Source organism: Acidimicrobiales bacterium, from assembly GCA_040219085.1.
Classification (GTDB): domain Bacteria; phylum Actinomycetota; class Acidimicrobiia; order Acidimicrobiales; family JAVJTC01; genus JAVJTC01.
Genome location: JAVJTC010000009.1, coordinates 114403 through 171931 on the forward strand (window position 1 = coordinate 114403; position 57529 = coordinate 171931).

The 57529-nt window shown below is 67.3% G+C and carries 56 protein-coding genes (2 of these 56 running past the window's edge); 18 read left to right on the forward strand and 38 right to left on the reverse strand.

The annotated features are described in order from the left end of the window. The 4 genes in view from RIE08_04250 to RIE08_04265 are tightly spaced (at most 49 nt apart) and all read right to left on the reverse strand, a layout consistent with a single transcriptional unit that may run on beyond the window. Positions 1–288: the start of an SDR family NAD(P)-dependent oxidoreductase gene (locus tag RIE08_04250; GenBank protein ID MEQ8716800.1), read on the reverse strand. It extends 486 nt beyond the left edge of the window; the window shows 288 of its 774 coding nt (coding positions 1–288); it begins with the start codon at positions 286–288; its stop codon lies beyond the left edge, outside the window. A 49-nt stretch (positions 289–337) separates the two neighbouring features. Continuing rightward, a complete protein-coding gene (locus RIE08_04255; GenBank protein ID MEQ8716801.1) occupies positions 338–1348 on the reverse strand; it encodes an LLM class flavin-dependent oxidoreductase in 1011 nt (336 codons plus the stop codon). A gap of 13 nt (positions 1349–1361) precedes the next feature. After that, the gene (locus tag RIE08_04260) at positions 1362–2165 is read right to left on the reverse strand and encodes a CoA-transferase (protein ID MEQ8716802.1); all 804 of its coding nucleotides are present in this window, start codon (positions 2163–2165) and stop codon (positions 1362–1364) included. Then, a complete protein-coding gene (locus tag RIE08_04265) occupies positions 2162–3049 on the reverse strand; it encodes a CoA-transferase (protein MEQ8716803.1) in 888 nt (295 codons plus the stop codon). The genes RIE08_04260 and RIE08_04265 overlap by 4 nt, the downstream gene beginning before the upstream one ends. 191 nt (positions 3050–3240) lie before the next feature. On the opposite strand from RIE08_04265, the gene RIE08_04270 reads away from it, so the two are divergent. The 3 genes from RIE08_04270 to RIE08_04280 are packed head-to-tail and all read left to right on the forward strand — an operon-like array spanning position 3241 to position 4825. After that, on the forward strand, positions 3241–4245 hold the full coding sequence (locus RIE08_04270; protein MEQ8716804.1) for a hypothetical protein: 1005 nt from the start codon (positions 3241–3243) through the stop codon (positions 4243–4245). Positions 4246–4288: 43 nt separating this feature from the next. Then, positions 4289–4582 carry a hypothetical protein gene (locus RIE08_04275; GenBank protein ID MEQ8716805.1) on the forward strand — a complete coding sequence of 98 codons (294 nt, stop codon included), beginning with the start codon at positions 4289–4291 and terminating at the stop codon, positions 4580–4582. Positions 4583–4603: 21 nt separating this feature from the next. Beyond that, positions 4604–4825 (forward strand): hypothetical protein, encoded by a 222-nt coding sequence (locus RIE08_04280; GenBank protein ID MEQ8716806.1) that lies wholly within the window; start codon positions 4604–4606, stop codon positions 4823–4825. Between the two features lie 49 nt (positions 4826–4874). Here the strand turns inward: RIE08_04280 and RIE08_04285 are convergent, their stop codons facing one another. The 17 genes from RIE08_04285 to RIE08_04365 all read right to left on the reverse strand — a co-directional run bounded on the left by RIE08_04285 (position 4875) and on the right by RIE08_04365 (position 23295). After that, positions 4875–6065: an alpha-hydroxy acid oxidase gene (locus tag RIE08_04285; protein ID MEQ8716807.1), complete on the reverse strand. Its 1191-nt coding sequence runs from the start codon at positions 6063–6065 to the stop codon at positions 4875–4877. 31 nt (positions 6066–6096) lie between these two features. After that, positions 6097–7092 carry a 2-dehydropantoate 2-reductase N-terminal domain-containing protein gene (locus RIE08_04290; GenBank protein MEQ8716808.1) on the reverse strand — a complete coding sequence of 332 codons (996 nt, stop codon included), beginning with the start codon at positions 7090–7092 and terminating at the stop codon, positions 6097–6099. Between the two features lie 58 nt (positions 7093–7150). After that, positions 7151–7549, reverse strand: a complete 399-nt coding sequence (locus RIE08_04295) for a Fic family protein (GenBank protein MEQ8716809.1) — start codon at positions 7547–7549, stop codon at positions 7151–7153. Next, a complete protein-coding gene (locus tag RIE08_04300; protein ID MEQ8716810.1) occupies positions 7546–7755 on the reverse strand; it encodes a YlcI/YnfO family protein in 210 nt (69 codons plus the stop codon). The genes RIE08_04295 and RIE08_04300 overlap by 4 nt, the downstream gene beginning before the upstream one ends. Positions 7756–8205: 450 nt before the next feature. Continuing rightward, entirely contained in the window at positions 8206–9366 is a 1161-nt protein-coding gene (locus RIE08_04305) for a sugar ABC transporter substrate-binding protein (protein ID MEQ8716811.1), read from the reverse strand. A gap of 101 nt (positions 9367–9467) precedes the next feature. Further along, positions 9468–10502 (reverse strand): ABC transporter permease, encoded by a 1035-nt coding sequence (locus tag RIE08_04310; protein ID MEQ8716812.1) that lies wholly within the window; start codon positions 10500–10502, stop codon positions 9468–9470. Then, complete coding sequence (locus tag RIE08_04315) at positions 10495–12006, reverse strand: sugar ABC transporter ATP-binding protein (protein MEQ8716813.1); 1512 nt, start codon at positions 12004–12006, stop codon at positions 10495–10497. Before RIE08_04315 ends, RIE08_04310 begins: the two co-directional genes overlap by 8 nt. Next, complete coding sequence (locus RIE08_04320; protein MEQ8716814.1) at positions 12003–12722, reverse strand: GntR family transcriptional regulator; 720 nt, start codon at positions 12720–12722, stop codon at positions 12003–12005. The genes RIE08_04315 and RIE08_04320 overlap by 4 nt, the downstream gene beginning before the upstream one ends. After that, positions 12719–14077, reverse strand: coding sequence for an FAD-dependent oxidoreductase (locus tag RIE08_04325; GenBank protein ID MEQ8716815.1), 1359 nt, complete (start codon positions 14075–14077; stop codon positions 12719–12721). Before RIE08_04325 ends, RIE08_04320 begins: the two co-directional genes overlap by 4 nt. Then, positions 14074–15660, reverse strand: coding sequence for a dihydroxy-acid dehydratase (gene ilvD, locus RIE08_04330; protein MEQ8716816.1), 1587 nt, complete (start codon positions 15658–15660; stop codon positions 14074–14076). Before ilvD ends, RIE08_04325 begins: the two co-directional genes overlap by 4 nt. A gap of 100 nt (positions 15661–15760) precedes the next feature. Beyond that, positions 15761–16852 carry a glycoside hydrolase family 88 protein gene (locus RIE08_04335; protein MEQ8716817.1) on the reverse strand — a complete coding sequence of 364 codons (1092 nt, stop codon included), beginning with the start codon at positions 16850–16852 and terminating at the stop codon, positions 15761–15763. Then, positions 16849–17808 (reverse strand): LLM class flavin-dependent oxidoreductase, encoded by a 960-nt coding sequence (locus tag RIE08_04340; GenBank protein ID MEQ8716818.1) that lies wholly within the window; start codon positions 17806–17808, stop codon positions 16849–16851. Before RIE08_04340 ends, RIE08_04335 begins: the two co-directional genes overlap by 4 nt. After that, the gene (locus RIE08_04345; GenBank protein ID MEQ8716819.1) at positions 17805–18734 is read right to left on the reverse strand and encodes a dihydrodipicolinate synthase family protein; all 930 of its coding nucleotides are present in this window, start codon (positions 18732–18734) and stop codon (positions 17805–17807) included. Before RIE08_04345 ends, RIE08_04340 begins: the two co-directional genes overlap by 4 nt. 1 nt (position 18735) lies before the next feature. Further along, positions 18736–19182 carry a hypothetical protein gene (locus RIE08_04350; GenBank protein ID MEQ8716820.1) on the reverse strand — a complete coding sequence of 149 codons (447 nt, stop codon included), beginning with the start codon at positions 19180–19182 and terminating at the stop codon, positions 18736–18738. Continuing rightward, positions 19179–20795 carry a GMC family oxidoreductase gene (locus RIE08_04355; GenBank protein ID MEQ8716821.1) on the reverse strand — a complete coding sequence of 539 codons (1617 nt, stop codon included), beginning with the start codon at positions 20793–20795 and terminating at the stop codon, positions 19179–19181. Before RIE08_04355 ends, RIE08_04350 begins: the two co-directional genes overlap by 4 nt. A gap of 28 nt (positions 20796–20823) precedes the next feature. Then, a complete protein-coding gene (locus tag RIE08_04360; protein MEQ8716822.1) occupies positions 20824–22278 on the reverse strand; it encodes an aldehyde dehydrogenase family protein in 1455 nt (484 codons plus the stop codon). 93 nt (positions 22279–22371) lie between these two features. Next, positions 22372–23295, reverse strand: a complete 924-nt coding sequence (locus tag RIE08_04365) for a GNAT family N-acetyltransferase (GenBank protein MEQ8716823.1) — start codon at positions 23293–23295, stop codon at positions 22372–22374. Between the two features lie 129 nt (positions 23296–23424). On the opposite strand from RIE08_04365, the gene RIE08_04370 reads away from it, so the two are divergent. Continuing rightward, the gene (locus RIE08_04370; GenBank protein MEQ8716824.1) at positions 23425–24642 is read left to right on the forward strand and encodes a cytochrome P450; all 1218 of its coding nucleotides are present in this window, start codon (positions 23425–23427) and stop codon (positions 24640–24642) included. A gap of 16 nt (positions 24643–24658) precedes the next feature. On the opposite strand, the gene RIE08_04375 is transcribed toward RIE08_04370, so the two are convergent. The 3 genes from RIE08_04375 to RIE08_04385 all read right to left on the reverse strand — a co-directional run bounded on the left by RIE08_04375 (position 24659) and on the right by RIE08_04385 (position 27281). Beyond that, positions 24659–24889 (reverse strand): helix-turn-helix transcriptional regulator, encoded by a 231-nt coding sequence (locus tag RIE08_04375; protein ID MEQ8716825.1) that lies wholly within the window; start codon positions 24887–24889, stop codon positions 24659–24661. Then, positions 24889–25590, reverse strand: coding sequence for a DUF2975 domain-containing protein (locus RIE08_04380; GenBank protein MEQ8716826.1), 702 nt, complete (start codon positions 25588–25590; stop codon positions 24889–24891). The genes RIE08_04375 and RIE08_04380 overlap by 1 nt, the downstream gene beginning before the upstream one ends. Positions 25591–25691: 101 nt before the next feature. Further along, positions 25692–27281, reverse strand: coding sequence for an AMP-binding protein (locus tag RIE08_04385; protein ID MEQ8716827.1), 1590 nt, complete (start codon positions 27279–27281; stop codon positions 25692–25694). 98 nt (positions 27282–27379) lie between these two features. Between RIE08_04385 and RIE08_04390 the strand changes: the two genes are divergently transcribed. Continuing rightward, the gene (locus RIE08_04390) at positions 27380–28111 is read left to right on the forward strand and encodes a maleylpyruvate isomerase family mycothiol-dependent enzyme (GenBank protein ID MEQ8716828.1); all 732 of its coding nucleotides are present in this window, start codon (positions 27380–27382) and stop codon (positions 28109–28111) included. Positions 28112–28253: 142 nt separating this feature from the next. Here RIE08_04390 and RIE08_04395 read toward each other — a convergent pair whose 3' ends face one another. Together RIE08_04395 and RIE08_04400 are read right to left on the reverse strand one after the other, a co-directional pair. Then, positions 28254–29354, reverse strand: coding sequence for a hypothetical protein (locus RIE08_04395; protein ID MEQ8716829.1), 1101 nt, complete (start codon positions 29352–29354; stop codon positions 28254–28256). A gap of 86 nt (positions 29355–29440) precedes the next feature. Continuing rightward, positions 29441–30208 carry an SDR family NAD(P)-dependent oxidoreductase gene (locus RIE08_04400; protein MEQ8716830.1) on the reverse strand — a complete coding sequence of 256 codons (768 nt, stop codon included), beginning with the start codon at positions 30206–30208 and terminating at the stop codon, positions 29441–29443. A 237-nt stretch (positions 30209–30445) separates the two neighbouring features. Between RIE08_04400 and RIE08_04405 the strand changes: the two genes are divergently transcribed. The 4 genes from RIE08_04405 to RIE08_04420 are packed head-to-tail and all read left to right on the forward strand — an operon-like array spanning position 30446 to position 35772. After that, positions 30446–31591: a sugar ABC transporter substrate-binding protein gene (locus RIE08_04405; GenBank protein MEQ8716831.1), complete on the forward strand. Its 1146-nt coding sequence runs from the start codon at positions 30446–30448 to the stop codon at positions 31589–31591. Between the two features lie 52 nt (positions 31592–31643). After that, positions 31644–33158 (forward strand): sugar ABC transporter ATP-binding protein, encoded by a 1515-nt coding sequence (locus RIE08_04410; protein MEQ8716832.1) that lies wholly within the window; start codon positions 31644–31646, stop codon positions 33156–33158. Between the two features lie 45 nt (positions 33159–33203). Continuing rightward, a complete protein-coding gene (locus tag RIE08_04415) occupies positions 33204–34244 on the forward strand; it encodes an ABC transporter permease (protein MEQ8716833.1) in 1041 nt (346 codons plus the stop codon). A gap of 55 nt (positions 34245–34299) precedes the next feature. Continuing rightward, positions 34300–35772: a M81 family metallopeptidase gene (locus RIE08_04420; GenBank protein MEQ8716834.1), complete on the forward strand. Its 1473-nt coding sequence runs from the start codon at positions 34300–34302 to the stop codon at positions 35770–35772. On the opposite strand, the gene RIE08_04425 is transcribed toward RIE08_04420, so the two are convergent. Further along, entirely contained in the window at positions 35747–36460 is a 714-nt protein-coding gene (locus RIE08_04425) for an SDR family NAD(P)-dependent oxidoreductase (protein MEQ8716835.1), read from the reverse strand. The two genes, RIE08_04420 and RIE08_04425, sit on opposite strands and share 26 nt — an antisense overlap. Before the next feature lie 149 nt (positions 36461–36609). Here RIE08_04425 and RIE08_04430 point away from each other — a divergent pair, with 149 nt between their 5' ends. Further along, positions 36610–37497: an amidohydrolase family protein gene (locus RIE08_04430; protein MEQ8716836.1), complete on the forward strand. Its 888-nt coding sequence runs from the start codon at positions 36610–36612 to the stop codon at positions 37495–37497. A gap of 90 nt (positions 37498–37587) precedes the next feature. Here the strand turns inward: RIE08_04430 and RIE08_04435 are convergent, their stop codons facing one another. Then, positions 37588–38694 (reverse strand): mandelate racemase/muconate lactonizing enzyme family protein, encoded by a 1107-nt coding sequence (locus RIE08_04435; GenBank protein MEQ8716837.1) that lies wholly within the window; start codon positions 38692–38694, stop codon positions 37588–37590. 99 nt (positions 38695–38793) lie between these two features. Between RIE08_04435 and RIE08_04440 the strand changes: the two genes are divergently transcribed. After that, entirely contained in the window at positions 38794–39828 is a 1035-nt protein-coding gene (locus RIE08_04440) for a LacI family DNA-binding transcriptional regulator (protein ID MEQ8716838.1), read from the forward strand. Then, on the forward strand, positions 39825–40244 hold the full coding sequence (locus RIE08_04445) for a hypothetical protein (protein ID MEQ8716839.1): 420 nt from the start codon (positions 39825–39827) through the stop codon (positions 40242–40244). Before RIE08_04440 ends, RIE08_04445 begins: the two co-directional genes overlap by 4 nt. Positions 40245–40293: 49 nt before the next feature. Here the strand turns inward: RIE08_04445 and RIE08_04450 are convergent, their stop codons facing one another. Genes RIE08_04450 through RIE08_04470 form a run of 5 tightly spaced genes read right to left on the reverse strand, consistent with a single transcriptional unit; the run spans position 40294 to position 44522 of the window. After that, the gene (locus tag RIE08_04450) at positions 40294–40533 is read right to left on the reverse strand and encodes a biotin/lipoyl-containing protein (GenBank protein MEQ8716840.1); all 240 of its coding nucleotides are present in this window, start codon (positions 40531–40533) and stop codon (positions 40294–40296) included. A 14-nt stretch (positions 40534–40547) separates the two neighbouring features. After that, the gene (locus RIE08_04455; GenBank protein MEQ8716841.1) at positions 40548–41531 is read right to left on the reverse strand and encodes a thiamine pyrophosphate-dependent dehydrogenase E1 component subunit alpha; all 984 of its coding nucleotides are present in this window, start codon (positions 41529–41531) and stop codon (positions 40548–40550) included. Further along, on the reverse strand, positions 41528–42544 hold the full coding sequence (locus tag RIE08_04460; GenBank protein ID MEQ8716842.1) for a transketolase C-terminal domain-containing protein: 1017 nt from the start codon (positions 42542–42544) through the stop codon (positions 41528–41530). The genes RIE08_04455 and RIE08_04460 overlap by 4 nt, the downstream gene beginning before the upstream one ends. Position 42545: 1 nt before the next feature. Further along, the gene (locus RIE08_04465) at positions 42546–43418 is read right to left on the reverse strand and encodes a sugar phosphate isomerase/epimerase family protein (protein MEQ8716843.1); all 873 of its coding nucleotides are present in this window, start codon (positions 43416–43418) and stop codon (positions 42546–42548) included. Continuing rightward, the gene (locus tag RIE08_04470) at positions 43419–44522 is read right to left on the reverse strand and encodes a Gfo/Idh/MocA family oxidoreductase (GenBank protein ID MEQ8716844.1); all 1104 of its coding nucleotides are present in this window, start codon (positions 44520–44522) and stop codon (positions 43419–43421) included. It lies immediately after the preceding gene. A gap of 64 nt (positions 44523–44586) precedes the next feature. Here RIE08_04470 and RIE08_04475 point away from each other — a divergent pair, with 64 nt between their 5' ends. After that, positions 44587–45330: an SDR family NAD(P)-dependent oxidoreductase gene (locus RIE08_04475; protein ID MEQ8716845.1), complete on the forward strand. Its 744-nt coding sequence runs from the start codon at positions 44587–44589 to the stop codon at positions 45328–45330. A 78-nt stretch (positions 45331–45408) separates the two neighbouring features. After that, complete coding sequence (locus RIE08_04480; protein ID MEQ8716846.1) at positions 45409–45723, forward strand: L-rhamnose mutarotase; 315 nt, start codon at positions 45409–45411, stop codon at positions 45721–45723. 39 nt (positions 45724–45762) lie between these two features. Here RIE08_04480 and RIE08_04485 read toward each other — a convergent pair whose 3' ends face one another. Both RIE08_04485 and RIE08_04490 read right to left on the reverse strand, forming a co-directional pair. Continuing rightward, a complete protein-coding gene (locus RIE08_04485) occupies positions 45763–47736 on the reverse strand; it encodes a hypothetical protein (protein ID MEQ8716847.1) in 1974 nt (657 codons plus the stop codon). A 41-nt stretch (positions 47737–47777) separates the two neighbouring features. Continuing rightward, on the reverse strand, positions 47778–49196 hold the full coding sequence (locus RIE08_04490) for a neutral/alkaline non-lysosomal ceramidase N-terminal domain-containing protein (GenBank protein MEQ8716848.1): 1419 nt from the start codon (positions 49194–49196) through the stop codon (positions 47778–47780). Between the two features lie 56 nt (positions 49197–49252). On the opposite strand from RIE08_04490, the gene RIE08_04495 reads away from it, so the two are divergent. Further along, positions 49253–50650, forward strand: coding sequence for a hypothetical protein (locus RIE08_04495; protein MEQ8716849.1), 1398 nt, complete (start codon positions 49253–49255; stop codon positions 50648–50650). 35 nt (positions 50651–50685) lie between these two features. On the opposite strand, the gene RIE08_04500 is transcribed toward RIE08_04495, so the two are convergent. Together RIE08_04500 and RIE08_04505 are read right to left on the reverse strand one after the other, a co-directional pair. Continuing rightward, positions 50686–52119, reverse strand: coding sequence for a hypothetical protein (locus tag RIE08_04500; GenBank protein MEQ8716850.1), 1434 nt, complete (start codon positions 52117–52119; stop codon positions 50686–50688). Between the two features lie 66 nt (positions 52120–52185). Then, entirely contained in the window at positions 52186–53409 is a 1224-nt protein-coding gene (locus RIE08_04505) for a cytochrome P450 (protein MEQ8716851.1), read from the reverse strand. Between the two features lie 151 nt (positions 53410–53560). Between RIE08_04505 and RIE08_04510 the strand changes: the two genes are divergently transcribed. Together RIE08_04510 and RIE08_04515 are read left to right on the forward strand one after the other, a co-directional pair. Next, a complete protein-coding gene (locus tag RIE08_04510; GenBank protein ID MEQ8716852.1) occupies positions 53561–54691 on the forward strand; it encodes a hypothetical protein in 1131 nt (376 codons plus the stop codon). A gap of 7 nt (positions 54692–54698) precedes the next feature. Then, complete coding sequence (locus RIE08_04515) at positions 54699–55718, forward strand: alcohol dehydrogenase catalytic domain-containing protein (protein MEQ8716853.1); 1020 nt, start codon at positions 54699–54701, stop codon at positions 55716–55718. A gap of 48 nt (positions 55719–55766) precedes the next feature. Here RIE08_04515 and RIE08_04520 read toward each other — a convergent pair whose 3' ends face one another. After that, complete coding sequence (locus tag RIE08_04520; GenBank protein MEQ8716854.1) at positions 55767–56525, reverse strand: SDR family NAD(P)-dependent oxidoreductase; 759 nt, start codon at positions 56523–56525, stop codon at positions 55767–55769. A gap of 262 nt (positions 56526–56787) precedes the next feature. Between RIE08_04520 and RIE08_04525 the strand changes: the two genes are divergently transcribed. Continuing rightward, positions 56788–57529 carry the 5' portion of a LacI family DNA-binding transcriptional regulator gene (locus RIE08_04525; protein MEQ8716855.1) on the forward strand. Its footprint extends 266 nt past the window's final position, so the window shows 742 of its 1008 coding nt (coding positions 1–742); the start codon lies at positions 56788–56790; the stop codon falls past the right edge of the window.

Genomic DNA, 57529 nt, shown 5'->3' on the forward strand with positions numbered 1-57529 from the left:
CATCCGCTTGGCCGAGCTGATGCCGGCACAGCTGACCAGGAGATCGACCCGGCCGAAGGCCTCTCCCGCCGCCTCGGCTGCAGCTGTGACCTGTGCGGGGTCGGTGATGTCGACCGGCACGAAACGCACCGTGTCCTCGCCCAGTTCGGCGACGAGGTCCGCCCCCTTCGACGACGGCAGGTCGAAGATGATCCCCTTGCCGCCGCTCGCGGCGAGCATCCTGATCACCCCCTCGCCCAGACCCGAGGCCCCTCCGGTGACGACTCCGACTGCTCCCTGCACCAACATCGCTACTCCCGTCCCGCCGCGTCGGACGCGGCACTCGTTGCTGTGCCGTCTAGTCGACGGCGATGACTTCGGCCCCGAAACGGGCGATTGCCTCCAGCGTGGCTTCGTGGCCCGGTCCCCCCGGGTGGCGCATCCGCAGCGCCATGTAGTCCGCCCCGGTCACCGCCTCCCACTCGGCGACCGTCGCGCGGATCTCGTCACCCGAGCCGAAAAGGAACCGCCCCGGTGCGAGCCTCTCGAAGGTGAAGTCCGCCCTGTCGACGACCTCGTCGACCCACGGTTCGAACACCTTCCGGTAGACGCCGACGTTGTAATAGAGGCGATGGACTGCGAGGGCGTGCGGACCCCAGTCTCGTGCGCACTGCTCCGCGGAGTCGCCGATCCACGCTTCGCGGAACAGGGCTACCGAGTGGGGTCGACCGAGGTCGTCGGCGGCAGCCCGGTAGTGGTCGGCGAGCCGTCCCACCGTCTGCGCGTCACGTTGGGGGTCACAGATCCAACGGTCGGCCCACCGGCCTGCCCGCTCGAGCCCCGCCCGGGCGTGCGAACCCATCCAGATCTCGGGGCGGGGATCGCTGTAGGGCGAGGGCGTGACGTGACCGGCGACGTCATAGAAGCGCCCGTGGTGCTCGAAGGGCTCGCCGGACAGGCACCCCTGGAGAACCTCCAGGACCTCTTCTACGATCGCCGGGCGCTCGTCGCGGTCCATGCCGTAGAGGGCGAAGTCCGGTTCCTGGTGCCCGATCCCGAGCCCGCAGATGACACGACCGCGGCTGATCCAATCCAGCATCAACAGATCCTCGGCCAGACGCACCGGATGGTGCAGCGGGCCGGCCAGCACGGCGGCACCGAAACGGATCGTCGAGGTGGCCTGTAGCAGGGCCGCGCCGAGGAGATACGGCGAGATGAGCGCGCCGCCCCGGGCCTGATGGAACTCGGGGAGGAAGACGGCGTCGAATCCCGCCGCCTCCGCCGCCTGCGTCTCCTCCACGAGCTCGTCGAAGAGCTGGTCCAGCGGCACGCCGATCGCCTGGATCGGCAGGATCAGTCCGTAGCGCACGCCCGGAGCGCTCTCAGAACTCGCGCCTGCGGGCCCCGGTCGGATCGACCTCGGTCCGCAGGATGTGCAGCTCCTCGGCACTGGGCTGCGCCGTCACGGCGATCTCGCCGTCGCTCGGCGCTATCTCGAAGCCGGTCGCCTCGCGCACCTGCTCCTCGGTGACGCCCGGATGCAGACTCTTGATACGCATCCGCTTCGAGTCGGGGTCGAAGTCGAAGACACACATGTTGGTGATGCACAGCTGGGGCCCGCCGGGCAATCCGAGGCGCTCGCGGTGGTCGCCGCCGTCGCCCCAGCCGATCCCTGACCTGAAGTCGAGGTTCTCGATGAAGGTCCGCGAATCGTGCGTCGAGCTCCACAGGTAGATACGCGGGATCATGCAGCCGAGATCGGCCATGCCGCCACCACCGGGGAGGCGGACCTTGGGCGAGTCGTAGGGCCCGATCACCGTGTTGTTGACGTTGCCGTACGCGTCCATCTGGGCACCGCGGAAGGCGAAGGTGTTGTAGCGCCGACCCTGGGACCAGGTCCAGAAGTCGAACGGTGAGTTCGACAACATCGCGGCGCCACCCCACAGCGAGTCCGACAGAGTCGACTCGCCGATCTCAGCCGGGTCGGCGTCGATCGCGATCGACGATGCCGCCCACACGAGATCGGGCGCGTGGGTCCGGCGGGCGAGCAGGTAGGCGCACACCGGGATGAACGACACGGCGCCGTTGAAGGCCTTCGTGTCGTTGGGCAGCGCCCGTGAGAACGTGACGACCATCAACTCGTCGATGGTGCAGTCGTAGCCGGGAACCTCGGGGATCTCGCTCATGCCCGTCCCTCCGTGGTCAACAGTGCCGCCGCCCCGCCGTTGGCGTCGAGGAAGTCCTCCCAGGTCTCGGGCGCCACCACCCGCTCAGTGAAGAAGGTCCGGAAAGCTTCAGGATCGCGCGACGCCTTCGAATACTCGAGGAAGAACGGCGAGTGGTGTCTGTAGTCGGGGAAGCAGGAAGTGGGGAACGCTCCGTGGGTGGCCGGGGCCACGGAGTCCACCATGAAGCGGGGATAGGTCGTCTTCTCGGGTTCGTCGGTGAAGGTCCGGTGCGGGACCATCCGCTCGACGGTCACGATCGTCCGGTCGGCGGCGTTGACGATCTCGGAGTCCATCCATACGAGCTTCGGCAGTACACGGACGTTGCCGGCGTCGTCGGCCTCGTGGGCGTGCACGAGGGAGATGTCGATCGGCAGGCGGGTGCACGCGACGTAGCGCTCACCGGTCGCCTCGTCGACCTCCTCGCGGATCGTGCCCGACTCGGTGTGGAGCCCCAACACGTCGGTGCCCAGACCCGCCTTCGTGGGCATGAACGGCAACTGGTAGGCCTGCGCCTGACAGCGCGCGATCAACAGGTGCTCGGAGTACTCCTCGATGGCGACAGCGCCGGACTGCACCGCATGGCGGAAGTTGGGTGCGAGGCCGAGCCCTTCGAAGGAGATCAGCCCGCTCAGCACGCGCGACACGCATCCGCCGGCGACCAGCCAGTCCACGGGCATCCCCGCGACGATGGCGACCAGCGTGAGATCGCGCTTCTCCTGCCGGACGAGTTCGCGCACGAGTGCCATGGGTGCGCTGTTCATCGACAGGCCCCCCAGTGCGATCGTGGCTCCGTCCGGCACCGACTCGGCTGCTTCAGCCAGGGTGGTTACCTTGGAAGACATGGCCTAGGCCTACCAAACGATCGTTTGTCGGGGCAACAAGCGCCCGGTACGTTCAGGACCGGGAGCGCCTCGCGAGCTGCGATGCGCGGCGGCGTCCACAGCGCACAGGGGGAAGACACCGTGGCAGAGCTGACATCGGAGAGGGTCACCTTCGACGAGGGCGACATGCTCGAGGAGTTCCACGCCAGGGGATGGACCGACGGCCTCCCGTCGTCGCGCCCACCCCCAAACGCGTCGAGGCGATGCTCTCGCATGCGGGACTCGACCCCGATGCCGTGATCGGGGTCGTCACGGACCGTGACCGTGAACTCACCGCCGAGAAAGCGGCCATCAACGCCGTGCTGGCGGGGTGCCTGCCGATCCATTTCCCCGTCGTCGTCGCCGGGCTGTCCGCGATGATGGATGACGCGTTCAACGCCCACACCGTGATGACCTCCACCGGCGGTGCCGCCCTGTGCCTGGTTGTCTCGGGCCCCGTGGTCGAGGAGATCGGGATCAAGGCCACCCACAACGTGCTCGGCCCCGGCAACCGGGCCAACGCCTCGATCGGTCGTGCACTGCGCCTCGTCGCACGCAACGTCTTCGGCGCCCGCACGGGTGAGATGGACGCGAGTTCGTTCGGCAACCCCGGCAAGTTCACGATGTGCATCGGCGAGAACCAGCCCTACGGAGACTGGGAGCGGCTACGCGACGAGTTCGGCTACGGGTCCGACGAGTCGTGCGTGATGATCATGGGAACCGAGGGCCCCCACCAGATCGCCAACCTCACCCAGGGCGATCCCGACGCCCTGTGCCGGATGTACGCGGCCGCCATGAACACCCCGTCCACGCTGTGTGCCGGTCGGCGCTCCCAGGTCATCGTGCTGCTCGGCCCGGAGCACGGGGGCGCGATCGCGGAAGCGGGTTGGAGCCGTCAGAAGGTCCGCGAGACGGTCGCGCACCACGCCCGCCTCTCAGCGGAGCAACTCGAGGCCGCCGGCATCAAGGTCGACACCTCCAGTTCCATCCCGATGGTTCCCGACGACGACGGGCTGTTCCCCCGGGTCGGAAGCCCCGATGACATCTTCCTGGTGACCGCGGGGGGCCACGGCGCCGGCTGGTCGGCCTACATCCCCGCCTGGGCACCACCCAACAACTCGGCCGCGGCCCATCGCCGCGTCATGCCACCCGGGCAGGGTCTTCCGGTCGTCGGCTAGCATTGAATTCGACGACGTCCTCGAGACGTCACAGGGGGTTGCGATGAGCACCATCACCGTGTTGTCACCGGAGTACGAGACGGTCACGACGTCCGTCTCGATGGCTCCGCGCCGCCGTCCAGCCGAGGGCGAAGAGTGGACGATCACACTCATCGACAACGGCAAGTCGAACGCGAAGACCATCTTGACGATGCTCGCCGACCGCCTGACCGAGCGGCTGCCGATCACCCGGGTGGACATCCACTCCAAGCCCGCGGCGGGCAAGCCGATCGACCGCGACACGGCCGAGATGTTCGCGGCCCGTTCCCACCTGGTGATCTCCGGGGTGGGTGACTGAGGCGCCTGCACCGCGTGCAGTTTGCACGACGCCGTCCAGATCGAAGCCCTGGGAATCCCCGCCGCCCTGATCATCACTGAGCCGTTCATTCCGGTCGTGGCGTCTTTCGCCCCGACCCTCGGTATGGAGTCCTACCCGACCAACGTGTTGCCCCACCCGGTGGGGACGCTCGACGACGATGCCCTCCAGAAGTTGGTCGAGGGCATCGTGGATCAGGTGGAACAGAACCTCATCAGCACCTGAGGCGGACCGACACGGTTTCCGGTCGCCGGGCGTTGGACCGCCGGGCCACTCAGTCGTCGCGTAGCGAGGTGCCGTCGACGTCGTCGTAGCGCGCGACGCCGATCAGTGCGAGCGTCCGCACGACGTCGGCCTTGAAGATGTCCAGCATCTTCGTGACGCCGCCTTCGCCGCCGGCACACAGTCCCCAGAACCAGGGCCGTCCGCCCATGGTGGCCGAAGCCCCGAGGGCCTTGGCCTTCACTATGTCCTCGCCGCGCCGCACGCCACCGTCGAGGATCACCTCGGCGCGGTCACCGACCACGTCGACGACCTCCGGGAGCACCTCGAGCGCACCGGGCACGGAATCGAGTTGCCGTCCGCCGTGATTCGAGACGATCACGCCGTCGGCCCCATGATCGACGGCGTGCTTGGCGTCGGCGGCGGTCATGACGCCCTTCACCAGCAACGGGCCGTCCCACATGCGCCGCAGCTCTGAGAGGTCCGCCCAGGTCTTGGTGGGATCGTTGAGCTCACGGTCCACGTAGACGCCGACCGATGCCACGTCCACGTCGCCCTCGACCACGTCGGTGAGGCTGCCGAAGTTGATATCGGGACCGGTCAGCAGGTGGTACAGCCACCACCACCGCCACGAGGTGTCGAGGGCTCCCCGCAGTCGGATCTGCGGAGGGAGGGTCATGCCGTTGCGGAAGTCCCGCTCGCGCTTGCCCACGGCCGGCACGTCGATGGTCAACACCAGCGCCTCGTACCCCGACCGCTTCGCCCGGTCGACGAGGGACTTGACCACCTCGGGGCTCTTCCAGAGGTAGAGCTGGAACCAGACCGGTCCGGTCGCGACGTCGGCGATCTCCTCCATCGAGTAGCTCGAGCCGGTGCTCACGACGAAGACCGTGCCGGCCTTCCCGGCGGCGCGGGCGGTGGCCAGTTCACCCTCGCGGTGCACGAGCCGGGCGAGGCCTGCCGGGCCGCAGATGAACGGGACGTCGAGTTGGTGATCGAAGACCTTCGTCGAGATGTCACGGCCGGAGACGTCGGAGAGAAATCGTGGTGCCCAACGGACCTGCTCGAAGGCGGTCCGGTTGGCGCGCAGGGTGACCTCGCCGTCGGCACCGCCGGCGACGAAGTCGTAGATCATCTTCGGCAGCCGCCGCTTCGCGACCTTCTCGAAGTCGCCGTAGCTGTTGAGACGATCGAGGCCCTGCGGGCCGAGCCGGATCATCCCGGCGAGATCGGAAACCTTCATCGTCGTGTTCCTCCTCGGGACATCGGAGTCCTCACAGTTCGCGGCCGATCTCGGCGCGGATCTGCGTGTCGACACCCGTCATCAGCCGGGCGACGGTACGCAGCGCCGGGACCGCCAGTTCGTGGCGGTCGGCGACGGCGAGCAGGTCGTTGTAGACCGCGTCGATCTCGAGCGGGCGGCGTCGCTCGATCGACTGCAGAGCGGAGACCTTCATGTCGGTCTGGCCGGCGTCGACGAGGTGCTGACCCACCGACGTGAGCCGCGCACGCGCGTCCGCTCGCGACAGTCGCACGAGCGAACCCGCCTGGAGGGGGCCCGGCATGTCCACCATGGAGATCCCTTCGGCGGCTGCGATGGCGGCCCCGTCGAGGGCCACGTCCAGGAAGGCGTCACATGTCTCGGTCGTCATGAGCATCCGGAAGTAGTCCATACGGGTCAGGCCCTGCACGCCCATCGCCGCGGCGGCGAGCACGCCTTTGGACCACAAGACGTCGACGATGTCGTCGCGGACCTCGGTCTGACACGGAAGGATGGCCGCGATCTCGGCGGCTGCACCCGGACGGGTCGTGTCGAGGTCACCGAGGTACGTGGAGCCGGTGAAGGTGTGGGACGCGACGCCGGGCTCTTCGAGCGTGCCACCGACCATCGACACGCATCCGACTGCGGCTTCGCCGAATCGCTCGACGAGCGGATCAGCCTGGGCGACGCCGTTCTGTATCGAGAACGCGAGCGAGGGGCCCCCGGTGTAGTCGCCCAGCAGACCCGCGACGTCGAAGTTCTTCGCGGCGACGAGGACCATGTCGGCGTCGGGCGCGTCCGCAGCGGCGTCGACCGCCCCCATCGCGACGACGCGCTCAGCGCCGTCGAGGGTCCGGAACCGCAGTCCGCCGGCCGCCACGGCTTCGGCATGCGCCGTCCGTGCGACGATCGTGACGTCGTGACCGGCGTCGGCCAGCCAAGCTGCGTAGACCGAACCGAGTGATCCTGCACCGAGCACAACGACCGAGCGTGATGTTGGCTCTTCCACGTGTGTCCCCCTTGGCGGGCGACACTACCGCCCTGGGACACTCCGGTTCGAAACGCCCCTATTCGAATACCACCCGCTCGCGCAACCAGCGAGCGAACTCGCCCTCGTCGATGTTTCCGGCCGCGACAGCGAGCATTGCGCTCTCCGCATCGTCCACATCGAGAGACTCGGGCTCCCACCGCCCCCCGTTGAGGTCGATGAACATGACCAGCGCGGCCCACGCGGCCCGCTTGTTCCCATCCGGAAGCGGGTGGTTCCGCGCCAAGCGCCAGCAGAGGACTGCTGCCTTGTCGACGATGTCGGGGTAGAACTCCTCCTCACCGAAGCCCGCACCGGGGGCGTGGAGCGCGGAATCAGCGAGGTCGATGCGGCTTGACTTCGCCAGCGCCCATGCCGGCACCCCGGTGACCTGCTCGGCCAACCAGAGGTACTCGGCCAGCCCTAGATAGCGGGTCACTTCGCAAGGCGGTCGAGCAACTCCTTGTCCCGCTCGAGAAGGCGTATCGCGCGAGATGTGAAGTCCTTGTCGGCTCGAACCCGATCGATCTCCCGAGTGAGGGAATCGACGATCAGCTGATTGACACTCGTCCCGCGTACCCGCGCAACGGCCTCGGCCTCGTCAGCGAGCTCCTCGGGTAGCCGAACCGTTGTCTGCTTCGTCATGAGGGCATGATATCTCGATATCAGGACTACGCCAGTCGAATCGGGCGCATCATGCAGACCGCCTGGGGGATGTCCACCCACCGGCCCCACGGCGCCGCGTCGACGAAGCCCTCCCGCCGGTAGGCCGCAACGGCCTCGGGCTGGCGGTCCCGTCAGAGGGCGCCCGGCCCCGCTGTGCGGTCTCAGGCGTAGCAGCAGGATCGTAACCATTCACGGTGGGTGAAGTCTGCCCACACGTCCCGTTCCCGCCGATGCGTCCCCATGCGCCCACGCGCAACAGTCGAACGGCTCCGGGCTCAGTGCGACCACAACCCACTCCAGGCACTTCCGCCGGAGGCGGTGGCTATCGGCTCCGGCAGGCGACGGTTCTGAGATCATGGCGAACCCGGGGCGGGAACGAGGCTCGTGCCGACGGGCCAGGGGGAGGAACCGGTCGGCACGAGCCTGCGATCAGCTACTGAAGCAGGCGGCCTCAACGGCCGCCGCAGTAGACTCGGCGGTCGGCACCCAAGGGCTCGCTGCATCGAGGTTGTCCTCGGTGATGAGGACGAGTGGCGGCGAGCAGAGGACCTGATCGGGTTCCACCCCATTGCGGACGTAGTCGACGAGGCGGACCAGAGCCATCTGGGCTTCCTGCGCCGGGGACCAACCAACGGTGGCGGCGATCTGACCGGACTCGACCGCCGCGAGACCCTCAGGCGAGCCGTTCATCGAGACCACAGTGATCTGGTCGCTCAGCCCTGCGGCCTCGATCGCCTGGATCGCCCCGATGGCCATGTCCTCGTTGTTGACCCAGACACCGACCAGGTCCGGATTCGCCGTGATGATGTCCTCCATGACCGTGACAGCCTCGGCTCGACTCCAGTTCGCACTGATCTCAGCGACGATCTCGAGGTCGGAGTTGGAGGCGACGCCTTCCTGCCACCCGGCCGTATAACCCTCGACATCGCCTCGGCCCAGTGCGCCCTGGATCATGGCGACCTCTCCGGACTCGATGTTGTCCGCCATCCAGGTGCCGGCGATTCGCCCGACATCCTCGACGCCGGCCTGAACGAAGACGACTCCCTGATCTTCGAGCTCGGGCGCGTACCCGTAGAGAACTGCAGTCGGCACACCGGCATCATTGGCAGCGTTCAGCGTCGCTTCCTCGGAGGCCCGGGTCACCGAGAAGACCACGAGACCGTCGATATCCTGCGTCAGCGCATCCTCCACGTTGGCGATTTCGGTCTCCGCGTCCAAGTCGCTGTTCAAGACGATGAGTTCGACACCCAGTTCATCCGCGAGGAGCTCTGTTCCGTCGACGCCGCTCTGGTAGTAGTCGAACGATCCTGTCTGGATGTATGCGATTTTCAGCGGGTCCGCTGTCGCACCATCGTCACCCGACGACCCGTCATCGGACGCAGCACCATCATCACCCGACGACCCGTCATCGGACGCCGCACCATCATCACCCGACGACCCGTCATCGGACGCCGCACCATCGTCACCCGACGACCCGTCATCGGACGCAGCACCATCATCACCCGACGACCCGTCATCGGACGCCGCACCATCGTCGCTGGATGCAGTGTCGTCGTCATCCCCACAGGCCGCTGCCAGCATGGCGAACATGACAACGATCCCGATTAGGATCATTATTGTTGGGTTCTTTCTATTTTTCATTGCCTAATCTCCCTCTCTTGGTTCTGGAACTGAGCGAAAATCTTGGGCGCCTAGGTGCGGCTGCGCTGGGACATGACCGCCACGACGACGACTGATCCCTCGATGACGTCCTGCCACGCGGACTCGATCCCGAGCAGGTTGAGGCTGTTGGAGATGACCCCGAGCAACAGAACGCCGATCAGCGTCCCCCCGACCCCACCTCGGCCCCCGGCGAGCGGTGTACCTCCGACGGCCACGGCTGCGATCGCCCGCAGCTCCAAGCCGTCGCCCATGAAGGCACTGGCCGAGGAGATGCGGCTCGTCAACAGGAGAGCGGCCACCCCGACCAGCAATCCGTTCACCGCGTACAGGGCGATCTTCTGGCGCCGGACACGGACCCCGGCCAGCTCAGCGGCGGTGCTGTTTCCACCGATGGCGTAGAGCCGCCGCCCGAAAACGGTGTACCGGAGGACCAGAGCGACGAGAATCAGTGCACCGATCGCAAACCAGACCGGGTTCGCCAATCCGAGCGACTGGTTCGATGCGAACCGGTTGAACCCCTGAGGGAGTCCAGAGATGGGGAGGCCATCGGTTATCCGAACGGCGATTCCGCGTAACAAGATGCCGACGCCGAGTGTGACGATGAATGGGTGGGATCTGCTGTACGCAGCGAGTACGCCGTTCGTGGCTCCGATCGTCGTAGAGAGCGCGAGCGCCGTGATGATGGCAAGAAACACGCTTCCGCCGTCGTTCATCATCTCGGCCGCCACGACACCGACCAGCGATGCCATGGCCCCAACCGAGAGGTCGATGCCACCGGAGACCATCAGGAGGGTCATCCCCGATGCCACGATCGCGAGGACAGCTGACTGCAAGAGAACGTTTCGGATGTTCCCGGCCGTGAGGAAACGATCGGAGCGGATCGCCGTGAAGACGACTATCGCGACGAGAACCACCGTGACGGATGCGACAGCAGAGTTTCGGCGTGCCCACCGCGCAATCACGGCGGACCAACCCGTGGCCTCAGAACCCTCGGAGCGTCGTTCGTCGGGCGCCAGGGCGCCGTCGGCCACCGGTGATTCAGGCCTGTCTTGAAGCTCAGCCACCAGTGCGCTCCTTCGTGTCACCCCGGGTTGCCGCTGCAACGATGGCGACATGGTCGAACGGTGGCTGGAAGTCCGCCACAACCGTTCCCCGGCTCATCACGGTGATCACGTCGCAATACTCCAGCAGTTCCTCCAGATCCGAACTGATCACGAGGACGGCGACCCCGGCCGCGACGCGCTCGCGGATTTGTCGGTGGATCTCCGATTTTGCGCCGATGTCCACGCCACGGGTGGGCTCATCGACCACCAGGACCCGGTCCGCCACGGCGATCGCCCTACCGAGAACGAGCTTTTGCTGATTCCCGCCACTGAACGACGAGCCGGGCTGCCGGGGAGCCCGCGGCCGAAGGTCGAGGCGCTCCATCAGATCCGTCGAAGCTCCGAGCTCGCGGCGATGCGTGATCCAACCGGCGGCCCCAGACGGTGGCCGCGACGCTGTGAGGTTGTAAGCGGCAGTCATCATCGCGAAGACGCCGGCGTTCTTGCGGTCCTCGGGCACCATCATGACGCCATGTCGACCTGCGGCGTGAGGTGAGCTCGGCGAGTACCTCGCGCCGTCGAGTGTCATCGATCCGCTGTCCAGCGCCTCCAACCCGACGAGCAGACGTGCGAGTCGCGTACGCCCAGCACCCACGATGCCGAAGACCCCGTGCACCTCGCCTTTGCGCAGCTCGAGGTCGACGTCGTCGAGCCTTTGGCCCCGTGAGGACACACCAGCGAGGACCATGACCTCCTCACCCCGACGACCAAGGGCCGAGCGTGCTTCGGGACGATCGAGGTGCCGTCCCGCGATGAGCTCGACGAGTGCGTCCTCGTCCAGTTCGTGGATCGCGCGATCGGTCACGAGCTCGCCGTCCCGCAGGACGGCGACGCGATCACACACCGCGAAGATCTCTTCTAGGCGATGCGACACGTAGACGATGCCGACACCTTCGGCCGCGAGACGGCGAATCAGATCGAAGAGGACTTCGGTCTCTCCGGGACCGAGAGCGGCCGTGGGCTCGTCGAAGAACGCGACGGCCTCGCCCTGAGCGAGGGCCCTTGCGATCTCGACCTGTTGCCGCAGGGCCGGCGACAGATCTCCCACGGACGTATCAGGATCGAGCTCGACGCCGATGCGACGCAGCGCGGCGAACGCTCGTCGGCGCTGTCGGCGTCGACTGACGATGCCGAACCGGGCGTTCTCCCGGCCGAGCGCGAGGTTCTCGGCCACGCTCAGCGTGGGCACGAACTCGGGCTCCTGACGAATGATGACGACACCGTGCTCGACAGCCTCCACCGGACTGAGGGCGTCATAGGTGTGACCACCGAGGCTGATCGATCCGGAGTCGGGCTTGAGTGCACCCGAGGCCATGGCCGCCAGCGTCGACTTCCCTGCACCATTGGCTCCGGCGAGGGCGAGGATCTCCCCCGAGCGGACGTCCAGGGTGACGTCCCGAACAGCACGGACTCCGCCGAAGGACTTGGACAATCCCTCCAGCCGGATCGCCACCTCGCCAATCATTCCTGCTCCTCGGGAACCATGCCCGGACGCACACTGCGCACGTGATTCGTCATCAGTTCCGTTGCCGTGTCCACATCGTGGGCGACCATCGCCTCATAGATCTCGAGGTGCTCTTGGTGGAGCCGATCCTTGTGCCCGGGCGAAAGACCGAGCTGTCCGAGCGCGATCACCCATACTTCGTGAATGGCCCTCTGGAGCGAGGCAAGAATGGCGCTATCGGCGATACCGGCGATCCGCTGCTCGAACAGTAGGTTCAGCGAGCCGACCTCGAGGTCTTCGAGTTGCTCTCTCTCGTTGCGTTCGAGGACTCGGGCAAGACCGGCAGCGGCTTCGTCGTCGAGGTTGTCCACGGCGGCCCGAACGAGAGCCTCCTCGATCGCCGCGCGGGCATCGACGAGCTCGCTGATGAAGGCCTCGTCGATCTCACGATCACCGAGCAGGTGCTGGACGAGGGGGTCGCCGCCGACCGCCTTCACGAATGTCCCGGATCCGTGGCGGATCTCCACCCGGCCCATGTACTCGAGCACCTTCATCGCCTCGCGCACCGCCATGCGCGAGATCCCAAGATCGGTTGAGAGCTGGCGTTCGCCCGGCAACTTGTCGCCCGGTTCGTATGCCCCATTGTCGATCAGGCCCTCGAGACTGCGACGGACCTCCGTGTAGACGTCCACCTGCTTGATCGGGACGAGGCCACTGGGACGCTCGGACCTGCTCATCGGTTTGCTCCGATCGGTGAGGGCGCGACCGAGGCCGCTGCGCCTGCCCCGGCAAGGCGTCCGGTCGTGAGAGCGGTCGCCAGCCCACCGACGTACGAATCGTGACTGACATCACCCACATCACACCCTGCGGCGAACAGCCACTCGATGGGCCGCTGGCGGAACTGCGAGAAGTCGTCGACCAGCGTCGCCAAGGGCGACGTGCTCGCGGCGCGGTCAAGCACGCGCATCGTCTCGTCGACGGCTAGTCCTCCCATCGTGAAGGTGATGGCAGCCTTGACGAGCACGGCGCTGTAGGGCCCGGCTCCCAGCGCGGGTGCACTCCCTGCCTCAGGCTCGGTTGCCCGAGCGAGCTCGCGTCGAGCCCGTTCGCGTGCCACCCCCCACGAGGAGAGCGCATCGCAGAGATCATCCAGGTCGTCCGCTGTCGCCGCGGCGCCGTACCCATGAGCCCTCTCGAGCACCGTCGACGTCTTCAGCAGGTCAGGTGGGAGCGAGAAGCGTTCGGCTCCCGCAGCATCGACGATGTAGACCCCAGTGCCTCCCGGCCGTTTTGCGAGGCTCTGGTTGAGGACCTCCTCGCCGGTACCACGCGACTCGACGGCGAACCGGACGCCGTCAAGGTCCAGCGCCACCGAGAAGTGGCCCTGGTACTGCGTGACCTCACCGAACTGACGCGGTCCGAATCGGCTGGGCGGTGCGAGCATCGCGTGCCCGTAGAAGTGATTCATCCCACGACTCACCGCGCCGCCAATCGCCGTCGCAGCAGCGAGTCCGTCGCCGGTGCTCCACGGATTCGAACGGTGATAGAGGTTCCCAGGAGGTGCGCAGTGGGCCGACACGAGAGCACCGTCGCCCTGGAATCCACCCGTGGCGACCACGACAGCCCCGCAGCGCACCGTCCGACCGTCGCCACAGTCCACGATCCTGTCGACTCCCTCGGAGCGGAACCGACGCAGGGGGGTGTCGAGGAGGACGTCGCCACCACGCCGCTCGAACGTGGACCGGAGCGTGTCGATCATCTCATTGGGGTCCACCTGCCAGCCGGACCCGTAGTCGAGCACCTGCCGTTTCGGGCCGGTGCGCAGGCCCAGGGTCGCGAGCCATGCCATGTCCGCATCGAGATTGTCGACGACGATGCCCTGCAGTTCCGGGTTTCCGTTCGGGACCAGCTCATGGACACGATCGAGGGAATCGTGTGTCCAGACGAATCCGTTCGAGATGACGGCCGACCCACCGCAGGATGGGCCCTTCTCGATGACCACGACATCGGCGCCTCCGTCCTGCGCGGCGACGGCAGCGGTGAGCCCGGCCATCCCGGCGCCGCAGACGACGACGTCATGCCGATCCTTCACTGCCGGCGCTCCGGCTCTCCGACGATCGTGGCGCCGTGCTCGATGGGCGAGACGTTTCGGCGGTAGATCTGGAGCCAACCCCGTGGTGCCGGATCGAGCACGGGTTCTCCAGCGAGACGCTCCGCTACTTCATCCGCGGGAACGACCAGGTCGAGAGCGCGCCGGTCGAGGTCGATCTCGATCATGTCGCCGTCACGGACTGCCGCGAGTGGACCGCCTTCGGCGGCTTCGGGCATGACTTGGCCGACCGTGAGACCCCTGTTCAGCCCTGATAGTTCGCCGTCGGTCACGACGGCGATCTCGGTCGCCATTCCGGCTCCGGCGACCGCCGCGACGAAGCTGGCAGCGAAGACCGTGCCAGGTCCGCCCTTCGGACCGAGACCGCGAAGGACGACGACGTCTCCTGCCTGGATCTCTCCACTCCCCAGGGCATCCATCGCCTCGGCCTCGGTCCGGAATACCCGTGCGGGACCGGTGAAGGTCGAGAGTGCACCCTCCACTGCGCTTCTCTTCACGATGGCGCCGTTCGGGGCCAGGGTTCCACGGAGGATCATCAGGCCTGAGAACGGCGCGTAAGGGTCGTCGACCGTTCTGAGCAGGTCGCCCGGTTTCCGCTCACTCTCTTCGAGAACTTCGCCGATTGTGAGTCCGCTCACCGTGAGCTGATCGAGATCGATCATGTCGGACAGACGGGACAACACGGCCCCACAACCTCCGGCATCCTCGAGATCCTCGACGAGAGCCGGACCGTTGGGCTTCACACCGCACAACAGCGGGGTGTCCTGGGCCTCCTCGATCAGGCGCACCACGTCCAGGTCCAGCCCGGCTTCGACCGCAACTGCGGCGAGATGGCGGACGACGTTGACCGAGGCTCCGATAGCGAGCGCAACGCGAACGGCGTTCAGGAAAGCCCCGGGAGTGAGGATTGCCCGCGGACGCAGCTCCTCCCCGATCATGGCCACGATCCGTTCGCCGGCCTGGCGTGCGAGGTGGTTCATGGTCTCGCTCGTCGCCCGGACCGGGGCGCTACCCGGCATGGTCATCCCGAGGGCCTCGGCCATGATGTGCATCGAGTTGGCGGTTCCGAGACCGGCGCAGACACCGGGAGACGTGATCGCGTGCTCGGTGAACGCGGTGAGCTGGTCGAGCGACACGTCCCCCCGGGAGTAGCGGCCGATGCACTCGTAGACCGTGTCGATGTCGACGCGCTCCCCGTCGAGCGAACCGGCCGACTGGAACCCACCGATGACGATGATCGTCGGAATGTCAAGACGTGCCGCAGCCATGAGCTGGGCAGGGGTGGTCTTGTCGCACGAGGCCAGGCAGACCATCCCGTCGAGAACAGCTCCCTCGACCTGGACCTCCACGTCGTTGACCACCAGGTCCCGCGACGGCATCAGGTACCTGCCGGACCTTCCGGCGCTCGTAACGAAGTCGCTCGGAGCAGCGGTGCGGATCTCGAAGGCCAAACCGCCAGCGTCGGCCACGGCTTCCTTGACCACCACTGCCAGGTCGTCGAGGTGGGAGTAGCAGCTCGACAACCCACTTGAAGAGTTGACGATCGCTATCTTCGGTCGCGCCATGTCCGAATCGGAGATGCCCATCGAGCGCCACTGGGCCCGACGGACCGCCCAGCGGGTCGAACCTTCCGTGAACTGACTTCGAAGTTCGCTCATCGTCGCCTCACAGCTCCGTTGCGGACAGCCGGCCACCGAGGACACAACAGGATTCGAGGAGGAAGTAGTCACCCCACACCAGCTCGGCGTTCGTCGCGAGCCCGATCCGGTTGTTGTAACAGCCGTCGACGAGCCGCCCGTCCGCTTTCAGGTGGTTCTCGACGAGAGCTGCGACCGATCGTTCTGCGCACTGCCGGTATCCGGAGGAATCGCCGATACCGAGTTCGGCGAGTTTGAGAAGAGCCGCACTGGCGATGGCAGTTCCCGACGTGTCGGTGGGTGCGTTCGGATCAGGATCGTCGAAGTCCCAGGTCGTCACACCGGATTCGGGAAGGTGAGTCATCCACCAGTCCGCAACTGCGCTCGCAACGTCGTCGAAGGATCTTTCGACCGCCGAGGCCTGAGCGAAGCCCAGGAGCGCCCACGCCTGTGCTCTGGTCCACGTGCTGTCGTCCGAAACGCCCTTGTGCGTGTAGGTCCGCACGAGTCCTCCCGTCGCCGTGTCGAACGATGCCGATTGAACGACCGACCCGTCGTCGCGCACCAACCACTCGGCGTGACGGCGGGCATGGGACAGCGCCTTACTCCGCATCTCCGGCTCATCGAGCTCCTCCGCAGCCCAGGCGAGCAGAGGCGTCCCTCCTGGTACCCCGTCGATGTTCGCCTCGCCCGGGCCGACAGAGTGGGCTTCCTCACCGGCACTGCCAAGGGGCAGCAGACCAGCGGCGTCCACGTAGGACCCGGCGAGCCCTTCTGCTCCTCGACAGGCGAGTGAACGAAGTCCCTGGTCACCGCTCAGTCGCGCACCCGCGGCCACGCCATACCAGAAGAGGAAGCCGCGAAAGACGGTGTCGGTCGATACCCGGGAAGCGAGCTTCTGAGCCCAACGCGCGGCCGAGTCGGCGAGGTCGGGCCGCAGCCCCGACGCGACGCCGAGCCATAGTTGACCGACGTGGAAGCCTCCGGTCCAGTCGCCGTCGGGCGAGGTCGTCCACTCGCCCGTGACCGGATCGGCGAAATGGGGAAAGCCGTCGGCCTCGTCGGCTTGATCGGCGCGTTCCAGTTGACTCATCGCGGCGTCGAGCACGTCGACGCTCATGACGACTTCACGCCCAGCTGATCGCGCACGGGTCCTGCGAGCAGTCGCATGGCGCGCTCGACGTGGTCCTGTCGTACGCCGTGACCGTGCAGCCGTGCGACGAGGTGGGTTGCCCCGAGCTCGTCGCGTAGCCGCGCAATCCCTTGGGCGACCGCCTCCGGATCACCCACGATGAACCGGTCGTCACGGACTTCGGCGGCTCCCTGGACGTTCCTGTGCCCCCAGGAGACGTAGTCGTCCGAGTACATCGCCTCGAGCCGTTCAACGCCGTGGCTCAGATCCGCGTCGTTGTCGGCGACCCACACCTCACGGAAGATCGGGAGTTCGTCACGCTCGTCTCCAAGCGCTGCGAGTTCCGCGTCATAAGTATCGAGACAGGCCGCCACCTTGGCAACAGTCGCAGTCGGCCCTGGGAACCATGCGTCGGCAAGTCGGGCTGCGCGTCGCACCGCCCGGGGAACCCATCCGCCGACCCAGATCGGGGGGGCGGGAGCGGGCCGAGGATAAATCGTGACATCGTCGAGCAGGTAGTGTCGGCCCGCAAAGCTGACGCCGGTGCTCTTGAGAAGAGCGCCGACCACTTCGAGCTGTTCCTCGAAGATCGATGCACGGTCGTCGAAGGCAACCCCGAACGCTGCGAATTCCTCGGGTCGATACCCCAGACCGAGGCCGAGGACGAACCGCCCACCACTCATGTCCTGGAGCTGCGCGGCCTCCTCGGCGATCCGGACGGGATGGTGAAACGGCGCGACGACTATGTCGGTTCCCAGAAGGAGGTCGCCCGTCAACTCGACCAGGCCAGCGAGACCCAACATCGGCGACGGCGAATACGCCTCCATCAGATGGTGCTCGGGCAACCAGACTGAGTCGTAGCCCAGTTCCGTCGCGAGGCGTGCCTGCGCAACGGTGTCCGACCAACGACCGACCTCAGGGCACAGAGAAAGGCCGACCTTCACTCGCCGGACTCCAACAGCCCTGCGACCACGAGAGCCTGACGTACCGCGTCGGCCTCCTCTGCCGGGCAGTCGAGAAGCGGCTCACGGACGCTCGCGTTCTCGAACAGACCCAAGGCGACGAGCCCTTCCTTGGTCCGAGCGCGATAGTCGCGAATCGGTGCTCCGAAAACGGCGACCATCAACGGTTCGATCTTCTCGGCGATGCCAGCGGCGGCTTCGTAGTCGCGGCGGCGGACCGCATCGAACATCTGAACCTGAAGGCCGGTGGCGATCGAACCGGCACCGATGAGCGCCCCGTCCGCCCCGAGCACGAAGCTCTCGTGGATGAAGTTGTCATTGCCGGACAGGAAAGAGACATCTGGGGCGACCGAGCGGACAAGGCTCATCGTCCGCCTGAACTTGTAGGCGTCGAAGGTGGACTCCTTGATCGCCGTGATGAAAGGACTCGTGACGATCGCCTCGAGCGTCTCGGGCTCGTACACGACTCCACCGAGATCGTCCTGGAGTTGAAACGCCACGATCGGAAGGCCCGAGGCTTCGTGGATCCGCCGCAGGTAGCGCAGCGGGACCTCGGGGTCGAGCGGGCGGCCGCGCAGGTGGGCGTTGGGGAACACGAGGAGAGCGTCGGCGCCGTAGCCAGCTGCCTCTTCCGCATTGCGGCAGGCCAGGTCGGTGAACGACGCCATGACACCGGCGACGATCGGCACCCGCCCCGCCGCGGCCTCGACCGCGGCCTTGCCGACGTCGACCCGCTCGGCCGGCCACAACGACATCCCTTCACCGGAGTCCGCATTGATCGCCAGACCCCCGACGCCCTCGATCACGAGGTGATCGACGAATCGCGAGTAGGAGTCCAGGTCCGGGGCGCCGTCGTCTCGGAACGGTAGAACCGTTGCGGCGACTATCCCTTGGAGGAGATTCGACATGTCAGGCCTTCCTGTCCGGCGAGGGTCGATAGATTGGTCCCCGTTCGATTACCGGGTCGAGGATCCCCGAGGAGACGAAGCCGACGATGTCGTGGGGGTCGACCTCCTTCGCCTCCTGCCCCGGGTACCCGAGCAACTCCCCCACCCGACGATCCATCAGGTATCCGCCGGCGACGACGAAGGTGAGGATTCCGAAACCATCGGGATCGTCGGATCGGAGAGCTTCGACGGCATCGGTGGGATCTGTGCCCTCGGTCCGGTCCAGGACCGCGGCGAGACCCTCAGCGAGGTCGTCGCGGACACGGAGGACGGCGTCGACGAGGGGCCCTGCGACCCCGGCCTCACTGGCACTGGGCATCGTGTCGTCGGCGGGAATCAGAACGTCGCCCAGACCGGCGAGCGTTGCTCGTTGACTGGCGGTGAGCTTTGGAGCGGTCTGGGGCATCATGACGGCACCGTCACCGATCGCCGGTCCCGGGCGAGGTGGTCGGCGAATCGGAGCGCGTTGGCTGCGATCGTCGCCGTCGGATTCACGCCCGACGAGGTAGGGAAAGTGCTGCCGTCGAAGATGAACAGGTTCTCAACATCGTGGGTTCGTCCCCACTCGTCGACGACGGACGTCCCGGGGTCGGTTCCCATGCGGGCCGTGCCGAGCAGATGCCAGCCGGAGACATCGATGTTGGGCGTCGAGATGACCTCGTAGGCCCCCATCTCCCGCAACAGCTCCTCGGCCCGCTCGACCTGGAACCGGATCATCTTCTTCGAGTTCTCCGAGTTCCGATATGTGACCTTCGGCGCAGGAAGCCCACTCGAATCGGTGGCTGTCGCCGACAACGTGACCTGATTGGACTCCTCCGGCAGGTCCTCGCAGATGATCCCGACCATCGCCGAACGCCCGAGTCGCCGGCGCAGCGTGTCGTGGAAGTTCTCGCCCCAGACGTCGGCATCACCCCACAATCCGGGGAGCATCATGGCGAGCGGGGCTCCAGTCGGCATGAGCGCCCACTTGGCCCCTCGGACGAAGTCCCGGCTCTTGTCGGTCTCGTAGAACTCCATGATGTGCAGGTGCTGCCCCCAGGGGCCTCGCCAGCTCTCCAAGTCGTCTTCGAATACTCCGATAGAAGTCGCAAAGGGGTGCATCATGAGCCGCTTGCCCACGAGCCCCGATGAGTTCGCGAGGCCGTCAGAGTGTCCTGTCGTCTCTGACATCAGGAGCAGGCGTGGTGTTCCGATCCCGTTCGTACACAGGATGGTGACGTCTGCGTGTTGGACGTGCTCGACACCGTCCCCGTCGACGTAGACGACGCCATCGGCGAGACCGTCGGACCCGACGATGACCTGTGAGACACGCGCCCCGGTCCTCAACTCCACCCCCTGCTTCACGAGCGCAGGCCAGTGCGTGCGGTCGACCGAGGCTTTTGCAGCGGTCGGACAGGCATACAGACACGAGGTGCGCTGCGCGCAGGGATTCAGCGCGCCGTGCTTGACCGTGGCGATCGCATTGGTCGCGGGCCACCAGTGCCAACCCAGTCGGTTCAGGGCCTCGCCGCCAAGACGTCCGATCCGGTTCATGGGCACGGGTGGGAGCGGCGGAACGTGACCCTCGGGATAGCACGTGTCACCCTCGAGTCCCGACACCGCGAAGTCCTTCTCGACGGTGTCGTAGAAGGGGGCGAGATCCTCATAGCTGAACGGCCAGTCGTCGGCGACTCCATCCAGGGTCCGGACTGCGAAGTCAGATGGAAGGAACCGCTCCCAGTGGGCCGCATAAATCACGGTCCCACCACCCACGCCGTTGTACATGAGCGCAGTGATCTCACTCTCAGCGTCGTCGACGGGATAGTCAGCTTCAGCTGCCCTCGCGTTGGGATCCCAGTTCCAATAGCGATTCGCGGTGATCTCGAAGTCGCTCTCGCCCGCCCGCGCCTTCGAGTAATCGGGCCAGTCACCCTGCTCCAGGGTCACGACTCTCAGTCCCTCGGCCGCCAGCCGCTTCGCCGCCACCGCACCCGATGGTCCGGCTCCGACGATGACGACATCAGCACGCTGAGTACTCGCCATCACACCCACCCGCTCTCGTCTCGACGGATCACCACGGGTACTCCACCGGCTGACGGGCGACCGAGATCCACTGCCGCTCCGTGAAGTGCTCGAGGTTCGCAGAGCCTCCAGTCGGTCGACCCAGTCCTGACAGTCCGATTCCACCGAACGGCACGTTCGGCTCCACGAGAGTCGTCACGTCGTTGACATGGACCATGCCTGAGTGGACTCTCTCCGCCAGCGCGAGCCCACGCATCGGATCGCCCGTGACGATCGAGTTGACGAGCCCATAGTCGGTCCGGTTGACCAGCTCGAGCGCCTCCTCCTCCGTGTCGACGACGGTGATCGGCGCGATGGGAGCGAACAGCTCCTCACGGAACGCCGTGTTGTCAGCCGAGACACCGCCGAGAACCGTGGGCGCCATGAACAGGCCTTCATGTGTTCCTCCTTGGAGCACTGAGGCGCCCTCGGTCGTCGCCGATCCGAGTAGCGAGACCGCTCGTTCGAGTTGGCGCTGATTGATGATCGGCCCCATTCCCACGTTCGGATCGGTCGGATCGCCGACCGGAATCCCCGCTGCTCGGCGCACCAGAGACTCGGTGTACGCATCGGCGACGGATGACATCACGATGTGGCGCCCGGCCGTGATGCACGTCTGGCCCTGGTAGTTGAAGGCAGCGAACGCTCCGATCATTGCCGCATGCTCCGGATCAGCGTCGTCCAGAACCAACAACGCGTTGTTGCCACCCATCTCGAGGCTCACGCGCTTGAGCTGCTCCGCGGCGAGCATGTTGATCCGGCGACCGACGGCGGTCGACCCGGTGAAGTGGATCATCGCGACATCGGCGTGGGTCACGAGCGGCTCACCCACAGCGTCGCCTTCGCCCGTGACCACGTTGAACACGCCCGCCGGGACCCCGGCATCGTCGAGAATCTCGGCGAGGAGCTGACCACCGCTGATGGGAGTGTCCGGGGCGGGCTTGAGGACCACGGCGTTCCCGACCGCCAATGCGGGAGCAAGCGTGTAGACACCGAGCACGACTGGGAAGTTCCACGGCGTGATGATGCCGACCGTTCCGAGAGGCATCCGCCGGACGAGGTTCATCTTCCCCGGCATGGCCGAAGGCAGGATTTCGCCTCCCGTCCGAGCGGCCAACTCAGCCGCCTGATAGAGGTAGCTCGCACCGGCCCACACCTCGTACTCGGCCTTGGCGGCGATCGCGCCGGTCTCCCGCACAATCACGTCGATCAACTCCGCGCTGCGCCCCTCGATCCCGGCAGCAGCAGCCCGAAGGACCGCGGCCCTGGCTGTATACGGCGCGGCCGCCCATTCGTGACGGCTGCGCTCCGCGGCCGCAACTGCACGATCCACCTCGTGAGCGCCGCCGACGGCCGCAGTTCCCATCACGGCCCCGGTGGCCTTCTCGAGGACGTCGACCTGCTCGGCCGATTCGCTGGCGACGAAGGCACCATCGATGTAGTGGCAGCCAGACGAGCGTCCCATTATCCCCCCAAGTGGTAAGTGGTCAGACCTCTGTGCTCTTGCCGGTTTTAGCCCCGCCGCCCGCCGAAGTCAAGCGCGCGAGGAGCTAGCCGATCAGGCCTCCTCGCCGCCCTGGGCCCGATCGATCGGGCGCATCATGCAGACCGCCTGGGGGATGTCCACCCACCGGCCCCACGGCGCCGCGTCGACGAAGCCCTCCCGCCGGTAGGCCGCAACGGCCTCGGGCTGGCGGTCCCCGGCCACCAGGTACAGCGCGTCGTAGCCGGCTTCGGCGGCCAGCGCGTCGACAGCTGCGAGTAGGAGCTGTACCAGGCCCCTCCCCCTCATCTCGGGCCTCACGTACATCCGCTTCAGTTCGGCCCGCCCGTCAGGTAGCCGTCGCACGGCGCCACACCCCGCGGGGACCCCGTCCACACGGACGACGACGAACCTCCCCCAACCCTCGACGATCTCGGCCGGGCTCTCGACGTCGGTCATTCCCGGGTAGCGAGACCGCAGATCGTGAAGGAGTTCCGCGACGAGCTCGACCAGTGCCGGATCATCGATGTCAGCCGAGTCCACGTGGACGGGCTGTGGTCCCGCCGGGCGCATCATCACCACGTGGGGGATCCCGTCCTCGGTGAAGCGGTCGGGGACCGCGCCTGCGTCGAAGCCGAACCGCGCGTACCAGTGCTCCAGGTGGGCCTGGGCGCGCACCATCGCGGGACCATCGATCCCGGCCAAGGCCCCCACGACCAGGCGGGCCGACAGTCCCCGACCGCGCACGTCGGGACGGGTGACGACCCGGCCGATCCGTGCAACGCCGTCCGTCCCGTCGAGGGTCCGCAGGGCTGCGGCGATCCCGGACGGGTCGCGGAACCAGTGGTGGGTGGTGCCGGTGTCGAGATCACGGCCGTCGATGTCCGCGTAGGCGCACTGCTGCTCGACGACGAAGATGTCCCCCCGCAGCCTCAAGATGTCGTGAAGGTCCGCAGCGCCCACCTCGGGGGCCGGGACCCGATGGAAATCGACGATCACACGACAAGGTTGCCAGCTCCCGGCGCCGGCGCGACGCGCGGAGACGAAGGTGCGGCGACCACGTCCGGGGTGCGAAACTGCACTCCGGCAGTCGTCATCGCGGACGGCGGCGAAGAGGGGGACACCGACGTGGCCACGACACTCACCGAACGGTTCGACGAGATCCTGAAGGGCGGACCGGGCGATCTCAGCGGCTTCTACCGCGACGCGCGCGCCGACGGCGGCATCTTCTGGAGCGACGCCTTCGGCGGCTGGGTGGCCTCGCGCTATGACGACGTGTCCCGCGTGTTGAACGACGAGGAGTACTTCGGCCCCCTCATGGCCGGATCGGGCAGCTCGATCATCCACGGTCGCACCATCTTGCACATGGAGGGCGTGGAGCACCGTCGCAAGAGCGCGATCCTCTCGAAGTACCTCCGCAGCCCCCGGCTGTTGGAAGGCCCCCAGCGTGAGTTCGTGCGCAAGCTCTCCGTGGAACTCCTCGACGCCCTGCCCGACGGGCCGGTCGACCTGAAGCCGGCCTTCACCACCCCCCTGCCGTTGCAGGTGACCGCGTGGATCATGGACATCGAGGAGGCACCGGACTTCCGCGAGACCTACGACCGCATCGTGGCCGGCGGTGCGTCCAACCTGAGCGGCGACCCCGAGGTCCACCGCCGTGCACTCGAGGCACGCACCAAGTTGTTCGACTTCGTCACGCCGCTCATCGCGCAGCGCCGCGAGAACCCGGGCGAGGACCTGCTGTCCACGCTGTGCGCCACCGAGTACGAGGGCGAGACGCTCTCCGACGACGAGATCCGCTCGTTCTGTTCCTTCCTGCTGGCGGCGGGCGTCGAGACCACCGACCGGTCGATGTCGTCGCTGCTGAAGAAGCTCTTCTCGGAGCCGGAGCTGTGGTCTCGCCTCCAGGCGGACCGTTCGCTCATCCCCTCGGCCTGCGCGGAGGGCCTGCGGTGGGCTCCGCCCGTGCACGCCATCTCCAGGGGCGTTCGCACCGAGACCGAGTTGTCCGGCCAGATGGTCGAACCCGACCAGCGTGTGGTCGTCCTGTTGGCCTCGGCCAACCGCGACGAGGACCACTGGGACGACCCCGACGACTTCGTGCTCGACCGCTTCGCCGAGTCCGCCGACCGCCAATTCTCCGCGAAGGCCCAGATCCTCTCGTTCGGTCACGGCCGACACCTCTGCACGGGATCGCTGCTGGCCCGTCTGGAGATGCTCGAGGGCCTCGAGTTCCTGCTGGACCGCTACGACGGCGCCACGTTCCCGAACGGCGTCCCCGACGACCTCGGCTACGTGCTGCGGTCCCCGGAGCACCTCACGGTGCAGCTCCAGCCCACGAGCTGAGGAAGCCCGGACCGGCTCACGGCGGCTCCGTGCCAAGGGTGAGCAGGTCTCCCGGTTCACAGGCCAGGGCGTCGCAGATGGCAGTCAGAGTAGAGAATCGGATCGCTCTGGCGCGGTCGTTCTTGAGGATCGAGAGGTTGACGACCGTGATGCCAACCCTCTCGGCGAGCTCGGTGAGCGTGAGCCCACTGCGGTCCAGGAGTTCGTCGAGGTTGCACCGCACCCGGTGAGGTTCGTCGACGGGCATCAGATCGTCGCCCGGGCCTCGTCGCTCAGATCGACGCCCAGGTGCCAGACACCTGCGAGTACGGCCAGGACCGTGCTCGCAGCGAGCGCAACGAGGGTCGACGTGAGTGAGAGCTGTGTCTCGACGAGGTCCGAGGCCGCTGACCGGCCGACCATCCACCCGTCGATCAGCTGCGGGCCCAGCCCGGCGACGGTACCCCCCACGGCGGCCACGGCAGCGAGCACCCAGAGCCGCCGCTCGTTGCGGCGGTTGAAGGGGTCGCCGTCGTGCAACGAGCGGACGAGCCCGAGGAGAACGAGGGCGGCCAGGCCGGCGACCAGCGGTGCGACGACACGTGAGACCGTCCACGCCGCCCGTTCCAGACCGCTCGGCGTCAACAGCGCGACCTGCGCGACCACCGGGCCCGTCAACTCTGCCGGACTCCGGCCGCTCGCGATGTCGCGACTCCCATCGACGGTGTCGCGGGTGGTCAGGTCCCCGGTGAGCTCGACAGGGAACGCGAGTTCCGCCTCGATGGACATCATGTCGTTGTCGGCGAGAACAGAAAGAGGACTGGATCCGTCGATGAGGCCGAGGCCATGGACCCCGACGACCACCGAGATCACGGTGAGGGCGGCCGCGACGGCCGCAGCGGCCAGCGCGACCTCGCTGATCCTGAGGATGACGTCGAACCGGGGACGATCGGCTTGGAGGGCGGACATCGGGCAGCTCTTTCGTTGGGTCAAGTTATCGATTATCGATAACAGATGACCGGAGCGTACATATCGATAAACAATATGTCAACGGCGCGCGCCGACCGGGATCACTCCTTCGGCGGGTGGATGCCCATGGCCTCGCGGTCATGGGCGCCGTCGGTACCCATGTCGCGCAGCTTGAACTTCCGGATGCGTTGGGTGGGGGTCCGGGGAAGCTCGTCGAGGAACCGCGCGTACCGGGGCACGGCGTGGCGGGGCATCGTCTCGCACAGTGTGTGGAACATCGCCTCGACGTCGACCGTGGCGCCGTCGTCGAGGACGATCGCCACCATGACGTCCTCCTCGGTCTCGGACACATCGGAGGGGACCGCGTAGGCGCCCACCTCCTTCACACCCTCGATGGCCCGCACCGCGTCCTCGACGAAGAACGACGAGATGTTCTCGCCCCGGCGTCGGATGGAGTCCTTCATCCTGTCGGAGAAGACGAAGTACCCGTCCTCGTCGAGATAGGCGCCGTCACCGGAGTGGAACCACAGGTTGCGCCAACTCTCCACCGTCGCCTCGGGACGGTTCCAGTAGCCCTGGAAGATCGCGTAGGGCTCGGTGGGCCGCCACACGGCCTCGCCGATGGTCCCCGTCGGAACGGGATTGTCGAACTCGTCGACGATCTGCACCTCGACCTGGCGACAGATCGGCCCCATGGTCCCCAACTTGGGCGGCCCGGTGCCGAGACCGGAACCGAGACCGATCTCCGTGGAGCCGTAGACCTCGTAGAGCTTCACTCCGAAGCGTTCCTGCCACGGCTCGATGAGCGACCGTGGCGCCGAGGATCCGAAGGCGCGCGTCAGCGAGTGCGCGGTCTCGATCGCTGAGGGCTCGTTGTCCCACAGGAACTGGATGACGGCTCCGAAGTAGCCCATCCACGTCGCGCCGCTCGTGGCGATGTCATCCCAGAACCCGCTCGCGGAGAAGCCGTTGCGCAACACGACGGGGTTGCCGACCCAGAAGGCGGCCTGGGTGCACGCGGAGCGCCCCATCTGGTGGAACAGAGGGAACATCGAGTAGCAGACGTCGTCGTCGGTGAGGTCGAGACCCTCGACGAAGGGGACGAGGTAGTAACAGGAGCTCACGTTGTTGTGCATGACGCCCTTGGCGGGGCCCGTCGTGCCCGAGGTGTACATGATGTAGGTGAGGTCGGTGTCGGCACGGTCGACGAGCGGGACCGGGTCATGGGCGAGGCCGTCGGTCAGGTCGTACACACCGAGGCCGTCGGGCGCATTCGCACCGGCGGTTCCTACCACCACAACCTTCTCCAGCGTGGGCAGGTCGATGTGGTCGAGGCGGTCGACCCAGCGTGCATCGATGACCAGGATCTTGGAGCCGGAGTCCCGGAGGATGTGTTCGAGGAAGACGCCCTTGTACTCGTTGTTGATGGGGACGTCGATGGCATTGACCCAGACGATGCCGTACCAGACCGCCATGTAGTCGATCGACGTCGGCAGCATCGTCGCGACCCGGTCCCCGGGGCCCACACCGAGTCCACCGAGGAACCCCCCGACCCGGGCCGCACGGTCGACGAGGTCCACCCAGGAAAGGTCGCCGTCGTGGCTGAAGACGGCGGTCTCGTCACCGAACTTCTCGGCACGGTCGGTGAGGATCGACGACACGATCCAGTCACCCTCGTAGACCCGGCTCATGGTTCCCCCTCGACTCGACACCAGTGCGCCCGGACCGTAGAGCGTGCAGCTCCCCGGCGAGAAGTGCGGGCCGCGGCGGCTGCGGGTAGAAACGACTGATGGACCCAGCCACGTACCTGCCCGTCATCGAGGCCGAGTCGGCCCATGTCCGGAACCAGGCTCTGAGGGAGCCGACCGCGCCGGTGCCCCACTGTCCGGAATGGGACTGTGCCACCCTCCTGGTCCACCTCGGCAACGTGTACCGCTTCATCGCCGCGCTCGTCTCGGCGGCTCCGGGTTCACCCGAGGAAGTCCCCGCACGCACGACCGAAGAGCCGTCGGCAGCCGATCTCACCGGCTGGTTCGATGCTGCACGATTCCGCGTGATCGACGCGTTGGCCGGGGCGGGGACGAGCACGGCGATGTGGACCTGGTCCGAGGCACGCGACTCCGGCTTCTTCCACCGCCGCATGGCGCACGAGTCGACGATGCACCGCCTCGATGCGGACCTCGCGGTGGACGGCTCGCTCGGCGTCGTCGACCCGGCGTTCGCGTCGGACGGCATCGACGAGTTCGTCCACGTCGGGCTGCGCCACTCGCTACGCCGGCCGGAACGGACCTACGCGGACGGTTCGCTGCACCTGCACTGCACCGACACCGAAGGCGAATGGATGGTCGTCCCGGACGGATCAGGTGGCGTCACCGTCACACGCGAGCACGCCAAGGGCGACGTGGCCGTAAGGGGCCCCGCCGTCAACATCTTGCGGTACGTGTGGGGCCGCGAGCGCGAGAACGTCGACGTCTTCGGCGACGAGGATCTCGCCGACGCCTGGGCCCGGTGCAGTCCCTGAACTGTTCCGGACGACACAGCGGCCGGCCGCCTGATCGTCACGCAAGGGGGGCACATGACGAGGACGACCGGCCGCGAATGGACGGGGCGACCTTCGACGCGCCCCTGTCACTCGGTGGGAAGGCCCACCGACATCGGCTGATTCAGTCGCTCACCGGCGGCTTGCGACGGCCGATCCGCACATAGGCCTCTTCGGGAATCGCCTCGAGCGACTTGTAGATGGTCCACGTGCACTTCTTCGGATTGGGCCCCGTCGTCTCCTGGGGGTGCAGCGGTGAGTCCACGACGCGTACGGGGTGTCCCCACTGCTGGGCGGGCCAGTACTCGAGCGCGTAGCAGCAGTGGGCGCAGTAGTAGCAGACGCCCTCTTCGTTCCACGCCCAGTCGTGGGTGTCCGTCGTCACGCCGAAGTCGTAGGGCGGATCGGACCTCGAACCGGTCCCCTCGACCGGGTCCCCCCGCTGGCTACGGCCACCGGACCCACAGGGATCGAATGCCACGGTGATCTTGTCGTCGTCCTCGACGAAGGTCATGTCTCCGTTGCGCTCGGGCCCCACGAGGTGGCCCCGCATCGCCTCGAATGTCAGGTAGATGTTGCGGAAGACAGTCTCCTCGTAGGGCTGCTCACGGATGTCGAAGGGCGCATAGCGCTCGCGCAGGTACGGCTCCAGGACGTGCGCGTACGCGTCGCCGACAGCCTCCTCTCCGAAGCGACGGGCGACGAACGTGAGCAGGCCGGACTGGAAGTCCGCGCCGCGATCGTGCTGCTGGCGCCACGACTCCCTGATCGCGTCGACCGCGGCCAGCGCCTCAGACTCGGTGATCTCGTAGGCGCGCAGCCGGTTGCCCAGCTCTCCGGCATCGCGGGCCATGGCCTCCCAGCGCGGCTTCGGCTCGAAGAGTGCGCCGTCGGGGAAGGCGAGCAGTTCGCGCAGCCGCGCCAGTTCCGCCGCGAGTTCCTCGTCGGTCACGCCGCGACCGGCCAGATAGTCCTGCCAGCCTTCGGACCACACCTGGTAGATGACGTAGACGACCTTCGCCTCCTCCATCCAATAGTCGAGGAGCTGGGCGGCCGATTCCCAATCCCCCCGCTCGATGGCCTCGATCACCTTGGTGGTGGTCGAGATGGCCTGGTCGGCCCAGTCGCCGGTGCGGACCCGCTTGTTGATGTCGTCGGACCACGTCAGCCGGGTGGCCGGCGCCGTCTTGGATCCGGAGATCGTCCGCTCGGGTTTCTCGGCCATGACCGGCTCCTCACTGGTAACGTTTCCAAACGGGACGGTAGCCCTCCACGGTCGGACGGTCAACAGCCGACCGCCCGGCTACGGAGTCAGTACATCAGCTGCCCGCCGCTCACGTTGATCGTCGCCCCCGAGATGTAGGACGCGTGCTGGGAGGCGAGGAACACCACTGTCCCGGCCATCTCCTCGGGCTGACCGATGCGGCCCAGCGGTGTGGCGTCGAGGAGTCGCTGCAGGACCGCCGGGTCGAGGTCGGTCATGAGCATCGGCGTCTCGATCTGACCGGGAGCGACCGCGTTCACCGTGATGCCGTCGGGCCCGAATGTGCGGGCCAGTCCCCGCACCATCGAGACGATCCCACCCTTCGACGCGCAGTACACGACGGAACCGCCGAACCCGCCGGTCCACCATCCCTGGGAGGTGAAGGCGATGATCCGGCCACCCTCGCCGCCCTCCTTCATCGCCTCGGCAACGGCACGACACAGGAAGAAGCTGGCCTTCAGGTTGGTGTCGACCTGGAAGTCCCAGTCGTCCTCGGTCACCGCGCCGAGCGAATCCCGGCGGCGCAGGACGGCAGCCAGATGGGCGAGCGCGTAGACACCGCCGAGCTCGGACTTCGCCCGCTCGACGAGCGCCGTCTGCGCGTCCAGGTCCGACAGGTCCAGGCCCGCGGCCACGTGCCCCTCCCCCTCGAGACCCGCGACCACCTCGGCCGCCGCATCCGCGTGGAGGTCGACCGCCATCACCTTGGCCCCCGCCGCGGCGAAGGCCTCCGCGACGGGTCTGCCCATCCCGCCGGCGGCGCCGGTCACGATCACACCTTTGCCTTCGATGCCAGCACCGACACTCCACGCCATGTGCATCCACTCCTCGTCCAGGTCTTGTCGACTCGTCACTTCGCGTCGGCCGCCGCGCGGCGCCGTCGGCCGGGCTGGATTCGATTCCAGTGTGCGGCCGACGCTAGCAGTGCACCTTCGTCGCCCGCCACGACACCGCAGATGGCGGGGTGAGTTGACCGGACCCCCACCCTCGGATAGTTTCGTTACTAGAAACGTTTCCGGCCGCCAGATGGTGGCCGGGTGGGGAGGACCACAATGAGCAAGACCCTTCGATGGTTGATCGCCGTTTTGGCGGTCTTCGCGCTGATTGCTTCAGCCTGCGGAGATGACGACGACACCGCCTCGGGCGACGACGGAGCAGCCGCAGACGACGGCGGTGACGACGGAGCCTCGGGCGACGACGGAGCAGCCGCAGACGACGGCGGTGACGACGGAGCCTCAGGCGACGACGGAGCAGCCGCAGACGACGGCGGTGACGACGGAGCCTCAGGCGACGACGGAGCAGCCGCAGACGACGGCGGCGCGGACGGTGAGGGTGCGGTTGGTTACATCTCTCTCGGTGACGCCGTTCCCTTCGTGAAGCTCGTGTCCGACTCCATCCCGGTCGAGGCCGACGCCGCCGGCGTGGACCTCGTCTTCTGCGACTCCGAAATCGACGCGGCGAAGGCACTGGAATGTGCCCAGCTGTTCGCAACCCGCGACGTCGAGGTCGTCCTCAACTTCCAGGTGGACCAGCAGTCCAGCCCGGAAATCTGCGCCGCCTACAACGACGTCCCCACGATCGCGATCGACATCGTGCAGGAGCCCTGCCAGGTGGCCTTCATGGGCGCCAACAACCGGGGAGCAGGCGAACTGGCCGGCGCGGCACTGGGCGAGTACTTCGCCACGGAGTTCGACTGCGAGTACGACGCCTACGTCTCACTCGAGTCGACCGCGGCCGGCGATGCCAACGCCGACCGCATGGGCGGCTACCGCGACGGCTTCACCCAGCACTGCCCGATCATCAACGAGCGCATTCTCGACGGTGCCGACCGCACCGACCCCGCACTCGAGCAGATGACCGACCTCCTGCCGGCACTGCCCGGTGAGCGGATCGCCGTCGTCGCCATCAACGAGGACGGCATCCTCGGTGCCATCGCCGCAGCCCGGACTCTCGGCCGTGACGGCGACCTCTACTACTCCGGACAGGGCACCGACCCGAGCATCTGGTGCGAGATCCGCGACAACCCGAACTACATCGCATCCACCGCGTACTTCCCGGAGCGCTACGGCGAGATCCTGATTCCCGCTGCACAGGCGATCCTTCGCGGCGAGACCGTCGACGAGTTGCTCTTCACAGAGCACCAGATCATCACCTCGGAGAACATCGAGGACATCTACGACGTCACCGACTGCGGCTGATTCGCCGGTCACGACGCACTAGTTCAACACGACAGTGAACGACCCTCAGCCGATGGACTCTCCGGGTGCCGCAACCACGACCGTCCCGGTGGTGGCGACCGCAGGGATCCGGAAGTCCTTCGGCGGGGTCGAGGTCCTCAAGGGGATCGACCTCGAAGCACGTTCCGGCTCCATTCTCGCCCTTCTGGGTGAGAATGGAGCCGGCAAGTCCACCCTGGTGAAGATCATCGTGGGCGACTACACGCCCACGGCCGGCTCGATCGTGATCGACGGCACACCGCATGCGGTACTCACGCCCCTCGAGTCCGGCCTCGCCGGAATCTCGATGATCGCCCAGGAGTTCAACGACGCCCCGACCCTCACCGTGGCCGAGAACATCTCGTTGGGGCGCCTCCCGAGTCGCTACGGAATCGTCCGTTGGCGCGAGGTGCAGCGACGGGCGAGGGCGGTACTGGACTCTCTCGAAGCCGACATCGACGTCAATGCGGACGTCTCGACTCTCACGGTCGGCGAGCGCCAACTGGTCGAGATCGCCCGGGCGCTCAGCAACGAGGCCCGGGTACTCATTCTCGACGAGCCAACTGCCGCGCTCTCCCAGCACGAGGCCGACATCTTGTTCAGCCAGGTCCGGCGCCTGCGGGACCAGGGCAAGGCAATCATCTACATCACCCACCGTCTCGACGAGGTCTTCGAGCTCTCCGACCGGGTCCAGGTGCTCCGCGACGGTGAGGTCGCACTGCTCGAGGAGACGAGTTCCGTGGACCGGGACCGCCTCGTCGCCGCGATGGTCGGGCGCTACGATCTCGTGACCGGCCGCCCACCGGCATCGGAGGCGGTCGTGGGCGACGTGGCCCTCCGCTGGCGCAACGCCTCCTCGCACCGTCGCTTCACGGATGTGAACGTCGACGTCCGCACGGGTGAGGTGGTGGCGCTCTACGGAAAGCTCGGCTCGGGCGCTCTGGAGATCGGACGTAGCGCCTTCGGACTGGACCCCATCGACGCCGGGACACTCGAGGTGGCCGGCCAACCCGTGGAACTGACCAAACCGGTCGACGCAGTGGCGCACGGGATCGGCTTCCTCAGCGAGGACCGCAAGGTGGGCGGGGCCTTCGCCACACGACCCGTGGGGGAGAACGTGGCCGTGGCCTCGTGGTCGCGGCTGTCCACGACCGGACTGCTCACCACCGACGTCGAACAGAAGGCCCTCGACCGTTGGTACGAACGCCTCGCCATCCGCAGCAGCGGAAAGGCTGGGCAGCCGATGGAGGAACTCTCCGGCGGGAACCAGCAGAAGGTCCTCGTCTCCCGGTGGCTCGAACGCCAGGCGCAGGCTCTGGTCCTCCTCGAACCGACGAGGGGCGTGGACGTCGGCGCGCGCGCCGACCTCTACAAGGTCCTGCGCCAACTGGCCACCGAAGGCGCCGCGATCCTGATCGTGACCTCCGACTACGAAGAGGTCATCGCCGTCGCCGACCGCTCGTACGTGATCGCGAAGGGTCGGACGACCGCCGAATTGGCCGGCGACGACATCACGATGAACGCACTACTCGCCCATGCCGGTGGATGACACCACCGCCGTGACGATCGCGGCGCGACCGCGCCGGAGGATGAGATGACCGACACCACCATCAGCACCGACGACGCGTCGACGGTGAGACCGGCCGGCGCTCCCGGCCGGGTGAGCCAGGCGATCGCGAACCTTCCCGAGACGGCAGCGCTGCTGTTCGTCCTCGTCGGTCTGATCATCTACTTCTCGATCGCGTCGGAGTTCTTCTTCGACTTCGACAACTTCGTCAACATCGGACAGAACTCGGCGGTCGTCGGCATCATCGCCATGCCCGCCACGATCCTGCTGATCGGAGGCCAGGTCGACCTCTCGGTTGGTTCCGTCGCCGGACTGCTGGGGATGACGATGGCCGTCACCACGACGGCCACCGACGCCACCACGACGCCCTACGGACTAGGGGCCGGGATCGGCCTTGCCATCCTCATCACGATCGGCCTGGCGCTCGCCATAGGCTTCTTCAACGGCCTCGCCGTCACCAAGATCGGCCTCAACTCGTTGATCGTCACACTGGGCGGTCTGGCCATGTTCCGGGGCCTGGCGAAGGTCCTGGGAGACGGGCAGACCATCCGGCTCAACGGGTTCGGCGACCTGGGCGTCAGCCGGCCGCTGTTCGACATCCCCACCCCCGTCTACATCTTCATCGGCGTGTCGATCGCCTGTCACCTGCTCTTGAAGTACACCGTGTACGGGCGCTCCATCTACGCCGTCGGCTCGAATCCCCAGGCGGCGCGTCTCGCGGGCATCCGGACCGACCGGGTGCTGTTCATCGCCTTCGTCCTGACAGCACTGGCCGTTGCGCTCGCGGCGATGATCCGTGTGTCCCAGATCGGCAGCGCGTCCACCAACGCGGGTTCGGGGTTCGAACTCACCGTCGTCACCGCGATCATCCTCGGTGGCGCCAGCCTCTCGGGTGGCCGCGGCTCGATCGCCGGCACATTCCTCGCCCTCCTCGTCCTCAACACGCTACAGAACGGCCTCATCCAGACCGGCGTGCCGTCTTTCTGGATCGAGTTCAGTGAGGGCGCTCTACTCATCATCGCGGTCTCCTTCGACCGCCTCCGGGTCCGCCTCGGCGGGGCAGGGTAGAACCGGCACGGCGACCCGGCGGGATCGAGGCCACCGTATGGTGACCGGGCGGGCCGTGGCGGTCGGACAGTTCCTACTCGAGGCCAACACCTTCTCTCCGCTGCGCCACGACCTCTCGGCGTTCGAACCCGCGGGCCTGCACCTCGACGGTGGATTCGGACGGTCTGATCTGCCCGATGACGAGCTCGCGGCAGCGTGGGACGTGCTCGCCACGAACGGGTTCCGACCCGTGCCGACCGTCCGGGCATGGGCGGGCGCGGGACCGCAGCTGACAGCCGGGGCGTTCGAGGCGATACTGCACGGAATCGTCGAACCCCTGACCGACGAGCTTGCCGGTGTCTTCCTCTCCCTCCACGGCGCCTCCGCCGCGGAGAACGTGGACGATCCGGAGGGCGAGATCCTCGAGCGTGTCCGGACGCGGGTCGGTCGGCACGTGCCCATCGCGGTGAGCCTCGACTGCCACGCAGGCATCACGGACCGGATGGTCGACAACGCCGATGTCATCACCGCCTACCGGACGGTCCCCCACATGGACCTGTACCGGACCGGACGACAGGCTGGAGAGCTGTTGGTCGCGGCGATGAACGGTGGGACCCGTCCCGTCACGGGCTGCGTCACCATCCCGATGGTCGCCCCGGCCGACCGACAGAGCAACGACCTCGAACCGTTCGGGTCGCTCATGGACGCCTGCGCAGAAGCAGAGAAGCAACCAGGGGTCCTCGCCGCGGCCTTCTTCCCGTCGCATCCGTGGCGGGACGTCGAATCGTTGTCCTGGAGCGTGACGTGTACGACCGACGGCGATGCGGATCTCGCCGACGACGTCGCCACTGCGATCGCCGAGGAAGTCTGGCGAGCCCGCCACGAACTCACCGGGTCGGAGCGGCCCGACATTGCCACCGCGCTCAGGACGGCCCTTGCCGGGCCCGCCCCGTTCGTGCTCGCAGACGCGGGCGACAGTCCGACCGGTGGTTCACCCGGTGATTCCACCGAACTGCTGAGGGCAGCGGCGCCCCACCGTGACCACCCGATCCATCTGACGATCCGCGATCCTCGAGCAGCACGTTCGTGCCTGGCGGCCGGGGCCGGAGCGATGCTTCGCGTCACACTCGGAAACGGAGCCATCGGCACGTACAACGCGGCCACACCGGTCGTTGCGGCAGTTGAATCACTCCCGGCCGGGGACTTCGCCTACACGGGATCTCTCGCCGCCGGTAGGCGTGGCACCCTCGGCGACGCAGCCGTGCTCGCCATCGGCGAAATCCGCATCGTCGTCCACTCCGAGACCGTGATGTTGATCGATCCGGTCCCCTACGAGGCAGCAGGACTCGATCCCTCCTCGGCAATGGTGATCCAGGCCAAGTCACACGTCAGCTACCGGGAGGGTTTCGCCCGGATCACCGACCGCAGCGTCGTGGCGAATACGCCGGGTCCGACCGCAGCCGACCTGCGACTGCTGCCATACCGCCGCCGCCCGTCGCCGCTCTTTCCCTTCGAGGACGACGTCAACCCATCACCCATCCGCCGTTGACGTCAACGGTCACACCGTTGACGAACGCCGCCTCCTCGGATGCGAGGAACGACACCACTGCCGCCACCTCCCGACCCTCCCCCAGACGCCCCGCCGGTATCTGGGCCAGCACGCGGTCGAGCAGCTCGGAGGACCTCTCGAACTGCGCGTTGGCCATCGGCGTGGCGATGCCACCCGGGTTGATGGCGTTGGCGGTCAGCCCGCTGCCGCCGAGGTGGCGGGCGAAGCTACGGGTGAGCGACACGAGACCGGCCTTGGAGGCCGCGTAGACGGCCGAGTCGGACAGCCCCCCGGTCCGGGCCGCGACGCTCGCGACATTGACGATCCGACCCCATCCCCGCTCGGCCATCCCGACCGATGCGGCCTGGGACAACAGGAACGGGGCCCGGAGGTTGACGGCGAGGGTCTGGTCGAACTGATCCACCGTGAATTCCCCGATTGGGACCTCGTGGAGGATTGCGGCGTTGATCACCAGGACGTCGACGCGGCCGATTTCATCTATGAGCCCCCTGCACGCCGCGGGATCGGACAGGTCGACCTTCACAGTCCGGTCGAAGACCTCACCGTCGTGTGCGCTGACGTCGACGCCGATCACCCGATGTCCGGTGGCGGCCAGGGCAACTGCGCAGGCCAGCCCGATCCCCTGGGCCGATCCGGTCACGAGAGCCGTTCGCGTCGTCCCGTTCATGAGGCCCACGTCCTGACGGCACCTGAGGCCAGAACGCTCTCGACTGCGCTTCCGTTCATCGAGCCCCAAGGTAGCTGGCGGGCCGGACGACTGGAAACGATTCGACTACTGTAGGCACACAGGCCCCGACCCGAGGAGAGCGAGCACCGATGGCCGACCGACTCGACTTCGTCGACACCCACGTCCACTTCTGGGAGCGCCCCCACGACAAGCTCGAATGGGTGTGGCTGGCCGACGACGCCATCCATCCCCAACTCGGCAAGATCACCAAGTTGAAGGAACACACCAGCTACTCCGAGCCGCAGCTGCGCGAGGACACGGCGGGGTTGAACGTCACCAAGATCGTCCACGTGCAGGCTGCGATCGGCTCGGCTGACCCGGTCGACGAGACAGCCTGGCTCCAGGAGATGGCCGATCGGACGGGTTGGCCCAACGGGATCACCGGCGACGCCCGCCTGCAGAGCCCCGATGTCGAGGCCACCATCGAGCGTCACTGCGAACACGCGAACATGCGGGGTCTCAGGGACTTCGCAGAGGGCGACTACCTCGTGGACCCGAACTTCCACCGTGGCTACGCGCTGCTCGAGAAGTACGACCTCGTCTACGACCTCGACTGCACGTTCGACAACATGGCCAAGGCCGCGGATCTGGCTCGGAAGTTCCCGAACATCACGCTGATCCTCGACCACGCCGGATTCCCCCAGGACCGCACAGACGCCTATCTCCAACAGTGGCGAAAGGGCATGGCGGCCCTGGCCGAGGCCGACAACGCAGTAGTCAAGATCTCCGGGCTCGGGATGGGCGACTACATGGCCGGCGGAAGCTGGACTGTCGAGAGCATCCGCCCCTACGTGCTGGGTTGCATCGAGGCCTTCGGCGTGGAGCGCTCCTTCTTCGGGAGCAACTGGCCGGTGGATCGCATGTACTCGACCTACGAGACGATGCTCGACGCGTACGTCGAGATCACGAGCGGATTCTCCGAGGACGAGAAGGTCGCCCTGTTCTCCGCCAACGCGGAGCGGATCTACCGGATCTGACGGCGGTCGCGACCTCGGCGGTGGACACCGCCGAGGTCGTCAGTAGCGGTCCGGCCGATCGCCCGTGACAGCCTCGCGCGCCGCGGTCAGCTAGCGGTCGACGCGGTACTTGTCGATGTAGCCGGTGTCGAGTTCGAGTCCCCAACCGGGACCCGTCGGCAGTGAGTACATGCCGTCACGGATCGGCGAGCGGTTGGCGATGAGGTCCCAGAAGAGCGGGTCGCGGGTCGGGTGGAAGACCTCGGTGTAGGTGCCGTGTGGCACCGAGGCGAGCATGTGTGCGGCGATCTGGACCTCTTCGTGGTGGCCCATCTCGACGCCGAAGACCTTCGCGATCCCCGCGATGCGACGCCACTCGGTGGGTCCTCCGCTCCAGCTCGCGTCGAAGTTGCAGACGTCGATCGCTCCGGACTCGATGAGCTCACCCATCCCCTGACGTGTGAACTCGCTCTGTCCGGCGGCGACCCGCACGCCCGCCATGTAGCGGACGTCGCGCATCCACCGGACGTCGTTGTACCAACGGACCGGTTCTTCGAACCAGCGGATGTTCTCCGCACCGACGAGGCGGACGAACTCGACCGCCTCGTCCACCGTGTAGCCCTGGTTTGCGTCGACAGTCAGGACGAAATCGTCTCCACCGGCCTTGCGGGCCACCTCGAAACGCTTCGCGTCCTCGGCCGGGGACAGACCGCCGATCTTGAGCTTGCACCCGGCGAGTCCGAAGCCGAGGTACTCCTCCATCTCAGCGGCGAGTTGGGCATCGGTCTTGCCGTAGTAGCCGCCGATGGCGACGATGGGAATCTCGTCGCGGAAGCCACCCCAGAGGCGGTTGATGGGGAGTCCGGCCACCTTGCCGACGATGTCCCACAGCGCCGAATCGATGGCGCCCATTCCCATCACGACGAGCTTGCGGTCCCTCAAGATGTCGAAGGTGGGTGGAAGCATCGCGTCCCAGCACTGCTCGACGAGCAGGGGGTCGCGACCTTCGATGAGCGGGAACAGTTCCTCGATCATGATCTTGGCGATCTCGTGCTGGGTGTCGACCTCGTCGCCGTTGAAGCACTCACCCACCACGCCGTCGTCGGTGGTGATGCGGGTGATCAACGTCGCCCGTTCCGACATGGAGTACTTGGATCCCCGGAAGGTCTCCGCCAGCGGGACCACCAGTGGAATGACCTCGATCCGTTCGATCTTCACCTTCGCAGCACCTCTCATCGGCAGCCCCGTCAGGTTACCGGTATCGTTTCCAATACGCCAGCCCGCGTAGACTGCTCCGGTCCGATCGAGGAGGTCGCAGTGGCGAGACGTGAAGCCACGATGAAAGACGTCGCAGAACACGCCGGGGTGGCCCTCTCTTCGGTGTCTCGTGTCCTCAACGACCATCCCGACGTGAGCGAGGAGATGCGCCAGCAGGTCCTCGACGCCATCGAATCGGTGGGCTACGAGCCGAATCTGCTCGCGTCGAGTCTGCGGAGAGGGTCGACCAAGACCATCGGCTTTCTGGCGAGCGACATCTCCAACCCCCTGTTCGCGGAGATCGCGCTCGGGGCTGAGCGCCGCCTCGACGAGGCCGGATACACGATGGTCCTCACGAACTCGGAGGGCAGTGGTGAGCGTGACGAGCGGATGATCCGTCTGCTGCGGTGGCGCCGCACAGACGGACTGATCCTCTCGGTCTCCGACGAGCGGCGACCGGGCACCCTCGCGGAGTTGGCGCGCCTGGAGGAACCGGTCGTGCTCGTGGACCGCGACATCCGCAACCTGGAGAACGCCTCGACCGTGTCGTCTGATCACGCCCGGGGGATGCGGGCCGCGGTCGACCACCTGATCGATCTCGGTCACTCGAGGGTGGCTCTGATCTCTGGCTCACGCAGTCTGCGGCCGGTACGTGAACGTCTCCGCGGATTCCGCCGGGCCTTCCGGGCCAATGACCTGGAACCACCGGAGGAACTGCTGCGGGTCGGTAGCTTCAGCGCGGATTACGGAGAGAAGGCGACCCTCGAGCTCTTCGGCATCGACGACCCTCCGACCGCCCTCATCGCCGGCGGAAACCTCCTGCTCACGGGCGTCCTACGGGCACTGCGCCAACTCGACCTCGCCGTCGGCGACGACGTGGCTCTGATCTCGTGCGACGACGTCCCGCTCACCGAGCTCCACTCGCCTCCGATCACCGTCATCGACCGTGACGCTGTCCGCATCGGTGAGCTCGCCGCCGAGTTGCTGCTGGAACAACTCGAGAACGGCGGGACCCCGGGCGTGGCGGAGGCGCCGACGACACTGATCATCCGGGAGTCGACGACCCGGTCGCGACCGGGGGGAACGAAGAAGTGACGACATCGGACAGCGATGCGTCGGCGGTGTGGCCCGACCACGAGCTCGTCACCTCGAGCGAAGACGGGCGCTCGGTGATCGCAGGGGTCCAACAGCCGCTCATGCGGTCCACGGACTTCGCGCCGCCGGCGGAACCGTTCCTGGTGTCGGAGCCCATCGACGTCGACCGCATGTTCTTCTTCGAGGTCCCGGTCGGGTGGGCCGGCGACTGGCACCCCTCACCGAGGGCGCAGTACTACGTGCAGTTGCGTGGCTCGTTGCGTGTCGAGTTCGGTTCCGGCGAGTCCCGGCTGATAAGTCCGGGCGAGCTGATGCGACTCGAGGACGTGACCGGCGAGGGTCATCGCAGCAGCGTTGTGGGCGACGAGCCGGCCCGAGGTCTCTTCGTGCAGTTGCGTCAGCCCGCCGACCCCTGAGGTCTCCGGTCCCCCGGATGTCTCTTCGTGCAGCTGCGGACGGACGTGATCAGTCGCTGGTGATGACGGCGATGGGCGTCCCGTTGGGGACCTCGTCCTGTTCGGATACGAGCCGTTCCGTCAGGACTCCCGCGACGGGGGCGGGTACGTCGGCCTCCACCTTGTCGGTCTCCGCCCGGAACAGGACGTCGCCCGCGGCGACCGTGTCGCCCTCGGCGACGAGCCACTCGAGGACCACGACCTCTTCGGTCGTGTCGCCGAGCTTGGGCAACTTGATGGTGTGACGCATGGTGGTCCTCCGACTCAGTCAGCGACGATGTTGGCGAACATGGCTGCCACACCCGCGGAGGGCGCGGCCTTCACTGTCTCGACGACCTGCTCGATCTGCGCCGCGATCGCTGCGTCGATCTCCTCGGCGTCAGCTTCGCTCATGAGGCCCTCGGTGACGAGTCGCGCCCGGAATCCGGCGATCGGGTCCTTCTCGAACCACTCGTCGAATTCGCCCTCGGGCCGGTACGGCGCGGTGTCGGACCGTGAGTGACCGGCGTAGCGGTACGTCTTCATCTCGAGCAGGGTCGGCCCTTCGCCGGCCCGCGCTCTGTCGAGGGCGCCCGCTGTCGCCTCGGCGACCGCGTCGACATCCTGACCGTCCACGATGATGCCGGGAATGGCGTAACTCGCTGCACGGTCGGCGATGTCGGTGACCGGTGTCGTGAGGTCGATGCGGCTGTACTCGCCGTACTGGTTGTTCTCGCACACGAACACCACGGGGAGGTTCCAGATGGCGGCGAGGTTGAGACCCTCGTGGAAGGCGCCGATGTTCGTCGATCCGTCGCCGAACACGGCGATCGCCGCATCGTCGGTGCCGCGTACCTGTGCCGTCAGCGCCGCACCAGCGGCCACCGGGATCCCGGCGCCGACGATGGCGAACGTCGGCAGGAGGCCGACCTCCATGTCACACAGGTGCATCGATCCGCCGACTCCACCCACCGAGCCGATCTCGCGTCCCATGATCTCGCCGATCACGTCGGTGGGGCTGAGCCCCAGGGCAAGCGCCACACCGTGACCCCGGTATGTGCACGTGACATGGTCGGTGGGTCGGGCCGCAGCGGCGATTCCAACCGCGACAGCCTCCTGGCCGAGGCACAGGTGGGTGGTCCCGTGAACGACACCTTCTCCGAAGAGTGCCTGGACCCTGTTCTCGAGTGTCCGGATCTCGACCATCCGCTCGTAGCGGGTTCGCCGATCCGTGCGGACCGCTTCGCGTCGTTGCGTCGACTCGCTCACTTGACCATCCCTTCGGCCTTCCACCACGGCGCCGGAATGCGCCCTGTCTCGAGAAACTCGCCGACCTGCGCTCCGATGTAGCCGGGCATGGGCATGTAGCGCTCCTCGAGTTCCTTGCCGTAGGGCACGGGTACGTCGGGAGCTGTGATGCGAAGCGGCGGGGCGCTCATCTCGCCGAACAACTCGGCGACGACCGCGGAGACGACGTCGGCGCCCCATCCTCCCAGCAGCGGGTTCTCTTCGACCGTGACCAGACGTCCCGTGCGGGCGACCGATTCGAGCACGGCTGCGCTGTCCCACGGCTGGAGGCACTGGAGGTCGATGACCTCGGCGGACCAGGACGCGGCGGTGGCGGCTTCGACGGCGAAATCGACCATCGAGCCGAGCGCGACGATCGTCACGTCGTCGCCGTCCATCACCTGGCGGGCGGTTCCCAGCACCGGAATCGCATCCTCGCCGGTCTCGACGTCGCCCCGTTGGGCGTAGAGCCGCCGAGGTTCGAGGATCACCGTCGGGTTGTCGTCGCGGATCGCCGCCCGCATCAGCCCGTAGGCGCTCTGCGGTCCCGATGCCATCGCCAGCTTCAGGCCGGGGCTTCCGAGAAGCCATCCCTCGAGTGTCTGGGAATGCTGCGTGCCGAATCCGAGCCCGGCGCCGACCGAGGCCCGCACCGTCAACGGCACGGAGACCTCGCCTTTGGAGAGGTAGAGGAACTTCGCTCCCTCGGTGGTCACCTGATCGAGAGCCACGCCCAGGAACTCGACGAACATGATCTCGACCACGGGCCGCAGTCCCGTAGCCGCCGCGCCGACGGCTGCACCGAGAAACCCCATCTCCGAGATCGGGGTGTCGCGGACGCGCAGCGGCCCGAACTCGTCGAGCAGGCCGTCGGAGGTCTTGAACGGCCCCTCTGCGACGGCCACGTCCTCGCCGAACACCACCACGTCGGGGTCGGCTCTCATCTCCTCGGCGATCGCGAGCGAGATCGCCTGGTTCATCCTCAACTTCGGCACGTCATCCTCCTGGAACTCTCGAACGGGGCATGGTGGCGCGCAGCCACCTCACGGACTCTTCAGCGATCGCATCCTCGTCGGTCCCGGCGGGGACGTCCGCGACCTCCACGCACGCCAGGCCGACGAAGCCGGCCGAGTCGAACAGGCGCAGCGCATCCGTCAGGTCGAGGTCACCGGTGCCCAACGGCAGGCACGGCCACCATCCTGCGGGGTCACCGGGCTCGGCACTCGCGGCGAGGTCGAGGTCCTTCACGTGCAGCATCCGGGTGTGCGGCGCGAGGACCTCTGCGGCGCGGATCAGGTCGTCGCCGATGCGGATGACGTTGGCCGTGTCGAAGACCACCCCGAGTCCGGGTCGGTCGACGTCCTCGACGAGTTGGAGGAGGCCGTCGACAGTCAGGTCGCAGTGGGTCTCGATCGCGACCGGAAGGCCATGGTCGTCGGCATATTCGGTGAGCTCGGCCACGAGGGGGCTCAGTCTCTCGACGACGACGGCCTCGTCCTCGCTACCGAAGTGCGCCGTGGTCCCCACGACGATGCGTAGGAGTTCGGCGCCGATACCCACGGCGTGATCCACCGCCCTGAGGGCGTCGGCGAATCTCTCGGGCGACCGGCCCAACTCGAGCCCGCCGGGGTGGCCCCAGGCCAGGACCCGGTCGAGGCCGGCTTCGTCGAGCATGCGCCGTAGCGCCGATATCTCCGGGTCGGAGGTTCCCTCCAGATAGCAGGTCTCGAGGCTGATCCCGTCTACGCCCAACTCCACACACCGCGCGACGGCATCCGCCGTGGTCCAGCGGGTGTCGACCGGTGACTCCGAGGGGCGGACCTCGCCGAAGCGGCGGTGGTAGGTGTAGGTGTCGATACCGACGCGCACTCAGGCTCCGGATGCGACGGTGACGACCGCTCCGGTGCGGGCGCTCTCCTCGGCACCGGCGACGACCTCGACGGTGCGCGCACCCAGGTCAGCTGGGGAGAGGTTGGGTACGTCGCGGCCGAGAGTCAGGTCAACGAGGGTGTTGGGCGGGCCGTCGCAGAGGTACAGGCCCGCGCCCGGCGGCAGGTCGACCTTCTCGTCGACACCGTCCATGCGGTAATGCCACAGGAAGTCCCGCTCGAGGTCCAGGATCAGCTGACCCTCGGACCCGTAGATCCTGATGAGCAACTGGTGCCGGGGCCAGGGCTCGTCGGGGGCGTCGATGGCGTTGGCGGGGCCCGGGCAGCTCGCGCCGCTGAGTGAACCCGTCGCGCCCGACGAGAAGCGCAGGCTGATGGCGTCGTGCATGTCGACCTTCGCGTCGACGTTGTTCATGAAGGCGAAGACCTCCGACGCACGGTCGCCGGTCAGCCACATGGCGAGGCCCATCGCGTGACTCAACTGGGCCGGCGCGTAGCCCCCGCCTGACATGGCGGGATCGGTCCAGGTCTCGGCCTCGGGGGCGAAGCCCTCCGCCGATCCCTCGTAGCCACCGCCGTCTGTCGAGCGCAGCAGTTCCCGCGTGCCCGAGGCCATCGACACCATCATGTGTTCGACCTCCCCGACGCCGCCGCGTTCGTCGACGATCCGCTTGGCCTCCATGCCGAGGTGACCGTAGTTCCAGCCGAACGAGATCAGCAGGTGCCGACCCGTGGCCTCGGCGGTGCGGTGGAGGTCCCACGCGTCGGCGGGATCAGTGGTGAACGGCTTCTCGCACAGGACGTTGAGGCCCGCTTCGAGCGCCGCCTTGGCGTGCTCGTGGTGCATCGAGGAGGGGCTCGCGACCACGACAGCGTCGAGGTCCTGCGCGAGCGCGTCGCGGTAGTCCTCGCTGATGTGATCGAAGCCGAAGGTCTCCTGGATGGCCTCCAGCGCCTCGCGTCCCTTGCGGACCGCGGAGACCAACTCGACGTCCTCGCGGGCGGCGAGTATCGGGATGTGGTTGCTGATAGCCCACGAACCGGCGCCGATAACGCCGATGCGAACCTTTCCGTCATTGGTCACGAGCACGTCTCCCCTGGGGCCGGTAACGTTTCCAAGAATACGGAGCGAACGAACGGAGCGCAAGATGACGACGCAGACACCCGGGGGAGTCGGCGTGAACGGACGAGTGGCGGCGGTGACCGGTGCCGGGCGGGGAATCGGCCGTGCCATCGGCGACCTTCTGCGGGCTTCGGGTGCGCAGGTCGCCTACCTCGACATCCGCGCGCCGGACGACGAGGCGGAGCTCGTCGCCGCCGACGACGCCCTCTTCGTCGAGTGCGATGTCGCCGACGAGGCATCGGTCTCCACCGCTTTCGACGCGATCGAATCCCACTGGCGATCCGTCGAGATCCTCGTGAACAACGCCGGGATCTTCACGATCGAGCCGCTCGAGGAAACCAGCCGCGCCGCATGGGACCGGATGCTCGCCGTCAATCTCACCGGCACGTTCCTGTGCACGCGACGCGCCGTCTCCGGCATGCGGCAGGGCGGCTGGGGGCGTGTCGTCTCGATCGGCTCGAGTGCCGGCAAGACCGGCGGGTCGAAGAACATGGCGGCCTACGGGGCCTCCAAGGCGGCGGTGATGGCCTTCGCGAAGGCCGTCGCGTCCGAGTACGCGCCTTACGGCATCACCTCCAACGCGCTCGCTCCCGCGCTGATCGAAACGGACATGGTCGCCGGTATCGCCGATCTGGCCGATCGCATCCCGGTGGGCCGTCTGGGTCAGCCGCACGACGTGGCCAACGCCGTGCTCTTCCTCGCATCGGAGGAGGCGTCGTTCATCACCGGCGAGGTCATGGATGTCAACGGCGGATTCCTCATCGATTGACCCCGACCGTAGGGCCGGGACGCCCCGCCGGCCGAGCGGCGCTGGAAACGTTTCTTATCGTTGACTAACGTGCGGCCCATGGAGCGCGCCTGTTTCACCTTCGAGATCTATCCGCACATGATCGACGAGTACAAGAAGCGTCATGACGAGATCTGGCCCGAGCTCGTCGAACTCATCCAGGAGTCGGGACTGAAGAACTACACCTTGTTCCGACGTGGGACGCAGATCACCGCGTACGTCGAGTGTCACCCCGACATCGAGACGGCCTTCGCCAAGGTGGGTGCGTCCGAGGTCAACACGCGCTGGGCCACATGGTTCGAGGAGGTCATCGTCAGCCTCACCGACGATGACGGGAACCTGATGTGGGCCGACGAGGTGTGGCACCTCGACTGAATCCCTTCCCGTCCCCTGGCCCGATGGCCCGGGACCGCGTCACCCCCAGGTGGCGTGCATGGACGCGTAGGGCGCGAGTGCGACCGTCAGCTCGCCTTCGAGCACCGGCCGCGTCTCGTCGAGTGAGGCAGCCTGCGGGGCGTCGACCCCGGCGATCGATCCCGCCGTGCGGTCGTCGAGGATCCGCAGGGTGACCGATGTGGCGTCGACCCCGGCGAGCCTGATCCAGCGGCTGTGATCGTTGCCGTTCGCCACCAGCAGTCGGCGGCTCCCGTCACCCAAAGGCCCGAAGAGGGCGAAGATCCGTTCCTCCTGAGCCGGCGAGGCGTCGATCACGTCCCGGTCGGTCCAGGTCGCCAGCTCTTCGAAGAGGTGGAAGGCGGGAAAGAGGTCGCCTGGACGTGCCGCCGGCGACGCGATGGTCGACCCGGGTGACACGTCGGCGATGAGCCCGCGGCCGCCACGGAGATCGAAACACGTCGCGCTCGTGACCCCACCGTGTGCGGCGCTGGTGACGAAGCCCAGCGCCCACGCTGCGCAGAACGCCGTGCCCTGGCGGGGGTCGACATTGGGTGCCGGGTGATCCCCGGGGGGTGGCCCGGCGGGGAACGGTCCGTCGGGACCGAGGAGGCTCACCGTCGAGACGTGGACCGGGAGGTCGTCACCGAGCACGGCTGAACTCTGCGCCAGGTAGCGGACCGTCTGGGCGTTGTCGATGAGCGAGCGGTCGTCACAGGCGTGCACCTGGGGGTTCAGGGCGTACGCGATCCCGTCGAGGCCCTCCGTCACCGGAGGTGTCCGGGTGATCTCCGAGAAGAACTGGTCGGTGCCCCCGACCACCGGGGCGCCTCCCAGGCGGGCGGCGATCCGATCTCGGACCCGGGCAATCAGATCAGGCGGCGTGCACCCGGCGTCGCGGAAGCCCTCAGCGCGAGCGAACACCAGGAGCCTTGCGACGTCGACCCCGTGCTCCTGCACGAGACCGGCCAGGCTGTCGAGCGCATCGTCCGACGTTTCCGACGAGAGCCGCACGGCGAGCTCCACCGGCGCGCCCGCCTCAGCGCACAGCGTCAGCTGTTCGGCCGTGTCGGTGGACCGGTCGTCGGCGTCGACATCGACGCGGAGATGCGCAGGCTGAAGGCGACGGAGGAGGGCGACGTTCCCGGCCGACGTGTCGACGTTTCCCGAGACGCTGTGTCCGAGGTCGGGTAGGCGCCCGGTGGCGGGACGCGGCGAGACGTCGATGATCGACGCGGGGAACGAGGCGTCGCCTGTGGACGGTTCGGTAGCAATGGGTCGGCCCTCAGGCACCAGCGTGACCGCCTGATGGAACTTCTGGCCGGGTTCGGCATCCATCGGAAATCCCGCCGCCAGCGGTGTTCCGTAGGTCTTGAAGTTGGCATCGGCCCAGTTGCGGTGGTCCTGGGTCTCGAAGAGGTCACCGTCGAGCTCGAACGTCACGGCCACGTCGTCGGGCAGGTCGCAGCGGAGTCGGTCGAAGGGGGGGAACATCGCCGTCAACACGCCATCTCGCAGCAACTGCGGGTCCACTTCGGCGGGGAAGACCCCAGCCGTCTCCTCGGCGCCGCCCGTCGCATGGAAGCGGCGTCCGAGGTGGTCCTCGAGCCTGTGGTGGATGTTGAAACCGATCTTGGCGTAGCGGAACGGGGAATGAGCCTCGCCGTCCATCGTGAAGGTGACGCGCGAATCGGGCGTCCCCTCGACGGTTCCCCGCCAGGAGAAGTCGAAGGGGCCGTGGACGTGACGCATCGTGAAGGTCACCGTGAAATCGTCGGGGCCCTGTTCGACCCGCAGGTCCGACATCGACCCGGGGATCGTGTTCCAGACCTCGTCGCGCACGGCCACGTAGATCCGCTGGGCCACCTGGGTCCGGCCGAAGGTGACGTCGAACAGGTCGGGGCCGACGAGATCGAGGGTCGTTGCGGCGGCGTGGAGGCGATGAACCTGTGAGCCGGGGTCCGGGTGCGGATCGAAGTCGGGTTCGGTGGACATCTGCTCTCCTGTGCTCGTCTCAGTCGATGGGAATCGCGCGGTCAGAACGTGTCGGTCACGAGGTCGACGCTCGTCTCGACGAGGATCCGCTCACTCTCGGGTGCGATCTGTTCGACGAGTCCGTACGAGTGGTGGGCGTAGTCGCACTCGTAGCCGCCGTGCGGGTACTCCTCGGCGGTCGGCAGGTACGACAGCACGCCGTTCGTGTAGGCGGCGAAGAGGGTGGTGGTGGCCGGCGAGCGGTCCTTCACCTCGATCGCGAGCTCCGAGAAGGCCTCGCCCGGCATCGTGGCGATGACCGTCTCGCCGACCCTCATCGCCTGGAGGAACGCCGGGACCTCCGGCGTGGCGACGCCGTTCTTCACCTGGTCGATGGCATCGTTCGCCCAGTTCAGGTGGTACTCGATCGGGTTCCACGCCACCTGGTCGGCCCCGGCGGCCTTCGCCTCGTCGAGCTGGCGTTGGTAGCCGTCGCGCTCCTCCTCGAGCTCCGAGAGGTCCGGCACCCGCTTCAACGGGAGCTCCACGGAACGGGAAGCGACCACCAGGGGCTGGTCTGGCTGGGGATCGACCGGCTCGCGTCGCTGGAGGGTGATGGGAGTCACCGAGCCATACGAGATCTGACGGACCTCGCGGGTGACCGGCTCGAGGGACTCGAGGACGTGGAGCACTTCGATCCCCAGCTTGCGCCCGAACGCCTCCTCCGGACCCGGGTGATCGAAGAACCCCTCCAGCGGGAGGAGGTTTCCACACGCACCCATGATGAACAGGCAGGTGGCGCCGGTGGCCTCCTCGACGACCTCCCGCATGCGGCCGGGAAAGTCCGGGTTGACAGCGGGGTCCTCCGGTCCGACCACCACCGGGTGGCACGCGTAGTTGGCCACGACGGCCAACGTCGTGCCGTCGAGGCGGTCGACCCGCAGGACTCCGACGTCCCGGTCGACGGGCTTGTCGGGGTTCCAACCGAGGATCATCCGTCCCTCGGCATTCTTCTGACGGCGGTTGATCGCGAGGTCGAGGGATCCGGACCCCCCGGCGACACGGACCGGCTCGAGTTCGCGGGCGGCACGTCCGGCCACGCTCACGAGTTGCGCAGGCAGATACCCGATGAACGCCATCTCGTTGGCCGAGCGCCCGCGCTGATCACCACCGATCTTGACCCCCGTGGCGTGGGTCGTCGGCCCGGCGTGGGTGTGCGAGACGCTCAGCATCACGTTCTCGGCCGGAGCAGCGATCTCGCGCCCGATGTCGGCTCGGATCCGGTCGGCGTCGGCCGGCACGAGGAAGGGCACGTCGATGGCCACGATGGCCGCACGCGTCTCGTCGGACCCGAACACGAGCGCTGTCGCGGTAAGCGGGCGCCGGACCCCGGTCGCGGGTGCCGCCCGGCGTGAGTACCCGACCAGGTCGATCGGCAGTGGCGGGGTGATGTCGACTCGGGCGACTCCTGCGCTCAACATGTCCCTGACTGTGCCAGAATCGATTCCAGTCGTCTACCCGCGAGAGTCCTGCGCCCGTGAGAAATCTCAGAATCGGTCACCTTCCCGTCTACTTCGGGCTGTTCGACGAGGCCATGCCCGGTGGGTTCCGGTCGACCCGAGACGCCTACCGCTCCACGATGCACGACCTGCTCGCAGCGCACGGCGACGTCGTCGACCCCGGTCTGGTCGACGATGCGGAGAGTGCGTCCGCCGCCGGAGAACTTTTTGCCCGGGAACGTGTGGACGTCATCGTGTTCGCTCCGACCATGGCGGCGCCGCCCGGCTGGGCATGGACCACCATCGCGGCCGTAGACGTACCGGTGATCGCGGTCGGTGCCCAGGAGTCCGCGACGGTCCCCGACGACTACGACACCGAGACCGCTACCGCCCGGAGTCTCCCGGTCGGCCTGGTGATGTTGACGAACGTCCTGGTCCGCCACGGACGGCCCTTCACCTCCGTCGTCGGTGCGCTCGACGATGACGGATTCCGACAGGAACTCGACACCGCGCTGCGGTCGTCCGCAGCCGTGGCCGCGATCCGACGTCGTCCCCTCCTGTGCATCGGCGACCCCATCGGGGGCTACGACGACGTGATGGCCTCCCACGCCGAGCTCGAGGCCCTCGGGGTCCGGACCGTCCCCGTGTCGATCGACGCGCTCAACTCGGAGTTCGCGTCCGTCGGCGACGACGAGGTGGAGGCCACCGCCGATGACGTCCGTCGCCGGGGCGACGCTTCGGCGGTCTCCGACGAGACGCTGGAGAGGTCGAGCCGTCTCGCCGTGACGCTCGAGCGTCTCGTCGACGGCCACGACGCATGCGGGGGCGCGGTCAACTGCCACGGGCCGCTGTTCCGCCGCAACCCCGAGGTGGGCATCACCGCCTGCCTCGGCGTCTCGCGCCTCTCCGAGGCGGGGCGCCCCTTTGCCTGCACCGGGGACATCCCGACGGCCATCGTCCTCGTCCTCGGCAAGGCGTTGACGGGCTCCGCGCTCTACTGCGAGCTCTACCAGGCCGATCTCAAGGGAAACTGGATCATGGTCGCCAACGGCGGCGAGGGGGACTTCGCCAGCCGCGAACCACGAACCGGCGTCACGCACCTTCCAGAGGACCACTACGCCGGCGAGCACGGTGCCGGTGTCGCCTCCGTCTTCGAACTCGCCCGGGGGCCGGCGACCCTCACCAGCCTCTCCCCCGCCCCCACCCCCGGCGGGTGGGTCCTCGTCGCCGCCGAGGGCGAGGTTCTCGACTCCCGCCACCCGACGATGGAGGGCCCCAACGGGATGTTCCGATTTGCATCCGGACCGGTGGAGGATGCCTACACGCGCTGGTGTGAGGCCGGCGCGACGCACCATGCGGCCGTTCTTCCCGGCCATCGACGACCCGAACTCGAGACGGTCACCCGCCTACTCGGCATCGAGCTCCGCACGGCCTGACGGCGGGTCGCGGCCGTAGCGGCGCCAGGCACCCCTCAGACCTCGACGAAGCCGATCCCCAGATGCCCGGCGGTCGCGGCGACGGCACGTGCGAGGTGGCCCGGAGCGGCGGCGCTGTGGTGGTTGACGCCGGCCGAGGCCCACCGGCGCCACGCGTCGGTGGCCGGCGCCGACGCGAAGCGGAAGAGTCCCCCGACGGTCGGGCTCCGGGGCAGCTCGCGGCCGGTGATCTCGCCCTCCGCCACCACGAGTCGTAGGCCACCGGGGTCATCGGGGGCGACGACGAACCCGACCAGTGACGCCGGCCCCGTGGGCAGTTCGAATCGGACGCACACGCCGGTCCGGGGGTCACGCGAGTACCAGGCATTGGGGCCGAGCGAGGGAGTCACCCCGGCGGGACACCAGCCGAGATCGTGCTCACCGGAGTTCGCCAGCGCGACCTCGTCGGTCTCGAAATCGATCGCCTCGATCTCGTGGTACAGGGCGGCGCCGCCGAGCGATCGGGCGACGAACATCGCGATCGCGGTGAGGACATCACCGGTGCAGGTCCACGGGATGCCTCTCGACGTCTCCGAGCCGAGGCCGAAACACGGGGTGATACCTGGTTCGTCGCCGAAGCGGATCTCGGGCACGTGACAGTTCATCGCCCCGAGTGCGATGTGTTCATCGTCGTCGAGCGAGGACATCGCTGCGGCGAGGCGGACCGACCGCTCGAGGCCGTCGTCGTCGCCCTCCTCGACACGGAAGCCGGTTCGGACCGCGGCGAGACGTTCCTGCGTCTCGACGTCGGTCACGGCCTCGTAGCGGCGGCGGATCTCCACCGGGGCGACGGACACGACGGTCAATCCGAGTGACGCCTCGAGATCCGCATCCGGTGCGTCCACGCAGTCGTAGCCGGCCATCGGAGATCCGACCCGGGCCAGTCGCGCCCGGGCGAGGCGGGTCGCGGTGGCCGCCCCGGCGAGGAATTCGGCGACGGCGCCCGCTCCGGCCGGGTCCGACAGCGACGAGACATGGAGATCGTGGTGGCGGCCACGACGACGCAGGACGCTCGTCAGCATCGGCGTCCCGACCGTCGATCCGAGGCTCGTGATCGACCCTGCGTCGAAGTCGTCGTCGACGGTCTCGGCGTTCTGTACCGCCCACACGACCACAGGGACGTCGACACGGTCGAGGAGTTCGGTCGAGTGGGTCGGCGGAACGGCCATCGACACGGCCACGAGAATGGCCTCGGGGTCCACCCCGACAACCTCATCCGCCGCCGCCGAGGCCTCGTCGGGGCCTGCCACCATCCCGCTCCAGACGACGTCGACACCCACAGCACCGACGCGATCGACGACCCGCTCGAGCAGCCGTTCGCGTTCGGCCCGGAACTCGGGACCGACGCTGGCCTCCCAGAAGTCCCAGTACGGGAGGACGACCGCGACTCGGGCGTTGACGGGCCGGGCGGGACTCGCGCTGCCCCTCACCGGGGAACGCCGGTAGGTCCGGGCCGCCGACCGGCATTTCGGCCGTTGCATGCCGATCGGCAATGGCTATGCACGTTCGACCACCAGGCGATCGAGGTGCCGATGAAACCAGTCGACCCTGAGGGACGGGGCTGTGTCCTCGGGCACCCGGACACGCGGCATTCGGTCGAGCAGCTCGCGGGTTGCGATCACGACCTCCGCCCGGGCGAGTCGGTACCCGATGCAGAAGTGCTTGCCCAGACCGAACCCGAGGTGATGCGCCCGGCCACCCGTTCGTCCACCGGCACGGCGCTCACCCTCGAGGTTCAGGTCGGAACGGGCGAGATCGAAGAGACGTGGGTCTTCGAAGACCGTCTCGTCGTTGTTGGCCGACATCAGTCCGACACGGACGATCTCGCCTTCACGGATCAGTTGGCCATGCCACTCGACGTCCGTGGTCACCTCACGATCCTCGTACACAACCACGCCGTCGCGCCGCATGAACTCGGTGAACGCAGCATCGAGCCGGGACGGATCGTCACGCAGCGACTCCCAGACCGGCGGATGCTGGAGCAGAACCCACCAGAAGTTGGCGATGGCCCTGTCCGTCGTCTCGCCACCGGCGACGAGCAGGAGGCTGATGAACGACGCAATCTCCTGTCTCGACAGCCGTTCGCCGTCTTCAGTCCTTCCATGAGCGATTGCACTGATGAGGTCCTTCTCGCGAACGGCTTCCCGCTCGGTGATGAGCTCGTCGATGCGCTGGGAGAACTCGGTGTGAGCGGCGACACCCTTCGAGAGCGCCGGCTCCTCCCCCGCCAGGGCCTCGACGACCACGGATGCCAGGTCGCCGAGGTAGGGATGAAGTTCCTCTTCCAGCCCCAGGATCGTAGCGATGACCTTGACCGGGAGCGGCCAGGTGACATTGGCGACGAGATCCACCGAGCCCTCGCGTGGGAGACCGTCGAAAAGGCCTCCGACCACTTCCTCGATCAGTGGAACGTAGTTCTCGTCCAGTTGGCGCCCCATGAGCGCCGGCGCAATGATCTTGCGACGCACGTCGTGGTCCTCGCCGTCCATCTGGACCATCGTCGGCCCGATCACCTGCGTGAACATGCGCTCGTACGGTCTCGTGGAGTAGGTCTCGTGGTCCTGCAGCACCGCAGCCACATCGTCGTAGCGTGTCAGTAACCAGCACTCGGCCACGGTGTCACGGAAGAGCGGCTGTTCGTGTCGCAGGCGCTCCCACGGTGGGAACGGATCCGCGTTGAAGCTCTCGGAGTACAAGTCCTCGGGCGTTACCTTCGACATACCGACACCAACCTGGAATCGTTCCCAGCACTATGCGATCACGGTAGGTGTCACGTCCTTTCCTGTCAACGCGAATGGATCTGGCTGTGCGAGCGCTTGCGCTTCGCGCTGACCAGCGGCATTCTGGTTGGAAACGTTTCCTGGAGGATAAGTGAACACATCGAACGCAGAGACGACGATCGAATTCTCCGAGGTCCTCGGGCGAAGGGTCCGCCTCGGCTCATGGGAAGACCAGAAGATCTCGACATACCGCAAGATCGCCGAGGCCATCGAGAACGGCGACTGGGACTTCGCCGCGGACCTCGCCGACTACTTCACCGACGAGGCGCAGGTCTGCTTCAGCCTCTACCGGCAGTGGATCAACGATCTGCGGGGCTTCCTGCGCGACAGCGGAACACCGGCCGACGAGGTGGCTGCGATCGATGCGGACGTGCAGTCCAAGCTGACCCTCCCCGACGGACGGGCGTGGAACGCCCACCGTCACTGGGACGACTACAGGGCCCGCCAGCGCGACCTCCTCGCAGCGATCTACCGCCAGCAGCGCGACGAGGGCCTCGAGGCGCTCGCGACGATGAAGGAGACGTGGCGCCAGACCCACGACCGCGACGTCGACCACACCTACGGGCTCATGTCGGCCATCCAGGAGCACTACGGGGGTCAGGGGATCGCGGACATGTACCAGCGGGTTCTCATTCCGCTGTTCGCGTGGCGCTACGGAAAGTTCGACATCGATCAGCACCCGTGGGACGAGGGCCTCGAGACGTTGATGCTCGTGGCGTGCGAGGCCATGCGGGGCCATCTGGTCGGACCGGAACGCACCGGCGACTTCGAACTGATCGAGGAGGACGACCGCTTCGTGGTGCGCTTCGACCCGTGTGGATCCGGCGGCCGCACCATCCGTGGCGACTGGATCGAGAACACGCCCGCCCGCATGGAGGCGCCCTACAACTGGGGGGTCTCCAAGGAGGAGGCCTCCTGGAACCACTACACGAAGGGCGTGTGCCTGTACTGCGCGCACTGCATCGTGTTGATGGAGGAGATCCCGATCGACCGTTTCGGCTACCCGGTGCGGGTCATCGACCCGCCCGTGTACCCCGACACCGACAGGGACCCCGCCGTGCGACAGAAGTGCCAGTGGACGATGTACAAGGATCCCACGACGGTGCCCGAGGAGGTCTACGTACGGGTCGGTCGGACCAAGCCCGACAAGTTCGGTTCGTCGAACTTCGACGCGGGGGATCTACCCGACGCCGGCGCCCTGGGCCTGCCCGGCACCGGCTGAGGTCACGATGAGAGCCGCAGTACTCAACCGCTATGGGGCACCGCTGGAGTTCGTGGAGCGGGACCCCGTCGAACCGGGGCCGGGTCAGGTCGTCGTCGACGTGGTCGCATGTGGCGTCTGCGGCAGCGACACCTTCCTGCAGAAGGGCGGGTTCGACTCCACCATGCCCATCGTCCCGGGGCACGAAGCAGCGGGAACGATCGCGCGGGTCGGTCCCGACGTCGAGAACCTCGCTACCGGGGACCCGGTCGCGATCTACTACATCGAGCACTGCGGGACATGTGAGATGTGTGAGATGGGACGGGTGAACATGTGCCTGTCCGTGCGTCGGATGGGCGTCGAGTTCGATGGAGCATTCGCCACCGAGGTCCTCATCCCGGCGCGCAACGCCATTCCGGTCCAACCCGGTGACGATCTCGCTGCCGTGGCCGTTCTGACCGACGCGGTCGCCACGCCGTACCACGCGCTGGTGAGGGTCGGTCGCGTGGAGGCCGGCGCCACGGTCGTGGTGTTCGGCGTGGGTGGAATCGGCTCCAACGCCGTGCAGATCGCCGCACACCTCGGATGTCACGTGATCGCGGTGAGTCGCTCCGAGGAGAAGTTGGAGTTGGCCTGGGAACTCGGGGCGAGCGAGACGATCCGCGCCGACGAGAACGTCGTGGAAGCCGTGCGCTCCGTCTGCGGGCCGCGCGGGCCCGAGTTCGTGGTCCAGACGGTGGGTTCGGCGACGGTCGACGAGCAGGCCGTGGCGACGGTGGGGATCGGCGGCAAGGTTCTGCTGATCGGTGCCAGCACCGACACCTTCGCCACCCGGTCGGTCGACCTCATCTGGCGCGAGGCGTCCATCCACGGGTCGCGGGGGTTCGTGCCCGATGACATCCGCGAGGTACTCGACCTCCATCGTCGGGGCCTGTTGCGCAGCGACCACCTGACCTCGGTACAGAGGCCACTCGACGAGGCCAACGACGCCCTGGCCGATCTGACGGCGGGCCGGGTGTTGCGGTCCGTCCTGCGTCCGAACGGCTAGGAACCCCGCGCGCCGGACTGGCGCCCGGCGCGACCACCGCGACTCGGTTCAGAGCCAGTCAGGTCGGTGGCGCATTCCCTGGACGGTCCAACCACCGTCGACGACGATCGTCTGGCCGGTGATGTAGGACGCCTCGTCACCGGCCAGGAAACGTACGACTCGGGCGATCTCATCGACGTCGGCCAGCCGGCGCATCGGGATCTCGTCGGTGATCCACTCCACGCTCGTCGACCCGTCGTCGAAGCCCTGCTGGACGAGCTTCGTCAGTGTGGATCCGGGCGCCACGGCGTTCACCCGGATCCCCTGCTCGGCGACCTCGACGGCGAGCTCCCGCGTGAAGGCGCTGATGGCACCCTTGGCCGCGGTGTAGGGGCCGCGTCCCGGCACGCCGACGATCGCAGCTGCTGATGAGATGGAGACGATCGCACCCCGCCCCTGGTCTTCCATGAATCCGAGTGCGAGGGCGCTGCAGTTGAACGTTCCTCCGAGATGGACGTCGAGCACCTTCTGCCAGGTTGCCGGGTCGAAGTCGCGGGTGCGTCCGACCGCCTGCAGGCCGGCGTTGTTGACGAGGATGTCGACGGTGCCCTCGACGGCGCCGATGTCAGCGAACACGGCGTCCATGGCGCCCCGGTCGGCGACGTCGCCGGACAGGTAGCGCACGCCTTCGCGACCTTCGTCCGGCGCGATCAGGTCGATCGAGACGACGCGGGCGCCCTGTTCGGACAACGCCCGAACGACGGCGTCCCCGATCCCCCTCGCCCCGCCGGTGACCACGGCGACCCGGTCCGAGAACTCTCCAGCCATTTCTGTGCACCCCCTGCCCTCGCCTCCCACGAACGGAGATCATGGCGAGGGGCTTTCGGCAACGATTCCGGCAATGTTACCATCGTGGTGACAACCAGAACGGGAGCTCCGGGGTCCAACTCCGGGTCGACGGGGCCCGATCGCGTCACGGGTAGGGTCACCTGCCGCCACGTGGCCGAGATTCCGCGCCGGCGACATCACCTGACGCCGCAGGTCGCCGATCGGAGGGACGATGAGAAGTCGTAGGCGCTCGGGACCGAGTGTGAACATCAAGGACGTCGCGAGTCATCTCGACGTCTCCCCTTCGACGGTTTCGCGCGTTCTCAACGACCATCCCGACGTCAGCGACGCCATGCGTGATCGGGTCATGGAGGCCGCCCGGGAACTCGGCTATCAGCCCGACTTCCTCGCCCAGAGCCTGCGCGGAGGTTTCACCCGCACCATCGGCTTCGTCCTGCGCGACCTGTCGAACCCGATCTTCGCCGACATCGTGAAGGGGGCCGAGACGACCCTGCGTGATGCCGGGCACGCTCTGATCCTGGCCAACTCCGAGGGCGATCCCGATCTCGACGTCCGCAACGTGCGGATTCTCGACCAGCGCCGTGTCGACGGGATGTTGCTGTCCCTGCAGTCCGAGTCCCGCGAGGACCTGCGCAGGACCGTGGAGGAACTGGAGATCCCCATCGTCCTCATCGATCGCGACATCCCCCACGCCGACGCCGGCGCGGTCTTCTGTGACCACCGGTCCGGCGTTCTCGCGGCGACGGACCACCTACTCGAGCTGGGTCACCGCCGCGTCGCGTTCATCAGTGGCCCCCGCGACATCCGTGCGACCCGTGAGCGCCTGGCCGGCTACCAGGAGGCGTTCCGGAAGCGGGGGCTGGAAGAAGACGATCATCTCGTCCGGCTCGGGTCCTACGCCCGGGAGTTCGGTCATGCCGAGACACTGGGGCTCATGGCGCAACGTGATCGCCCCACAGCGGTCGTCTCCGCCGGGGTTCAGG

Excerpts from the sequence above, each read along its gene's own strand:
- RIE08_04260 (MEQ8716802.1), bottom strand. The coding sequence starts at position 2,165 with ATGAGCGAGATCCCCGAGGTTCCCGGCTACGACTGCACCATCGACGAG.
- RIE08_04265 (MEQ8716803.1), bottom strand. The coding sequence starts at position 3,049 with ATGTCTTCCAAGGTAACCACCCTGGCTGAAGCAGCCGAGTCGGTGCCG.
- RIE08_04270 (MEQ8716804.1), top strand. The coding sequence starts at position 3,241 with ATGGACCGACGGCCTCCCGTCGTCGCGCCCACCCCCAAACGCGTCGAG.
- RIE08_04275 (MEQ8716805.1), top strand. The coding sequence starts at position 4,289 with ATGAGCACCATCACCGTGTTGTCACCGGAGTACGAGACGGTCACGACG.
- RIE08_04285 (MEQ8716807.1), bottom strand. The coding sequence starts at position 6,065 with ATGAAGGTTTCCGATCTCGCCGGGATGATCCGGCTCGGCCCGCAGGGC.
- RIE08_04300 (MEQ8716810.1), bottom strand. The coding sequence starts at position 7,755 with ATGACGAAGCAGACAACGGTTCGGCTACCCGAGGAGCTCGCTGACGAG.
- RIE08_04305 (MEQ8716811.1), bottom strand. The coding sequence starts at position 9,366 with ATGTTCGCCATGCTGGCAGCGGCCTGTGGGGATGACGACGACACTGCA.
- RIE08_04315 (MEQ8716813.1), bottom strand. The coding sequence starts at position 12,006 with ATGATTGGCGAGGTGGCGATCCGGCTGGAGGGATTGTCCAAGTCCTTC.
- RIE08_04320 (MEQ8716814.1), bottom strand. The coding sequence starts at position 12,722 with ATGAGCAGGTCCGAGCGTCCCAGTGGCCTCGTCCCGATCAAGCAGGTG.
- ilvD (MEQ8716816.1), bottom strand. The coding sequence starts at position 15,660 with ATGGCGCGACCGAAGATAGCGATCGTCAACTCTTCAAGTGGGTTGTCG.
- RIE08_04335 (MEQ8716817.1), bottom strand. The coding sequence starts at position 16,852 with ATGAGCGTCGACGTGCTCGACGCCGCGATGAGTCAACTGGAACGCGCC.
- RIE08_04345 (MEQ8716819.1), bottom strand. The coding sequence starts at position 18,734 with ATGTCGAATCTCCTCCAAGGGATAGTCGCCGCAACGGTTCTACCGTTC.
- RIE08_04350 (MEQ8716820.1), bottom strand. The coding sequence starts at position 19,182 with ATGATGCCCCAGACCGCTCCAAAGCTCACCGCCAGTCAACGAGCAACG.
- RIE08_04355 (MEQ8716821.1), bottom strand. The coding sequence starts at position 20,795 with ATGGCGAGTACTCAGCGTGCTGATGTCGTCATCGTCGGAGCCGGACCA.
- RIE08_04360 (MEQ8716822.1), bottom strand. The coding sequence starts at position 22,278 with ATGGGACGCTCGTCTGGCTGCCACTACATCGATGGTGCCTTCGTCGCC.
- RIE08_04375 (MEQ8716825.1), bottom strand. The coding sequence starts at position 24,889 with ATGCCCGTCGACGAACCTCACCGGGTGCGGTGCAACCTCGACGAACTC.
- RIE08_04380 (MEQ8716826.1), bottom strand. The coding sequence starts at position 25,590 with ATGTCCGCCCTCCAAGCCGATCGTCCCCGGTTCGACGTCATCCTCAGG.
- RIE08_04385 (MEQ8716827.1), bottom strand. The coding sequence starts at position 27,281 with ATGAGCCGGGTCTACGAGGGTGACTGGATCGTGTCGTCGATCCTCACC.
- RIE08_04390 (MEQ8716828.1), top strand. The coding sequence starts at position 27,380 with ATGGACCCAGCCACGTACCTGCCCGTCATCGAGGCCGAGTCGGCCCAT.
- RIE08_04395 (MEQ8716829.1), bottom strand. The coding sequence starts at position 29,354 with ATGGCCGAGAAACCCGAGCGGACGATCTCCGGATCCAAGACGGCGCCG.
- RIE08_04400 (MEQ8716830.1), bottom strand. The coding sequence starts at position 30,208 with ATGGCGTGGAGTGTCGGTGCTGGCATCGAAGGCAAAGGTGTGATCGTG.
- RIE08_04405 (MEQ8716831.1), top strand. The coding sequence starts at position 30,446 with ATGAGCAAGACCCTTCGATGGTTGATCGCCGTTTTGGCGGTCTTCGCG.
- RIE08_04410 (MEQ8716832.1), top strand. The coding sequence starts at position 31,644 with ATGGACTCTCCGGGTGCCGCAACCACGACCGTCCCGGTGGTGGCGACC.
- RIE08_04415 (MEQ8716833.1), top strand. The coding sequence starts at position 33,204 with ATGACCGACACCACCATCAGCACCGACGACGCGTCGACGGTGAGACCG.
- RIE08_04425 (MEQ8716835.1), bottom strand. The coding sequence starts at position 36,460 with ATGAACGGGACGACGCGAACGGCTCTCGTGACCGGATCGGCCCAGGGG.
- RIE08_04430 (MEQ8716836.1), top strand. The coding sequence starts at position 36,610 with ATGGCCGACCGACTCGACTTCGTCGACACCCACGTCCACTTCTGGGAG.
- RIE08_04450 (MEQ8716840.1), bottom strand. The coding sequence starts at position 40,533 with ATGCGTCACACCATCAAGTTGCCCAAGCTCGGCGACACGACCGAAGAG.
- RIE08_04475 (MEQ8716845.1), top strand. The coding sequence starts at position 44,587 with ATGACGACGCAGACACCCGGGGGAGTCGGCGTGAACGGACGAGTGGCG.
- RIE08_04480 (MEQ8716846.1), top strand. The coding sequence starts at position 45,409 with ATGGAGCGCGCCTGTTTCACCTTCGAGATCTATCCGCACATGATCGAC.
- RIE08_04485 (MEQ8716847.1), bottom strand. The coding sequence starts at position 47,736 with ATGTCCACCGAACCCGACTTCGATCCGCACCCGGACCCCGGCTCACAG.
- RIE08_04490 (MEQ8716848.1), bottom strand. The coding sequence starts at position 49,196 with ATGTTGAGCGCAGGAGTCGCCCGAGTCGACATCACCCCGCCACTGCCG.
- RIE08_04505 (MEQ8716851.1), bottom strand. The coding sequence starts at position 53,409 with ATGTCGAAGGTAACGCCCGAGGACTTGTACTCCGAGAGCTTCAACGCG.
- RIE08_04515 (MEQ8716853.1), top strand. The coding sequence starts at position 54,699 with ATGAGAGCCGCAGTACTCAACCGCTATGGGGCACCGCTGGAGTTCGTG.
- RIE08_04520 (MEQ8716854.1), bottom strand. The coding sequence starts at position 56,525 with ATGGCTGGAGAGTTCTCGGACCGGGTCGCCGTGGTCACCGGCGGGGCG.